At 64.3% G+C, this 57671-nt stretch carries 48 protein-coding genes (2 of these 48 running past the window's edge); 36 read left to right on the plus strand and 12 right to left on the minus strand.

The features are described 5' to 3' along the window. The 8 genes from AC1HIY_RS09820 to AC1HIY_RS09855 form a co-directional block, all read left to right on the plus strand. A protein-coding gene (locus AC1HIY_RS09820) for a hypothetical protein (RefSeq protein ID WP_479576551.1) crosses the window boundary here: on the plus strand, positions 1-71 show its 3' end. The gene continues 1093 nt to the left of window position 1, outside the view; the window shows 71 of its 1164 coding nt (coding positions 1094-1164); its start codon lies off the left edge, out of view; it ends in the stop codon at positions 69-71. Positions 72-130: 59 nt separating this feature from the next. Then, on the plus strand, positions 131-1504 hold the full coding sequence (gene bamG / locus AC1HIY_RS09825; protein WP_479576552.1) for a BamG family beta-barrel-assembly machinery protein: 1374 nt from the start codon (positions 131-133) through the stop codon (positions 1502-1504). A 50-nt stretch (positions 1505-1554) separates the two neighbouring features. Then, on the plus strand, positions 1555-2874 hold the full coding sequence (locus AC1HIY_RS09830) for a tetratricopeptide repeat protein (RefSeq protein WP_479576553.1): 1320 nt from the start codon (positions 1555-1557) through the stop codon (positions 2872-2874). Between the two features lie 260 nt (positions 2875-3134). Continuing rightward, complete coding sequence (gene eno, locus AC1HIY_RS09835) at positions 3135-4424, plus strand: phosphopyruvate hydratase (protein WP_479576554.1); 1290 nt, start codon at positions 3135-3137, stop codon at positions 4422-4424. A gap of 40 nt (positions 4425-4464) precedes the next feature. Then, on the plus strand, positions 4465-4773 hold the full coding sequence (locus tag AC1HIY_RS09840; protein ID WP_479576555.1) for an FtsB family cell division protein: 309 nt from the start codon (positions 4465-4467) through the stop codon (positions 4771-4773). Positions 4774-4815: 42 nt separating this feature from the next. Continuing rightward, entirely contained in the window at positions 4816-5808 is a 993-nt protein-coding gene (locus AC1HIY_RS09845) for an ROK family protein (RefSeq protein WP_479576556.1), read from the plus strand. A 7-nt stretch (positions 5809-5815) separates the two neighbouring features. After that, the gene (locus tag AC1HIY_RS09850) at positions 5816-8488 is read left to right on the plus strand and encodes a putative LPS assembly protein LptD (RefSeq protein WP_479576557.1); all 2673 of its coding nucleotides are present in this window, start codon (positions 5816-5818) and stop codon (positions 8486-8488) included. A 233-nt stretch (positions 8489-8721) separates the two neighbouring features. After that, positions 8722-9066 (plus strand): BON domain-containing protein, encoded by a 345-nt coding sequence (locus tag AC1HIY_RS09855; RefSeq protein ID WP_479576558.1) that lies wholly within the window; start codon positions 8722-8724, stop codon positions 9064-9066. 30 nt (positions 9067-9096) lie between these two features. Here AC1HIY_RS09855 and AC1HIY_RS09860 read toward each other — a convergent pair whose 3' ends face one another. The 3 genes from AC1HIY_RS09860 to sucC form a co-directional block, all read right to left on the minus strand. Further along, positions 9097-9498, minus strand: coding sequence for a GNAT family N-acetyltransferase (locus tag AC1HIY_RS09860; protein WP_479576559.1), 402 nt, complete (start codon positions 9496-9498; stop codon positions 9097-9099). A gap of 67 nt (positions 9499-9565) precedes the next feature. Continuing rightward, entirely contained in the window at positions 9566-10588 is a 1023-nt protein-coding gene (locus tag AC1HIY_RS09865; protein WP_479576560.1) for an ABC transporter ATP-binding protein, read from the minus strand. Positions 10589-10805: 217 nt separating this feature from the next. After that, positions 10806-11990: an ADP-forming succinate--CoA ligase subunit beta gene (gene sucC / locus AC1HIY_RS09870; protein WP_479576561.1), complete on the minus strand. Its 1185-nt coding sequence runs from the start codon at positions 11988-11990 to the stop codon at positions 10806-10808. A gap of 228 nt (positions 11991-12218) precedes the next feature. Here sucC and AC1HIY_RS09875 point away from each other — a divergent pair, with 228 nt between their 5' ends. From AC1HIY_RS09875 to hemL, 10 genes are all read left to right on the plus strand, one after another. Beyond that, complete coding sequence (locus AC1HIY_RS09875; protein ID WP_479576562.1) at positions 12219-13304, plus strand: LptF/LptG family permease; 1086 nt, start codon at positions 12219-12221, stop codon at positions 13302-13304. A gap of 223 nt (positions 13305-13527) precedes the next feature. Then, positions 13528-14808 carry a glutamyl-tRNA reductase gene (gene hemA, locus AC1HIY_RS09880; RefSeq protein WP_479576563.1) on the plus strand — a complete coding sequence of 427 codons (1281 nt, stop codon included), beginning with the start codon at positions 13528-13530 and terminating at the stop codon, positions 14806-14808. Continuing rightward, positions 14805-15719, plus strand: coding sequence for a hydroxymethylbilane synthase (gene hemC / locus AC1HIY_RS09885; protein WP_479576564.1), 915 nt, complete (start codon positions 14805-14807; stop codon positions 15717-15719). The genes hemA and hemC overlap by 4 nt, the downstream gene beginning before the upstream one ends. Further along, positions 15712-16485, plus strand: a complete 774-nt coding sequence (locus tag AC1HIY_RS09890) for a uroporphyrinogen-III synthase (protein ID WP_479576565.1) — start codon at positions 15712-15714, stop codon at positions 16483-16485. Before hemC ends, AC1HIY_RS09890 begins: the two co-directional genes overlap by 8 nt. A 49-nt stretch (positions 16486-16534) precedes the next feature. Then, positions 16535-17602, plus strand: a complete 1068-nt coding sequence (hemB, locus tag AC1HIY_RS09895; protein ID WP_479576601.1) for a porphobilinogen synthase — start codon at positions 16535-16537, stop codon at positions 17600-17602. A gap of 12 nt (positions 17603-17614) precedes the next feature. After that, positions 17615-18349, plus strand: a complete 735-nt coding sequence (locus AC1HIY_RS09900; RefSeq protein ID WP_479576566.1) for a chlorite dismutase family protein — start codon at positions 17615-17617, stop codon at positions 18347-18349. 12 nt (positions 18350-18361) lie between these two features. After that, positions 18362-19432 carry a uroporphyrinogen decarboxylase gene (gene hemE, locus AC1HIY_RS09905; RefSeq protein WP_479576567.1) on the plus strand — a complete coding sequence of 357 codons (1071 nt, stop codon included), beginning with the start codon at positions 18362-18364 and terminating at the stop codon, positions 19430-19432. Between the two features lie 2 nt (positions 19433-19434). Continuing rightward, on the plus strand, positions 19435-20430 hold the full coding sequence (gene hemH, locus AC1HIY_RS09910; protein ID WP_479576568.1) for a ferrochelatase: 996 nt from the start codon (positions 19435-19437) through the stop codon (positions 20428-20430). A gap of 45 nt (positions 20431-20475) precedes the next feature. Further along, positions 20476-21918 (plus strand): protoporphyrinogen oxidase, encoded by a 1443-nt coding sequence (gene hemG / locus AC1HIY_RS09915; RefSeq protein WP_479576569.1) that lies wholly within the window; start codon positions 20476-20478, stop codon positions 21916-21918. A gap of 5 nt (positions 21919-21923) precedes the next feature. Further along, positions 21924-23225, plus strand: a complete 1302-nt coding sequence (hemL, locus tag AC1HIY_RS09920) for a glutamate-1-semialdehyde 2,1-aminomutase (RefSeq protein ID WP_479576570.1) — start codon at positions 21924-21926, stop codon at positions 23223-23225. A gap of 9 nt (positions 23226-23234) precedes the next feature. Here the strand turns inward: hemL and AC1HIY_RS09925 are convergent, their stop codons facing one another. Continuing rightward, positions 23235-23558, minus strand: coding sequence for a DUF3467 domain-containing protein (locus AC1HIY_RS09925; protein ID WP_479576571.1), 324 nt, complete (start codon positions 23556-23558; stop codon positions 23235-23237). A 36-nt stretch (positions 23559-23594) separates the two neighbouring features. After that, positions 23595-25004 (minus strand): cystathionine beta-synthase, encoded by a 1410-nt coding sequence (locus AC1HIY_RS09930; protein ID WP_479576572.1) that lies wholly within the window; start codon positions 25002-25004, stop codon positions 23595-23597. A gap of 248 nt (positions 25005-25252) precedes the next feature. Here AC1HIY_RS09930 and AC1HIY_RS09935 point away from each other — a divergent pair, with 248 nt between their 5' ends. Then, positions 25253-26716: a hybrid sensor histidine kinase/response regulator gene (locus AC1HIY_RS09935; RefSeq protein ID WP_479576573.1), complete on the plus strand. Its 1464-nt coding sequence runs from the start codon at positions 25253-25255 to the stop codon at positions 26714-26716. 251 nt (positions 26717-26967) lie between these two features. Further along, on the plus strand, positions 26968-29478 hold the full coding sequence (gene lon / locus AC1HIY_RS09940) for an endopeptidase La (RefSeq protein ID WP_479576574.1): 2511 nt from the start codon (positions 26968-26970) through the stop codon (positions 29476-29478). A gap of 84 nt (positions 29479-29562) precedes the next feature. Here the strand turns inward: lon and AC1HIY_RS09945 are convergent, their stop codons facing one another. Beyond that, on the minus strand, positions 29563-29847 hold the full coding sequence (locus tag AC1HIY_RS09945) for a hypothetical protein (protein ID WP_479576575.1): 285 nt from the start codon (positions 29845-29847) through the stop codon (positions 29563-29565). Beyond that, the gene (locus tag AC1HIY_RS09950; protein WP_479576576.1) at positions 29831-30145 is read right to left on the minus strand and encodes a hypothetical protein; all 315 of its coding nucleotides are present in this window, start codon (positions 30143-30145) and stop codon (positions 29831-29833) included. The genes AC1HIY_RS09945 and AC1HIY_RS09950 overlap by 17 nt, the downstream gene beginning before the upstream one ends. A gap of 152 nt (positions 30146-30297) precedes the next feature. On the opposite strand from AC1HIY_RS09950, the gene rsgA reads away from it, so the two are divergent. After that, positions 30298-31284: a ribosome small subunit-dependent GTPase A gene (gene rsgA, locus AC1HIY_RS09955; RefSeq protein WP_479576577.1), complete on the plus strand. Its 987-nt coding sequence runs from the start codon at positions 30298-30300 to the stop codon at positions 31282-31284. A gap of 87 nt (positions 31285-31371) precedes the next feature. Here the strand turns inward: rsgA and topA are convergent, their stop codons facing one another. Then, the gene (gene topA, locus AC1HIY_RS09960; RefSeq protein WP_479576578.1) at positions 31372-33951 is read right to left on the minus strand and encodes a type I DNA topoisomerase; all 2580 of its coding nucleotides are present in this window, start codon (positions 33949-33951) and stop codon (positions 31372-31374) included. A gap of 588 nt (positions 33952-34539) precedes the next feature. On the opposite strand from topA, the gene ppdK reads away from it, so the two are divergent. Next, the gene (gene ppdK, locus AC1HIY_RS09965) at positions 34540-37254 is read left to right on the plus strand and encodes a pyruvate, phosphate dikinase (protein WP_479576579.1); all 2715 of its coding nucleotides are present in this window, start codon (positions 34540-34542) and stop codon (positions 37252-37254) included. 93 nt (positions 37255-37347) lie between these two features. Here the strand turns inward: ppdK and AC1HIY_RS09970 are convergent, their stop codons facing one another. Both AC1HIY_RS09970 and AC1HIY_RS09975 read right to left on the minus strand, forming a co-directional pair. Continuing rightward, entirely contained in the window at positions 37348-37689 is a 342-nt protein-coding gene (locus tag AC1HIY_RS09970) for a hypothetical protein (protein WP_479576580.1), read from the minus strand. Between the two features lie 30 nt (positions 37690-37719). Then, positions 37720-38049, minus strand: a complete 330-nt coding sequence (locus tag AC1HIY_RS09975) for a hypothetical protein (RefSeq protein ID WP_479576581.1) — start codon at positions 38047-38049, stop codon at positions 37720-37722. A gap of 227 nt (positions 38050-38276) precedes the next feature. Between AC1HIY_RS09975 and AC1HIY_RS09980 the strand changes: the two genes are divergently transcribed. The 8 genes from AC1HIY_RS09980 (at position 38277) to AC1HIY_RS10015 (ending at position 46426) form a co-directional block, all read left to right on the plus strand. Continuing rightward, positions 38277-39065 (plus strand): SDR family oxidoreductase, encoded by a 789-nt coding sequence (locus AC1HIY_RS09980; RefSeq protein WP_479576582.1) that lies wholly within the window; start codon positions 38277-38279, stop codon positions 39063-39065. 45 nt (positions 39066-39110) lie between these two features. Next, positions 39111-40556 (plus strand): aldehyde dehydrogenase, encoded by a 1446-nt coding sequence (locus AC1HIY_RS09985; protein ID WP_479576583.1) that lies wholly within the window; start codon positions 39111-39113, stop codon positions 40554-40556. 236 nt (positions 40557-40792) lie between these two features. Beyond that, positions 40793-41215 (plus strand): RidA family protein, encoded by a 423-nt coding sequence (locus AC1HIY_RS09990; protein WP_479576584.1) that lies wholly within the window; start codon positions 40793-40795, stop codon positions 41213-41215. A gap of 46 nt (positions 41216-41261) precedes the next feature. Next, positions 41262-41780 carry a 3-hydroxyanthranilate 3,4-dioxygenase gene (gene nbaC / locus AC1HIY_RS09995; RefSeq protein ID WP_479576585.1) on the plus strand — a complete coding sequence of 173 codons (519 nt, stop codon included), beginning with the start codon at positions 41262-41264 and terminating at the stop codon, positions 41778-41780. A gap of 21 nt (positions 41781-41801) precedes the next feature. Then, the gene (locus tag AC1HIY_RS10000) at positions 41802-42836 is read left to right on the plus strand and encodes an amidohydrolase family protein (RefSeq protein WP_479576586.1); all 1035 of its coding nucleotides are present in this window, start codon (positions 41802-41804) and stop codon (positions 42834-42836) included. Then, positions 42833-43654, plus strand: a complete 822-nt coding sequence (locus AC1HIY_RS10005) for a cyclase family protein (protein WP_479576587.1) — start codon at positions 42833-42835, stop codon at positions 43652-43654. Before AC1HIY_RS10000 ends, AC1HIY_RS10005 begins: the two co-directional genes overlap by 4 nt. A 111-nt stretch (positions 43655-43765) precedes the next feature. Continuing rightward, positions 43766-45040 (plus strand): kynureninase, encoded by a 1275-nt coding sequence (gene kynU, locus AC1HIY_RS10010; protein WP_479576588.1) that lies wholly within the window; start codon positions 43766-43768, stop codon positions 45038-45040. Positions 45041-45064: 24 nt separating this feature from the next. Beyond that, on the plus strand, positions 45065-46426 hold the full coding sequence (locus tag AC1HIY_RS10015) for an FAD-dependent oxidoreductase (RefSeq protein WP_479576589.1): 1362 nt from the start codon (positions 45065-45067) through the stop codon (positions 46424-46426). A 91-nt stretch (positions 46427-46517) separates the two neighbouring features. Here AC1HIY_RS10015 and AC1HIY_RS10020 read toward each other — a convergent pair whose 3' ends face one another. Continuing rightward, positions 46518-48746 carry a T9SS type A sorting domain-containing protein gene (locus tag AC1HIY_RS10020; protein WP_479576590.1) on the minus strand — a complete coding sequence of 743 codons (2229 nt, stop codon included), beginning with the start codon at positions 48744-48746 and terminating at the stop codon, positions 46518-46520. 210 nt (positions 48747-48956) lie between these two features. Then, positions 48957-50057 (minus strand): tryptophan 2,3-dioxygenase family protein, encoded by a 1101-nt coding sequence (locus AC1HIY_RS10025; RefSeq protein WP_479576591.1) that lies wholly within the window; start codon positions 50055-50057, stop codon positions 48957-48959. A gap of 611 nt (positions 50058-50668) precedes the next feature. Between AC1HIY_RS10025 and AC1HIY_RS10030 the strand changes: the two genes are divergently transcribed. The 6 genes in view from AC1HIY_RS10030 to csm5 are tightly spaced (at most 26 nt apart) and all read left to right on the plus strand, a layout consistent with a single transcriptional unit that may run on beyond the window. Continuing rightward, positions 50669-51337: a CRISPR-associated endoribonuclease Cas6 gene (locus AC1HIY_RS10030; protein WP_479576592.1), complete on the plus strand. Its 669-nt coding sequence runs from the start codon at positions 50669-50671 to the stop codon at positions 51335-51337. Between the two features lie 17 nt (positions 51338-51354). Beyond that, the gene (gene cas10, locus AC1HIY_RS10035; RefSeq protein WP_479576593.1) at positions 51355-53844 is read left to right on the plus strand and encodes a type III-A CRISPR-associated protein Cas10/Csm1; all 2490 of its coding nucleotides are present in this window, start codon (positions 51355-51357) and stop codon (positions 53842-53844) included. 26 nt (positions 53845-53870) lie between these two features. Beyond that, a complete protein-coding gene (gene csm2, locus AC1HIY_RS10040) occupies positions 53871-54323 on the plus strand; it encodes a type III-A CRISPR-associated protein Csm2 (protein ID WP_479576594.1) in 453 nt (150 codons plus the stop codon). Beyond that, on the plus strand, positions 54323-55003 hold the full coding sequence (gene csm3, locus AC1HIY_RS10045; RefSeq protein WP_479576595.1) for a type III-A CRISPR-associated RAMP protein Csm3: 681 nt from the start codon (positions 54323-54325) through the stop codon (positions 55001-55003). Before csm2 ends, csm3 begins: the two co-directional genes overlap by 1 nt. A 12-nt stretch (positions 55004-55015) precedes the next feature. Beyond that, positions 55016-56062: a type III-A CRISPR-associated RAMP protein Csm4 gene (gene csm4, locus AC1HIY_RS10050; RefSeq protein ID WP_479576596.1), complete on the plus strand. Its 1047-nt coding sequence runs from the start codon at positions 55016-55018 to the stop codon at positions 56060-56062. Positions 56063-56066: 4 nt separating this feature from the next. Continuing rightward, positions 56067-57671, plus strand: partial view of a type III-A CRISPR-associated RAMP protein Csm5 gene (gene csm5, locus AC1HIY_RS10055; RefSeq protein WP_479576597.1) — the 5' portion only. It continues 24 nt past the right edge of the window; the window shows 1605 of its 1629 coding nt (coding positions 1-1605); it begins with the start codon at positions 56067-56069; its stop codon lies off the right edge, out of view.

Consider the following 57671-nt stretch of genomic DNA (forward strand, 5'->3'; position numbering starts at 1 on the left):
TTTTCTATCGAAGCGGCTCCGGTCCACAGCGTCCGGAAGCGGTGCTCACCCTGACGCCTCCGGACAATTGAGCGGTCCGCCCGTTCCTTCCTCACGCCCCCTCGATCATCCAGCAACCTGACGCAGGTTCATGAATCACAGCAACACCGGGACGTTTTTTCGCCCGTCCAATCCTCCGACAAGGCCGAGTCGATCATTACGCCTTGCCGGTCGGCGCGGCCTGTTGATCTTCGGATGTCTCCTGTTCTTCGCCTCGACGGCGCAGGGGCAACGCTCCAATGACGGCTCGATCTACTCGCGCTTTGGTCTGGGCGAGCTCCGCACGTTCCCTTCCTCGCAGCTGCAGGCCATGGGCGGAGGGGGCTTCGGCTTTCCCTCCTACAATGCCCTCAACCTGAACAATCCGGCGTCGTGGGGGGCGCAGATCCTGACGCGGGTGACCGGCGGCATGCTCTATCAGACGGTCGAAGCCACCGACGCTTCGAATCAAACGAGCCGCCTCACCTCGGGCTTCTTCAACGGATTGCACGTCAGTTTTCCCCTCCTCAAACAAAAGCTCGGGATGGGACTGGGCTTCGTGCCCTACTCCCGGGTCAGCTACCGCGTGCAGACCAACGGTTTTCTGAACGCCGACCCGGCGGTTCTCGACACCACCTCGTACGAGATCAGCTACCAGGGCAACGGGGGGCTTCAGCAAATCGTCGGCGGCCTCGGCTGGCAAGCCGGCAGCCTCGTCGCCGTAGGTCTGACCGGCCGTTTCATCTTCGGCATCCTCGAAGACACGCGCCGCACGGAGTTCCTCAACCCGTTCTTCGAAGACGCCGTGGTCACGAACGCCACCCGGCTCTCCGGTTTTACGGGTTCTCTCGGCATACTCGTGCGCCTGCCGAAGGCCTTCTCTACGAACGACGCCCTGAACCTGGGCGCCACGGTCACGCTGCCGGTGACGCTGACCGGTAAGCGCGTACGCACCCTCGGCTCAGGCGCCGCCCCGGACACCCTCGGAAACGACATCTCCGGCAAGGCCGACCTGCCCTTCAGTCTCGGCGTCGGCGCTGCGTATCAACCCGGAACGCGCTGGACCTTTATCGTCGACGCGCAATACGAAAACTGGAGCTCCTTCGAAAGCGACTTCACCTTCCCCGGTTATGCGCCCGACGGCAGCCGATCCTTCCAGGACCGCCTTCGTCTTTCCGGCGGCATTGAATTCTTACCCGCGGGACACGATCTTCTGGCGTCGTATCTTAAGCGTACGGCGCTTCGGCTCGGCTTCTACTACGACCGCTCGTATGCCAGTCCGAGACCCGACGTCACGATCGGCACGTATGCCCTCACCGGCGGATTCAGCTTTCCCACGTTGCATCCCGGCACGCGGATTGATATCAACTTCGAGTTGGGCACACGAGGCACTACCGACTTCGGGTTGGTCCGAGAGCGCTTTCTCCGAATCGGCGCAAGCATTAACTTTGGAGAGCTCTGGTTCGCCAAACGGAAACTCGGCTAGGTCCTCCGTGTCTATAAAGTCTAGCCCTCCCCAAACTGCACACGATTACGATGAAAAACAGATATTACAGCCTCCGTCTGGCTTTTTTCCTGGGCTTGCTCTCGATGATCATGCCCGCACTGAGCGCCCGCGCACAGACTTCGGAAAACGAGGAAAAGCCCACGAAGCAAGAAATTGCCATCCACTACAGCCTCTATTACGAAGATTATAAAAACGGCAATTACGAAGGCGCGCTTCCGAATCTCCGCTGGATTCTGAAGCATGCTCCGGGGTTTTCCCGTAACACCGACAAAAATTTCGATCGCGCGGTGAAGGTCTATGAAGAGCTTGCCATGGCCGCCGAAGACGAGCAAACGCGGCGCGCCTATCTGGACTCCGCGTTGATGATCTTTGACAAGGCCGTGCCCACGATAAAGGACATTGGGGGCACCATCGACGAGTATGAGTGGACACGCGACAAGGGCAACTTCATTCTGAAACACCGGGATGACTTGCCCGAAATGATCGACAGCGTGGCCGTTCTTTTCCGAAAGGCCTGGGAACTCGACCCCAAACGCACCCAGCTTTTCTACATCGAATACATCATCCGGGACTATCTGAGCAAAGATGACAAACAGGCCGCCATCGACTTCATGGAAGAAGTCGAGCAAAAACGCGGCGACGACCCGGACATCATGGCGCGCATCACGGAGTTCCGGGGAGCCATTTTCACCTCGCCGGAGGAACGGATCGAGTTCCTCGAAAAACAGCTCGAGAAAAAACCCGGTGATATGGACATTATCACTGAGCTCTTCGAGTTGTACAAGGAGGAGGGCATGCGCGATAAGATGTATGAGATGGGCGAGAAGCTGAAGGAGCAGGAACCCACGGCGCGCGTCTATCGGATTCTCGGCAAGATGCGTCTCGAAGACGGCGACACCGAGGAAGCCATCCGGCTCTATCAGAAATCGCTCGAGTTGGACGACGGCAAGGAGAACGCCCGCGAGGTCTACTACAACATCGGCATCGCCCATCAGCAGGAAGGGCGGCTCTCGCGCGCCCGCACGGCGTTCCGGAAGGCCCTCCAGGCCGACCCGAACTACGGCCTCGCCCTGATCGCCATCGGCGACCTCTACGTGCAGGCCGTCCAGAACTGCGGCTCGTTCGAGCGGGAGGACCGCGCCGTATACTGGCTCGCCACCGACTACTTCGAACGCGCCAAGGCCCGCGATCCGTCCGTCGCCAACATCGCGAACCAGCGCATCAAGAATATCCGGCGGTTCTATCCGACGGCGGAAGACAAGTTCTTCAAAGGCTGGAACGAAGGCGACAAGTACACGATCAATTACGGGTGCTACGAGTGGATCAACGAAACCACGACGGTCCGCTGATTCCGGCATCATCGTCGGTCTTCAGGCCGGTGGGCGCGCGTCGCTCACCGGCCTTTTTTATAGAGAGGTGTCTGACCCAGGCCCTGAAATGCGGTTCAAACGCGACGCAAAGGAGGACGAACCGCTCCCACCGCCGGCGACCTTTACAGAATCCTGAACGGCCGCCCCTTGTTATTGCGCCGGGGGATGGCGAATTTCCGGTCCGGTCTCCCCACGTTCCTTTTCTCCGCTCTCATCTTTTTCAAGCGAACGCATACTCCATGTCTCTTATCCTAGATATCAGCGCCCGACAGATCCTCGACAGCCGCGGCAACCCCACGGTTGAAGTCGAAGTCATGACCGAAGAAGGCGTCGTCGGGCGCGCGGCGGTTCCCAGCGGCGCCTCCACGGGCGAGCACGAGGCCGTCGAACTGCGCGACCATGACGAAAACGTCTACCTCGGCAAAAGCGTGTATCAGGCCGTCGAGCACGTCAACGAAATCATCGGCCCCGAACTCGAAGGCTTCAGTGTGCTCGAACAGATCGAGATCGACGACATGCTCATCGACCTCGACGGCACGCCGAACAAGAGCCGGCTCGGGGCCAACGCCATCCTCGGCGTCTCCGTGGCGACGGCGAAGGCGGCCGCACAGACCCTGGGCCTGCCGCTCTACCGGTACGTCGGCGGGACCAACGCGCACGAGCTGCCCGTACCGATGATGAATATCCTCAACGGCGGCCGCCATGCCGACAACAACGTGGACATGCAGGAGTTCATGATCATGCCCACCGGCGGCGAGAGCTTCAGCCACGCGCTTCGCATAGGCGTCGAGGTGTTCCACCACCTCAAGGGCGTGCTCAGAAAGAAAGGCTACGACACTTCCGTCGGGGACGAGGGCGGCTTTGCTCCGAACCTCCGCTCGAACGAGGAAGCCATCGAGGTCATTCTCGAAGCCATCAACGCGGCGGGATACGAAGCGGGCGAAGACCTTCACATCGCCCTCGACCCGGCCACGAGCGAAATGTACCAGAACGGACGATACGTCTTCTGGAAAAGCAATCCGGACCGGAAACTCTCTTCCGAGGAAATGGTCGCCTTCTGGGAGGATTGGATCAACCAGTACCCCCAGATCATCTCCCTCGAGGACGGCATGGCCGAGGACGACTGGGAGGGCTGGCGGATGCTCACCGAATCCCTCGGCCGACGCGTCCAACTCGTCGGCGACGACATCTTCGTGACGAACACGGCTTTCCTCCGGCGCGGCATCGACGAGGGGTGCGCCAATGCGATCCTCATCAAGCTCAACCAGATCGGCACGCTGACCGAGACGCTCGCCGCCATCGAACTGGCGCACAAGAACAAGTTCGCCGCCATCATCAGCCACCGATCGGGCGAAACCGAGGACACCACTATCGCCGACCTCGCCGTGGCGATGAACACCGGGCAGATCAAGACCGGCTCGGCCTGCCGGAGCGATCGCACGGCCAAATACAACCAGTTGCTCCGCATCGAGGAAGAACTCGCCGAGGCGGCCGTCTTTCCCGGCATGAACACCTTCCGTTTCGCCTGATCCGACCGCCCCGTATCGTCCTCGTCCTTTCGCGCGCATCATGGCCCGAACGAAAAAACCCTCGAAGTCGCCCGCTCCCGTACGACGGTGGATCCTCCTCGCGGCGGTCGCCATGCTCGGGATATGGCTGCTCTTCTTCGACAGCTACAGCCTGTGGAACAGCGTCTCCTGGCGCCGGGAGCACACGCGACTGGAGGCTGAAAATGCGAGGCTCCGTCAGGAGAACGCCGCCCTCGAACGCAAGGTGTCGGAAGGGCTCTCCGATGAGGTGGTCGAGCAAATTGCGCGGGAGCAGTACGGGATGCGCCGCCCCACCGAAACCGTCTATCGCCTCAAGGTCGAGGACTGACCGCCCCGCTTCGCTCCATCCGCTCACCGAATCCCGGTATCCATGATTCCCCTTGCCGTCGGCGTCGATCTTGGAGGCACGTCCATCAAAGCCGCGCTCGTCGAACGCGACCGGGGCCTGATCCACGAGGTGACGCGCCCGACGTATGCCGAGGAAGGTCCGGAACGGGTCATCGAGCGGATCGGTGAAGTGGCGGAGGCGCTCATCGCGGAAGCGCCCGGACGGGCAATCGCCGGGGTTGGCATCGGCGCACCCGGCGCGATAAACTGGGAACGAACCACGGTCTCCCACCCGCCGAACTTTCCCGGGTGGGAAACGATCAACCTCCGGGACCGGCTCCGTGAGCGCCTCGGAGGCCGGATGGTGGTGCTCGTCGAGAACGACGCCAATGTGGCGGGGCTGGGCAGCGCCCATTACGGCGCGGGCAAACCGCACCCTTCGTTCCTCATGGTGACGCTCGGCACCGGCGTCGGCGGGGCGATCATTTACCGGAACCGGATCTTCCGCGGCTCCACGGGCGCGGCGGGTGAGATTGGCCACATGACCATCGACTACGAAGGTCCGTTCGACCGTTCCGGGGTGGCCGGGGCCATCGAAGCCTACCTCGGGCAGCGCTTCCTCTCCCGCCACGCACGCTATCGCCTCATGACGCGGGAGGACAGCATCCTCCACCAGATGGCGGGCCCCGACCTTCAGGGCATCACCCCGAAGATGCTCTACGACGCCGCCGTCCTCGGCGACGAGGGCGCGAAGGAAGTGCTCGCCTGGGCGGGACACAAGCTCGGTTGCGTGCTCGGCTCGGCCGTCAACCTGCTCGACATCCGGAAGATCGTCGTCGGCGGCGGGCTCTCGGCAGCGGGCGACTTCATTCTCGCGCCCGCCCGTTTGACCCTCCGAAGATTCGTCATGCCCGGCATGCACGAGGGACTGGAAATCATACGGGAAACCCGCGGGAACGAGGTGGGTATGCTTGGGGCCGCGCATCTCGTGTTTCAGTTTCTTGATGAGCCCATTCCCTCCCACCAGAGTCCGTGACCGCCCCGTGCGCCGCCGCCCCGGATCCCCTCGATGGCTGACGGCGCTCACGCTTCTGGCGTGCTTCCTGTCCTTCGCCGCCCGCTCCGCCGCCGCACAGGTCGTCGACGCCACGCTCGCTCGCTCCGATTCCGCCCGCGCGACTCCCCCCGCTCCGCCGGGAGCAACCTCCGCGTCCGCACTCGAGGAGCCCGTCCGCTTCTCCGCCCGCGACTCCCTCATCGTCCGTTTCGAGGAGGATCGCGAGGTCGGCGTCCTCTACGGCGAGAGCAAGGTGACATACTCCGACGCCCTCCTCGAAGCCTACCGCATCGAGATCCTCTTCGACAAGAGCGAACTCCACGCATCCGGGCTCGCCGCGGACACGGGCCTCGTCGGGAAGCCGCAGATCCAACAGGGCTCGGAGACCTTCCAGGGCCGCGAGTTGGCCTTCAACCTGGAGACCGAACGCGGGCGCGTGGTCGGCGCACAGACGCAGATCGATGACGGCTTCGTGCGCGCGGGCGTTGCGAAGGTGCGCGAAGACGACGTCATCTTCATCAAGGACGGAGCGTACACGACGTGCTCCTGCGTGGATGATCCGTCGTACTCCCTCCGGTCGAGCAAGATGAAGATCGTCGACAAAAAGTGGATCTATACCGGCCCGCTCCAACTCTACATCTACAACATTCCCACACCGCTCTGGCTGCCCTTCGGCTTCCTCCCGGCGCAGACCGGACGTCGGAGCGGCCCCCTCCCGCCTCAGTATGGCGAGGACGAGTTCGGCTTTTACCTCCGCGACTGGGGCTGGTACTTCGCCCTCAGCGATTACATGGACCTCCAACTCAAGGGCAGTTTCTGGACGAAGGGAAGCTGGGGCGCCAGCTCCCTCTACCGGTACAACAAGCGATACGCCTTCAACGGTCAACTGCAACTCCAGTATTCCCGGCTCCGACGCGGCGAGAGCGGCGACCCCGACTTTGCCATCGAGAACCGCGGCAGCTTCCGATGGAACCACAACCAGACCATCAGCCCGACGGCCACCTTCTCGGCGAATGTCAACCTCACCTCTTCGAGCTACCTCCGCACGTTCGCCATCAACTACGACGACCGGGTGCGGCAGACGGTGCAGTCGACCGTGCGGTACAGCAAACGATGGCCGGCCGGCGGACGCAGCCTCAACCTCAGCCTGAACCAGCGTCAGGTTTTCGCCACCGGAGAGGTCGCCCTGACGCTGCCCAATCTCACCTTCAGCCAGAACTCGAAGAAACCGTTTCGGCGGAAGGAGCGTCCCGCCGGCGCTCGCGAACAGTGGTACGAGCTTATCACGTACAGCTACAGCATGTCGCTGAACAACAACTTCAACTTCCGGCCGCTCTCGGACACCACCGGCATCTCGTGGTTCGACGCCCTGTTGTCCCCCTCCAAATATCGTGAGGCGACGGGGCAGGACGAACCCTTTGATTTCAAGACGTCGCACCGCGTGCCCGTCTCCGCAACCTTCACCCTGACGCGCCTGCCCGTCCTCGGCGCGTTTCGCATGAACCTCTCGCCGTTCTTCAATTACCAGGAGGACTGGTTCATCCGGACGACGCGGCAGGCCTTCTCCGATTCCCTGAACACCATCGTCCGCTCGTCTACGCCGGGCTTCTTCTCGCTCCGACAGTTCAACCTCGGCGTCTCGGCAAACACCACTTTCTACGGCATCTTCCCGGTGGGCGTCGGGCCGTACTCCGGCATCCGGCACACGGTTCGTCCGAGCCTGAGTTTCAATTACCAGCCCGACTTCTTCGACCCCTCGTGGGGGTACACGCGATCGTTCGTCAATGCGCTGGGCGAAGAGCAGCGGTATGCCATCGTCAACGGGGTGCGCTCGGGGCTGCAAAAGGCGCTCTCGTTTTCTCTGAGCAACACCTTCGAGACCAAACGCATCGACGCCGATTCCACCGGCGCAGACCGGAGCCGCACGCTCAAGCTCTTCAACCTCGATTTCTCTTCGAGCTATAACTTCGCCGCCGATTCGCTGAAGATGAGTCCGATCTCCATGCGGGGGCGCACCCGCCTCTTTGGTCAGGTGGACCTCGACTTCAGCACCACGTTCTCCCCGTACACGATCGACGCAAACGGCCGTCTGCTCGACGAATACGTGTTCGACCTTCGCGCCTTCGATTTTGCCCGCCTCACGAACCTGAGTCTCACGGCGCGCACCTCGATCCGGAGCAAGAACCGGGACGGTCGCAGTCGGCCCGCCGCCACGCCCCGGGCGGGTTTCTCGCCCGATCCCCTCAACTCACAGAACCCCTTCCTCCAATCCTTCACCCGCACCGGCGGCGACACGCAGACCGACTTTGCGATCCCGTGGTCGCTCAATCTGGACTTCACGTACGGCGTCTCCAAACCCGGCCTCACGGCTATGAAAAGAGCCATTTTGAACCTGAACGCGGATTTCAACCTGACGCCGAACTGGAAGGTGCAGGCCCGGTCCGGATACGATTTCGAGCGGAACGAGCTCGCCACCACGAACCTTGCCATCCTTCGCGACTGGGAGTGCTGGCAGATGTCCTTCAACTGGATCCCCTTCGGCGACTTCCAGTCGTGGGGCTTCGACCTCCACGTGAAAAGCGGCCACCTCCGCGACCTGCTCCGGATCCGCCAGCCGAAGTCCGACATCAAGGACCGTTTCGGCACACTCATCCGGTGATCGAACGCTCCGCTGCGAGGGAAGAATTTCCGCCAAAGACGCGCGAATCGCTCTCCCCGGCACTCCCGGGACTGAAACCCGGCGCCCGAAAAACGATACAAGCACGCATCGAACGGTTTCGCACCGTCCGACTCCCGGGACGACACGCCTGCTCATGCGATACGCGACGTCCCTTTGTTCGACCATCCGAGGGCAGCGTTCGTCAGAGCGCTCGTGGGTCCCTCGCACACGATATGCATAAAACCGGTTTCTGGAAAAGCACCCGCCGCTGGCCGCGCCGTCTGCAACGCCGATCCGATCCTCAACGACAGACGGACCGCGACCGGACGCTTGCGCGGAGGCTTCACGCCAATTTTGAGCGGGATCTCGAATTGGCGGACATCCACGGAATCCATTTCTACGTTCAGAACGGCGTGGTCACACTCTACGGTGTCGTGCGGAACGAGCTTGAACGGGACCTCCTCGTCTCCCTCGTCCGCCAGGTGCCCGGCGTGAAGGGCGTCGTGCCTCATCTCCAGATCGTAGAGCCGCAATTTCAAGGCGCGACGCCCGTGGCGCCTGAGCCGGTATCCTCCTGATCGAACGCGCATCGAGAGGCCTTTGCGCCCTCATCCGGCTGTTCGCATCCACGCATTCTCCACCCGCACGAAGCCCAGCCGCTCGTAGAAAGAGGAGGAGATGTTCGAGTCCCGGAGCAACAGTTCGGTCCCTTTGCACCGTTCGAGGACCTCGTCGATCATTTTCTTCCCGATGCCGAGCCCCTGCACGTCCGGCTCCACGGCAAGGTCGCACAGATAGCTCTGCAGGACGCCATCGGTGAGCACGCGGGCGATCCCCACGAGGTGCCCTTCGTGCCAGGCCGTCACCACGAGCGAAGAGTTCTCATACATCTCCCAGACTTTCTCCTGGGCATCGACCGGACGGATGAGCGGCGCGCGCCGATAGAGCGTCATGATGCGCGCGGGCGTCAACCCTTCCAATCCTTCCCGAAACTCGACTTCGTGAATCATGATGACGTTTTGAGATTTAATGCGAAGGCCGGCGCGGAACGATGACACCGGAGTCGCCGCTTATGTTTCACCCGTCGTCGGCGCGCACCCACCGGTAGGCTGCGGCCCGAAGACGAAACGGCTCCGTCACTTCGAGGCCGGGATCGACCCAGGCGCGGAGCGCTTGCTCGCCGGCTTCGACCCACCATTCGACGAAAGGGCCGAGGAACTGCCGGGACCGGATGCGCACCGCTGCCCCTTCGGCCGAGGGCCGGAGGTTCTCGGGACGCACGGCGAGCGCGTACCCCGGCTCCGGGGCTTCTCCACCCGTGAGTTCGGCCGCCAGCCCCGGCTCCGTGACGATATTGCTTCCCCCCAGAAATTGCGCGACGAAGGCCGTCTCCGGCTCGCGATAGAGCGTCTCGGGTGCGCCGACCTGCTGGATGCTCCCTTCCCGCATCACGGCAATCCGGTCGGAGAGCGCCAGCGCTTCCTGCTGATCGTGGGTCACGTAGATGCTCGTGGCTCCGAGCCGCGCCTGAAGCACCTTGAGCTCCCGCCGCGTCTGCTCCCGGAGCGCCACGTCGAGGTTGGAAAGCGGTTCATCGAAGAGGAGCACGCCGGGGCGCACCGCGAGGGCACGCGCGAGCGCCACGCGCTGCTGCTGTCCACCGGAGAGCCGGGTGACGTACTGGTCCTCGAAGCCCGCCAGATCCACCCGGGCGAGGGCATCACGCACGCGTTCCTCTCGCTCCCTGCGCGGCAGCTTCCGCACGCGCAGTCCATAGGCGACGTTCTCCCCCACCGTCATCGTCGGGAAGAGCGCGTAGTTCTGGAACACCATCGCCGTGGGGCGCTTCTGCGGCGGCAGACGCGTCACGTCCGTCGCGCCGATGAGCACGCGTCCCTCGTCCGGACGTTCGAAGCCCCCGATCATACGCAGCATCGTGGACTTTCCGCACCCGCTCGGACCCAGCAGCGAGAAGAACTCTCCCGGCTCGACCGCCAGCGTCATCGACCGGACGGCGGTCAGCGAGCCGAAACGTTTCGTCACCCCTTCGAGCCGAACACCCGGCATCTCCGTCGGGGATGGAGCTCTGGTTGCTTGCATACGGATTCGACTTCGAAGCGTGAACGCCGGCGCATCATCCTCTCGGCGAGACATCGCCGGGCGCGCGGCGGGCAATATATCGTTCGGGAGGAGAGAATGACAATCCCGACCCGGGTGGCGCCGGACGGATCGCCGACCGCTTCCCCTACGCGTTCCAATAAAGAGCGGGCGCATCCTTTGTCTCGGACGCGCCCGCCGGTATGCTCCAGGCGCCGACTCAGTCTTGCAATTGCGCAAGCGCCCGCGTCACCTTCTCGGCGGCCTCTTCGAAAAGGATCGCCGTCTCGATCTCAAGCCCGCTCTCTTTGAGGATGTGCTGCCCTTCCTCGGCGTTCGTGCCCTGAAGCCGAACGATGAGCGGCATGTTGATCTCGACGTTTTTCGCGGCCTGCACGATGCCCCGGGCCACGCGGTCGCACCGCACGATGCCGCCGAAAATATTGACGAGGATCGCCCGCACGTTCGGGTCCTTGAGGATGATGCGGAAGCCCGCTTCGACCGTCTCCGGGTTGGCGTTCCCGCCCACATCGAGGAAGTTTGCGGGCTCGCCACCGGCGAGCTTGATGATGTCCATGGTCGCCATCGCCAGCCCGGCGCCGTTGACCATGCATCCGACGTTGCCGTCGAGCTTGATGTAGTTGAGGTGATACTTGCTCGCTTCCACTTCGAGCGGATCCTCTTCACTGAGGTCGCGCATCTCGGCGAGGTCCTTGTGTCGGAAGAGCGCGTTGTCGTCGAAGTTGATCTTGGCGTCGACGGCGAGCACTTCGCCCTGATCCGTGAGCACGAGCGGATTGATTTCGGCGAGGGTCGCGTCGGTCTCTTCATAGGCCCGGTAGAGGGCCATGATGAACTTGACGGCCTGCTTGAAGGCTTTGCCCTCGAAGCCGAGCCCGAAGGCGAGTTGCCGCGCCTGGAACGGGCGAAGCCCGATGGCGGGATCCACCCACACCTTGATGATCTTCTCCGGCGTCTCCTCGGCCACCTTCTCGATCTCGACCCCGCCTTCCGTCGAAGCCATGATGACGTTCATGCTTCGCTGGCGGTCGAGCGTGACTCCGACGTAATACTCACGGGCGATGTCCACGGCCTCGGCGATGAGGACGGTGCGCACCTTCTGCCCTTCCGGCCCCGTCTGATGCGTTTTGAGCATCATGCCCAGGATCGCTCCGGCTTTCTCCCGCACCTCGTCGACGCCGCGCGCGAGCTTGACGCCGCCGCCCTTGCCCCGCCCGCCGGCGTGGATCTGCGCCTTGACGACGAAGAGGTCCGTCCCGTTTTCGGCGCGCATCTTCTCCGCCGCCGCGACGGCTTCTTCGACCGTGTGCGCCACGATGCCGGGCTGCACCGACACACCATATTTGGCCAGGATCTCCTTGGCCTGATATTCGTGAACTTTCATTTGCCTGGGTTCTGGAGTGATTCGTTCTCAGCGACCCGCTAAAGTACACCAGCCGCTTGCCTATGGCAACCTGAGCCATTGTTCGTTTTCGTTGAGTTTTCCCGGCATTCGCGCCCTCTGCTCTTTTTTTACCGCCGCTGCTGCCGGAACCGCCCTGCGCCTTTTCCGTCACTACGCCTTCTGCTTTCCTCCCTCCTCTCGCCCAATTCCGCCGTTCGACGACCCCACGTGACCAGGTTCGACCGACATATCATCCGCCGGCTCGTGCAGCACTACGTCTTCCTCGTGGGTGCGCTGATCGTCTTTTTCATCGTGCTCCACTACGTCGAATCCATCGATGACTTCATGGACCGGGGCGCGACGATGAAGGACGTGTTCTTCGTGTATTACCTGAACTATATCCCGGAAATCGTCCGCCTGACCTCCCCGCTGGCGATCTTCCTCGCGTGCGTCTACCTGACGGGCAAGCTCGCCCAGAAGCTCGAGCTTGCGGCGCTCCAGACGGGCGGCGTCTCGCTCTACCGCATCCTCGCGCCTTACGTGTTCGTGGCGCTCACCCTCACCGGGACGATGGTCTGGTTCAACGGCTTCGTGGTGCCGAAAACCAATCAGGTGGTGCTCGACTTCGAGAAGAAGTACCTCAAGGACGCGCCGCGTCAGATCGACCTCAACGACATCCACCGGCAAAACCGGCCCGGAAGCATCGTCACCGTTGGCTATTTCGACCGGGAAACGAACCGTGCCTTCCGTGTTTCTCTCGAACAGTTCGATCACATCAATCATTTGCGCTCCCGCATCGATTCGTACGAGATGACATGGATCGACTCGCTCAAGGTCTGGCGCCTCAAAGAACCGATCGTTCGCACCTTCGACGAGAACGGGCGGGAACGACGGTTCAAGGTCCCGCAGATCGACACCCTGCTGCAGATCTACCCCCGTGATTTCGCCCGGACGGAGCGGGACGTCGAGTCCATGACGATCCCCGTGGCCGCCGCGTACGTCGATCAACTGCGTCGTTCGGGGGCGGGCAATCTCGGGCGCACGCTCGTCGAGTATTACGCCAAGTTTTCGTATCCCTTCGCCAACCTCATCCTCGTGCTCATCGGCGTTCCGCTGGCCGCCGTGCGTCGACGTGGGGGTCAGGCCGTGCGCATGGGCCTCGGCCTCTTTACCGCTTTCGCCTACCTCGCCGTGCAAAAACTGACCGAGCCTTTCGGCTTCTCCGGCGAACTCGACCCCGTTCTGGCGGCCTGGCTCCCGCACACGCTCTTCTTCGGCCTCGCGCTCTTCATGCTCTGGCGCGTCCGCAAGTGATGCTGCTCAGGGGCTCGCCCGGCGCGCGCTCCCCGCTCTTTGCGAACTCTTCGCACGCATAGTTTTGCTTAGTTTCAATGGCCTTTGTATAATAAAAACTCCTTGAGCTGCGTTCTTTTCGACCGATACGTTGCCCGTGTCCCGGTCGTCTTTTTCGACAAAGAAGAACGAACGTGTCCCCGCACGCCAGAGTAGTATCCTGCATCTTTCCTCCCCACTTCGCATGATCACACCGAACCGGCTGATCTGTCTGGGTCTCAGCCATCACACGGCCCCGGTCGACGTGCGAGAGCGGCTCAGCTTCGGCCCGACGGGCCTCACAGCGATCCTCGACGAGCATGCGCGGGATACGGAGGCCGGAGAACTCGTCATCCTCTCCACGTGCAACCGCTTCGAGATCTACGCGGCAATCCCTGAAGGGGCCGATCCCGAGGCACTCAAGACCCGCATAGCCGAACGTCGCGGAGTGGCCTGGGAGGCGCTCGAGCCTCATCTGTACCGGTGGGAGGACCATGAGGTGGTGCGCCATCTCTGCCGCGTCGCAGCCGGGCTCGACTCCATCGTGCTCGGCGAGCCGCAGATCCTGGGACAGGTCAGTGAAGCGCTGAACCGCTCCCTGGCGCATCACCGGGCCGGACCGTATCTGAAGGCGCTCTTTCAGACGGCCCTCCGCGCCGGCAAACGCGCCCGCGCCGAGACGGGCATCAGCCGCAGACCCCTGAGCATCAGTTCGATGGCCGTTCGCCTCGCCCGGCGACACCTGGGCGATCTGGCCGGTCTCCGCATCGCCGTCGTGGGCACGGGCGAAATGGGGCGGCTGATCGTGAAAACCCTCCGGCCGAACGAACGCGCGCGCCTGACGCTCGTCAACCGCCGCGTGGAGACGGCGCATGCCTTCGCCGGGACCGTGGGCGCGGAAGTGCTCCCCCTCGACCGCCTCCACGAGGCGCTTGCCGCCGCCGACGTCGTCTTCTGCGCCACCGGCGCTCCCGATCCGATCATCGACGCCGAAGTCGTTCGTGCCGCCGGCCGCGCGGACCGTCCCCTGACGCTCGTGGACATCGGCGTGCCCCGCAACGTCGAGCCCGGCGTGGCCGCGCTCCCGAACGTCCACCTGTACGACATCGACCGGCTTCGCGGAGAGGTGGAACGCTCGCTGACCGAGCGGCGTCGCGCGATCCCGGCGGTCGAGCGCATCATCGAGGAGGAACTCGAACGGTTCGCGAAGTGGAGACGCGAGCATACGGTGCAGCCGGTCATCGTCGACCTTCGTCGCAAGGCGGAAGAGATCCGGCAACGGGAGCTTCAACGGGCGCTCGAAGCCTTGCCCGACGCTGACGACAGGGTCCGGGAGCAGCTTCAGTTTCTGTCTCAGACCCTCGTAAAAAAGCTCCTTCACCATCCCACGATGAACCTTCGGGAGGAGGCCCTTCGCGGCGAACCTCAACCCTACGCGCACGTCGTGCGCCGGCTCTTCGGCCTGACGACCCCCGACGCCTCATGACGACCTCCCTCACGGCAGGCACGCGCCGCTCAAAGCTTGCGATCCGGCAGACGACCCTCATCCTCGACGCGCTCACGGCATCGTGGCCGGACCTCGCGTGCGAAGCCCACACTTTCTCGACGCGCGGCGACGAGATGACCGACGTTCCGCTTCCCGAGATCGGCGGCAAAGGGCTTTTCACCGCGGAACTCGAACAGGCACTCCGGGAGGGCGTCATCGACCTGGCCGTGCACTCGCTCAAGGATCTTCCGACGGAGAATGCCCCCGGCCTTACGCTCGGCGCGATCCCGAAGCGCGCCGACCCCGGCGACGTGCTCGTCTCGGCGCACGGTTATACCCTGGCCACGCTGCCTCCGGGCGCGACGGTCGGCACGAGCAGCCGAAGACGCGCCGCACAGCTTCTGCGCGCCCGCCCGGACCTCGAAGTCCGCTCCATCCGGGGCAACATTGACACGCGCATCGCCAAAGTGCTCCGGGGCGAGTATGCCGCCGCGGTGATGGCCGCCGCAGGTCTGGTTCGCCTCGGCCTCACCGACCCGATCAGCGAGCGGCTCTCGCTCGAGGTGATGCTCCCCGCGCCGGGTCAGGGCGCACTCGCCGTGCAGTGCCGCGACGGCGACGCGCGCACGCTCGAACGCCTCGCCGTCCTCGACGACGCCGCCACACGACGCGCCACGACGGCCGAACGGACCTTCCTTCAGGCGCTCGGCGGCGGGTGCGCCACCCCGGTGGGCGCCTTCGCCGAAACCGAGAACAACGGCTTGATCCGTATGATCGCGCTCGTCTCTTCCCCCGACGGCCGATCCGCAATCCGCGTACAGGGAGTGGACACCGACCCGCACGCCCTCGGGGAACGCCTCGCCGAGGAGGCCCGGCGCGAAGGAGCCCTGGAGGTGCTCGCCGATGGATGAGCCGCTCCGTGAAAAACGCATCGTCGTGACGCGCGCGCGCGCACAGGCCCGCCCGTTCGCCGACCGCCTCGAAGCCGAAGGCGCGACGCCCGTGTGCTTTCCCACCCTCCGGTTCGCTCCGATGCCCGACGCCGCGCCGCTCGACGCCGCTCTTGCGCGACTCGATGCGTACGACCTTCTCCTCTTCACGAGCGCAAACGGGGTGCGGTTCTTCATCGAAAGGGTCGAGGCCCTCGGCGCGCACGTGCCGGAGCATCTCGACATCGCCGCCGTGGGACCGGCCACGGCGCAGGCCCTCAGGCGGCGCGGCCTCCGGGCGAGCTTCGTGCCCGACGTCTTCACGGCCGAGCGTCTGGCGGAAGGCCTCGGCGACGTTTCGGGGCGAGCCGTCCTTCTCCCACAGGCTGAGATCGCCCGAACGACGCTCGCGCACACCCTGACCGCCGCGGGCGCGCGGGTGGACGCCGTGGCCGTCTATCGCACGCTCCCGGCCCAACCCACGCCCTCGGAACGGGCCGCCCTCGACGCAGGGGTGGACGTCGTCACCTTTGCGAGCCCGTCGAGCGCACGGGCCTTCGTCGCGCTCCTCGGCGATCGCGCCCGCACCCTCTCCGGGCAGGCCCTCGTGGCGTGCATCGGTCCGGTGACGGCCGCAGCGGCGGACGAACTCGGCCTCGACCCCGACCTCGTGCCCGACACACACACCACCGAGGGCCTCATCGCCGCACTGATCGAACACTTTGCCCACGCCGGCTCCGTTTCATGAATCGGACGCACTGTCCCCCTCTTTCGCGCGAATGAAAGCTGACCCTGCCATGCACCCGGCCCAGGAATCCTCGACGAGGGCGGGCGCCCCTCCTTTTCCGGCGGCGCGCCCGCGACGGCTCCGGCAATCGGCCTCGCTCCGACGGATGACCCGCGAGACCGTATGGACCGTGGACGACCTCATATACCCGCTCTTCGTCACTCACGGCGCGGGCGTCTCGCACCCCATCCCGTCGATGCCCGGCATCTCCCGGCACTCGGTGGACCGGGCCGTGGACGAGGCCGAACGGGCGGCAGCGCTCGGCATTCCCGCCGTGCTCCTCTTTGGCATCCCCGCCGCGAAGGACCCCGTCGGCATGGAGAATTTCGCCGGAGACGGAATCGTACAACAGGCCACGCGCGCGATCAAGGCCCGCCTCCCGGAGTTGACCGTCATCACCGACGTGTGCCTGTGTGAATACACGGATCACGGGCACTGCGGCCTCCTCAACGAGCCCGACGGCAACGGTCTCCCCGAGCCGCACCTGCCGGAAGGCTTCATCCTCAACGACGAGACGCTCGACGTGCTCGGCCGCGTAGCCGTGTCGCATGCCGAAGCGGGCGCCGACGTCGTCGCGCCGAGCGGGATGATGGACGGCATGGTCTCGAGCATCCGCGCCGCGCTCGATGCCGAAGGCTTCACCCATACGCCGATCCTGTCGTACAGCGTGAAATACGCGTCGTCGTTCTATGGCCCCTTCCGTGATGCGGCGGACGGCGCGCCGAAGTCGGGCGACCGGAAGTCGCATCAGATGGATCCCGGCAATGCGCGTGAGGCGCTCCGGGAAGCGGCGCTCGACGCAGCCGAGGGCGCGGATTTCCTCATGGTCAAGCCTGCCCTCGCCTATCTCGACGTCATCCGAAGGCTCCGCGACGCTTTCCCCGAACTTCCCCTCGCCGCGTACAACGTGAGCGGGGAATATGCGATGGTCAAAGCCGCCGCCGCGCAGGGTTGGCTTGACGAGCGGCGCGTGGTCGAAGAGGTCCTCACCTCGATCAAACGCGCCGGAGCGGACCTCATCATCACCTACCACGCCCTCGAGGCGGCGCGGTGGCTTCAAGCTTCTTCCTCATCCTGAACCGAGAACACCATGGCCCTCGATGTGACCCTCACGAAGCCCGGACTCGACATCCGAGAAAAAGGGCGTTCCGTCACCGGCGAACCCATTGCGCTCGACCGGCGACTTTTCATGCAGCTCCTCGCCTTCGGCGACGCGCGCGACCTCGACCCGCTCGTGCAGACGCTCGAAACGGCGGGAATCGCGGGTGTGCTGTACGTGGACATGAACGATCCGTACGGCGTCGCGCTTCTCACCTTCGACGAGCGCCCGGACCATTTCATCGAAACGGTCCGCCCGGTTTTGCACACGGAGGCCTTCCGCGCGCTGACGCCGAAGCCCGAGTACACGATGACGGGCCGGACGTACGCCATCGGATATGAACCCGACCTCGAAGAGGTGCTCATCGAGCGCCCCCGGCGGTACGTGACGAACCCCGAATGGCCATGGGCGATCTGGTATCCCGTGCGACGGGCCGGACGCTTCGAGACGCTGCCGGCGGAAGAACAACGGAAGATGCTCATGGAGCACGGCGGCATCGGTCACGCCTTCGGACGCGCCGACTACGCTCACGACATTCGCCTCGCGTGCCACGGCCTCGGGAAGGCGGACAATGATTTCATCGTCGGGCTTGTGGGCAAGGAGCTCCACCCGCTCTCGACGCTCATTCAGCGCATGCGAAAAACGCGACAGACGTCCGAGTTCCTCGAGAGCCTCGGTCCATTTTTCACCGGCAAAGCCGTCTGGCATGCCCATCCTTCCGAGTGACCCTTTACCCACATGATCCCATCCGCCCCGCCCCGCCCTCCGCGTTTCCTCCGCGCCTGCCGCCGCGAGCCCGTCGATGCCACACCGATATGGCTGATGCGGCAGGCCGGGCGCTACATGCCCGAATACCGCGCGCTCCGGCAAAACTATTCGATGCTCGACGCCATCCGCACGCCCGAGCTTGCCGCCGAGATCACCCTTCAGCCCATCGAGGCTTTCGACCTCGACGCGGCGATCATCTTCTCCGACATCCTCCCGCCGCTCATCGGCATGGGGCTCCCCCTCGAATTCGTGAAGGGCGTCGGGCCCCGGATCGAGCGGCCGCTCCGGACCACGCGCGACATCGATCTGCTGGCGACGCCGCCCGCGGAGACCATCATGCCGGGCACGCTCGAAGCCATCCGGCTCGTGAAGGCGACCCTCGAGCCGCGCGGCATCCCGCTCATCGGCTTCGCGGGCGCGCCCTTCACCCTGGCCAGCTATGCCATCGAAGGCGGCGGCTCGAAGACGTACGCCCGGGCGAAAACCCTCATGTACACGGAACCGGCTGCCTGGAAACGGCTCATGACCAGGCTCGTCACGGTCATCGGGGATTTCCTCGCCCGACAGGCCGAAGCCGGCGCCGACGTCCTCCAGGTTTTCGACTCATGGGCCGGCGCCCTCGGACGCGGCGACTATGAGCGGTACGTCCGGCCCTTCAACCGGATGCTCTTCGATCGCCTCCGGCGTGTGGGCAAGCCGGTGATCCATTTCAGCACGGGCACGAGCGCCTACCTCGACGCCGTGGCCGCATCCGGCGGCGACGTCATCGGGGTGGACTGGCGGCTCCCGCTCGACGAGGCCCGGGAGAAGATCGGCCCCGACCGCGCCGTCATGGGCAACCTCGACCCCGTCGTGCTCCTCGGCCCGTGGCGCGAACTCAAGGCCCACACCGACGACGTCCTCGACCGCGCCGCCGGGCGTCCGGGCCACGTCTTCAACCTCGGTCACGGCATCCTCCCCGAGACCCCCGTCGAGAACGTCCGCCGCCTCGTCGATTACGTACACGAGCGCACTTCGGTGCAATCCCTCTCGGAAGTCTGACCATGAACTCATCTCCCTCGGAAAAGACCCGTGCGCCCATCGGGGTGCTCATCATGGCCTACGGCGGGCCGAGCGCCCTCGAAGAGCTTCCCGGCTACCTCGCCGACATCCGCGCCGGGCGGCCGACCACGCCCGAGGTCCTCGAAGAGATCACCGATCATTACCGGCTGATCGGCGGACGCTCTCCGCTGCCCGAGATCACGCGGCGGCAGGCGGACGCCGTCATGGCGGAATTGAACCCGCCCGGCGAGCCGCCGCGCTACAGGGGCTACGTCGGCATGCGCCACTGGTCGCCGTGGATCGAGGAGACGGTGGGGCAGATGATCGAGGACGGCATCACGCGCGCCGTGAGCCTGGTCCTGGCGCCGCATTTCAGCCGCATGAGCATCGAGAAGTACCACGCAAAGATCTCAGAAGGACTGGCGATGTATCGCGGCGCCATCGACTTTGCCCACGTCGAGAGCTATCACGACGCGCCCGGGCTCATCGAACCTCTGGCCGAACGGGTGCGGGCGGGCATGCGCCGGTGGCCCGACGACGAGCGCGACGCCGTCCACGTGCTCTTCAGCGCGCACAGCTTGCCCGTGCGCATCCTGAAGACGGGCGACCCCTACGACGCACAACTTCGCGAGACGGCCCGCCTCGTGGCCGAACGCGCGGGGCTCGCCGAGGGACAATGGTCGTGGTGCTATCAGTCCGCCGGGCGGAGTCCGGAGCCCTGGCTCGGCCCTCCGATGGACGAGCACCTCGCCGCCCTGGCCGACGCCGGAGTGCGAAACGTGGTGAGCGTGCCGGTGGGCTTCGTGAGCGATCACGTGGAGATCCTCTTCGACATCGACATCGAAGCGCAGGCGTTGGCGCGGACGCTCGGCCTTCGCCTCGAACGCCCCCCGGCGCTCAACGACGACCCGGTCTTCATCCGGCAGCTCGCGGCCCTCATCCGGGACCAGGCCGCCGGGGCCGGCTGGCTTCCCCGCACGGCGCCCGCATCGCTCTGACCCGTGCTCCCCTCCCCACCCACCCGGAAGTCTCTTTTTATCGACATGAGTACCCGCGCGCGCGCTCCCGAGTCTCCCCCGAGCATCGTCGTCATCGGCGGCGGCATCACCGGGCTGACGGCGGCTTACCGGCTGCAGTCGCTGGCCCGAGAGCATGCGTTCCCGCTCGCCGTCCGTCTTCTCGAAAGCTCCGACCGTCTGGGCGGAAAGATCCGCACCGCCCACGTCGATGCGTTCACCGTCGAGGAGGGACCGGACATCTTTCTGGCCCGGAAGCCCGCGGGGGTGAACCTCTGCCGTGAGATCGGGCTGGAAGGGCGTCTTCGCCCGACGAACCCCGACCATCGCGGGAGCCTCATCCTCCGCGACGGCGAACTCTTCCCGTTGCCCGAGGGCCTGAGCGCCATGATCCCGACGCGCCTCAAGCCGTTCCTCCGGAGTCCCCTCCTCTCGCCGTGGGGCAAGATCCGTATGGGCGCGGACTGGCTCCTCCCCGCCCGTTCCGGCGAAGCGGACGAGTCCGTCGCATCGTTCTTCTCCCGTCGTCTCGGGCGCGAGTTGTATGAAAAGATCGTCGATCCGTTGCTCGGGGGCATCTATGGCGGGAGCGGCGACGTGCTCAGCCTGCAAGCCACCTTCCCCCACCTTCGCGCCCTCGAACGCGAGCACGGCAGCCTGCTCCGGGGACTTCTCGCCCGCCGGGGAGCGGCCCGCCAGAGCGGCGGCGCCTTCGTCACGCTCGAAGGCGGCATGGAGGAACTCACGGCCACGCTCGAACGAACGCTCACCGGTGTGCGCGTGACCACCGGCGCGCCCGTCCGAAGCCTTTCGCGCCGCGCCTCCGGCTTCTCCGTCGTCACGGACCACGACCGGTACGAAGCCGACGCCGTGCTCCTCACCACGCCCGCGTACGTCTCCGGCGCGCTCGTCGCCCCGTTCGACGATGCGCTGGCCCGGGATCTCGGCTCCATCCGGTACGGTTCCACGGTCACGCTCTCGCTCGCCTACCGCCTCCGCGACGTGCCGCGACCGCTCGACGCTTACGGCTACATCATCCCGCGTTCCGAGGGGCGTCCCGTGCTCGCCTGCACGTGGTCCTCCACGAAAATTCCGGGACGCGCGCCCGAGGGCATGGCGCTCCTCCGCGTCTTCCTCGGACGCTCCGACGACTACGAGACCGCCGGTCGCCCCGACCACGCGCTGCTCGCCCTCGCCCGGGAGGAACTCCGCGCCACGCTCGGCATCACCGTCGAGCCGCTCTTCCACCACCTCCGTCGATGGGAGCGCGCGATGCCCCTGTACACCCTCGGTCACCCCGAACGCCTCGTCCGCATCGCCGGACGGCTCTCCGCGCATCCCGGGCTTTTCCTCGCCGGAGCCGCCTTCCACGGCGTCGGCATCCCCGACTGTATCCGCGACGGGGAGACGAAAGCGGGGGACGCTTTCGCCTTCGTCCGCGCGCGCTCCGCTTCCACGCACACCTCCTGACCCACATGCTCATGCTCGAAATCCCCCGTTCCGAAGCGTTGTTTCGCGAGGCCCTCGAACGGCTCCCCGGCGGCGTCGACTCCCCGGCGCGCGCCTTCAAAGCCGTGGGCGGGCAGCCGCTCTTCATCGAACGCGGAGCGGGCGCTTATCTGTTCGACGTCGATGGGCACCGGTACATCGACTATGTGCTCTCCTTCGGCCCGCTCATCCTCGGACACGCGCCGGGGGTCGTCGTCGACGCCATCATCGACACGGCCCGGCGCGGCACGAGCTTCGGCGCGCCGAGCCCGCTCGAAGTCGAACTCGCCCGCCTCGTGACGGAAGCCGTCCCCTCGATGGAGATGGTGCGCTTCGTCAACTCCGGCACCGAGGCCACGATGAGTGCGCTCCGGCTTGCCCGCGCCTTCACCGGAAGGGACAAAATCGTCAAGTTCAGCGGAAACTATCACGGGCACGCGGACATGCTTCTGGTGCAGGCCGGCTCCGGCGTCGCCACCCTCGGCCTCCCCGACTCGCCCGGCGTGCCGCAGGCCGCCGTCGCCGACACCCTCACGGCGCCGTACAACGACCTCGACGCCGTGGCGAAGCTCTTCGAACGTCATCCCCGAGACATTGCCGCCGTCATCGTCGAGCCCGTGGCGGGCAACATGGGCGTGGTGCCTCCGGCTGCCGGTTATCTCGAAGGCCTTCGCAAGCTAACCGGGCTCCACGGCGCGCTCCTGATCTTTGACGAAGTGATGACCGGCTTCCGGGTGCATCCCGGAGGCGCGCAGGCGCTCTTCGGCGTCACGCCGGACCTGACGACGCTCGGCAAAGTGATCGGGGGCGGGTTGCCCGTAGGCGCCTACGGCGGGCGTCGTGAGATCATGGCGCGCGTGGCCCCGGCCGGGCCGGTGTATCAGGCGGGGACGCTTTCGGGCAACCCGCTCGCCATGGCGGCGGGCATCGCCACGCTCCGGGCGCTCCGGGAGCCGGGCCTCTGGCGCGCGCTCGAAGCCCGCACCGCCGCCCTCGTCGAAGGCCTCGGCAACGCCGCTCGCGCCGCCGGCATCCCCATCCGGCAGGCCTGTGTCGGCTCCATGTTCGGCCAGTTCTTCACCGACCGGCCCGTGTACGACTGGGACAGCGTTGCGAAGACCGACACGAAGCGGTTCACCCGCTTCTTTCGCGTGATGCTCGAAAACGGCGTCTATCTGCCGCCGTCGCCCTTCGAAGCCTGCTTTCTCTCCACCGCGCACGGAGACGACGAGATAGCCGCGACCCTCGCAGCGGCGGAACGCGCCTTCGCGGCGCTCGCCCGAGCCTGAAACGCTCGCTCAGGCTTCACCGCTGGGCCCGCCGAAGTGGATCTGCGGAATGGGCGCGCTGAACTCGCTGATCTCGCCGTGCGAACGCTCGTACCGCTCGATGTTCTCGGCAAGCGCGTGGAGGAGCCGCTTCGCGTGATGCGGCGTGATGATGATCCGGCTCTTCACTCGCGCCTTCGGCACCCCCGGCATGATCCGGATGAAGTCGAGGATGAACTCCTCCGACGAATGCGCGATCATCACCAGGTTGGCATAGACACCCTCGGCCACCTCCTCGCTCAGTTCGATGTTGAGGGATTGTGCGGGGTTCGGAGTCTCCTTCTTTTCATCCATAGTCGTTCTCTCTTGATAGACGAGGCGGTCGACGCTTCACGCGCCCGGTCCGTTGCCGTTCCTTCCGGAGGCGAGGACGCTGATAAGATCGCTTTTGGTCAGGATTTCGTAGGCCTCACGCGCCCCGGGATGGACGAGCACCGCGCCCGCGCCTTCTTCGAGGTACGACGTGAGCAAGGTCAGCGGCGCCGAGGGCGAGACGATCGGGAACGGGGCGTCCATGATCGAGCGGACCGGCTCCTCGCGCGCCGCCGGATCCTCGATGAGCCGATGGAGAATGCCCGACTCCGTGACGCTGCCCAGCACCTCGTCGCCCTCCATGACCGGGAGCTGTGAGATGCCGTGTTCATTCATGCGCCGGATCGTCACGGCGAGCGTATCCTCCGGCGAGACCGAAATCATCGAAGCCGCATTCCGGCGCGTGCCCAGGATTTCCTGCGCGGTGAAGTCCGGCGTCGATTCGAGGAAACCGTGGTTGCGCATCCACGTGTCGTTGTACGTCTTCGACAGATACCGGAAGCCGGAATCCGGAAGCACGACGACCACGACGTCCTCCGGCGTCAGTTCCTCCCGGTGATCGTGGAGCCACTGGAGCATCCCTGCCACGGCCATCCCGCACGACTGTCCAACGAAAAGTCCTTCCTCTCGCGCGAGCCGCCGCGTCATCTGCATCGACTCTTTGTCGGAGACGCGCACGTAGTCGTCGATGAGATCGAAATCCATGTTCCCGGCGATAATATCCTCGCCGACGCCCTCCGTCAGATACGGGTAGACCTCCTTTTCGTCGAAGACGCGCTCGTGGAAGTATTTATAATACACGGAGCCGAAGGGATCGATGCCGACGACCCGAACGTCGGGTTTGCGCTCCTTGAGGTATCGGGCCGTGCCGGAGATCGTGCCGCCGGTGCCCGCGCCTGCGAAGTAGTGCGTGATCCGACCTTCGGTCTGCTCCCAGAGTTCGGGCCCGGTGGTTCGGTAATGGGCTTCGGCGTTGGCGGGGTTGTCGTACTGGTTGAGGTAGACCGCGTTCGGGATCTCCTCGGCCAGCCGCCGCGCCACGGAATAGTAGGAGCGCGGATCTTCGGGCGCGACGTTCGTCGGACACACGATGACTTCCGCGCCGAAGGCCCTGAGCACGTCCACCTTTTCCTGACTCTGCTTGTCCGTGGTGGTAAAGATGCACTTATACCCCCTGGCGATGGCCGCGAGCGCCAGACCCGCGCCGGTGTTGCCGCTCGTCCCTTCGATGATCGTGCCCCCCGGCTTCAGCCGTCCTTCCCGTTCGGCGGCCTCGATCATGCTCTGCCCGATGCGATCCTTCACCGAACCGCCGGGGTTGAAAAACTCGACCTTCGCCAGCACCGTGCACGGCAGATCCGCCGCCAACCGGTTGATTTTCACCAACGGCGTGTTCCCGACCGTTCCGAGGATGTTCTCGTGCCACATGACCGTCTCTTGTTTTTTTCTATATTACCGCCCGAATTACGCCCGCGGGTTCGAGAGGAAGAAACGAAAGAATAGGTTCGCGTGCCCGGCGTTCCCCGATCTTTCGGAAGCGTGAACCTAACGCCTGCTCCCGTCATTTGATCATCGCGCGCCCCTTTTTCATCCCGGCTCCACGATGGACCGGTGTTGCCCTCCCGGATGCCGCCGCCGACGGAACACTGATACCCCCAGCCCAGCCCCGACGATCCATGTCAGACCCGCTCGAATCATTGACGCCGGTAGAGTCCGAGGTGTTCGTCGCCACCTTCTCGCCCGAAGGCATGGTCCATTTCCGGAACGAGGCGTGGGTATCCGTCTTCGGCGAAACGGAACATCCCTGGGCGCACTGCAGCGCCGAAGACCAGACCCTGGCCATCGATTCCGTCCGCGAGGCCGGTCGCGGCTCGCTCGTGACGCGCCGGCTTTTCATGGTCCATCTCCCGGATCGAGACGAGCCGTTGCCGGTGCTGCTCCACTTCCTGCCGGTCCATCTCGCAGCCTCCGGGGAGAGGCCGGAGATGCGCGCCGTCACGGTGGTGGGCGAAGCGCTGGCCGAGCCGAGCACGTGGACCGCGAGCCAGACACAGCGCCATCGGATGGAGACGCTCGGCAGGATGACCATGGGGATTGCGCACGATTTCAACAATCTGCTCAGCAGCGTCCTGGGCCACATCGAACTGCTCAAGTCGGCGCCCCCCGGCGAGGTTCCTCCGGCCCTGCTGACCGAACACCTGAACCCCATCGAGCAGGCGGCCCTCGACGGCGCCGCGCTCGTCGGAAAGATCCAGCAGTACATCCGTCAGGAGAAAGAGACCGTCTTCGAGCCGCTCGACCTTCCGACGCTGATCCGGGACGCGACGGTCCTCACGAAACCGTACTGGTACAACGACCCCCGGCGGCGCGGCATCGCCATCGACCTCGAACTCGACCTCGCGCCCGTGCCGCCGATCATGGGCGCCGCCGCCGAGCTCCGGGACGTGCTCGTCAACCTCATCCTCAACGCGGTGCACGCCATGCCGCGCGGCGGGAGCATCCGCTTCGAGACCCGCGACGAGGGCGTGCGCGGCGTCGTGCTCCGCATCACCGACACCGGCACCGGGATGACGGAGAACGTCCGTGCCCGCATTTTCGAACCGCTCTTCACGACGAAGGGGAAACGGGGCACCGGTATGGGGCTTGCGGTCTCCTACGGCATCATTCAGGAGCACGAGGCAAGCATCGAGGTCGCTTCCGAGCCCGGCGTCGGCTCCACGTTCACGCTGACGTTCCCGCCCGCCGAGACGGCCGAGGCGGCGCCCGCGCCCGAAGCCGAGACGCCGTCGGCACGCCGCGCCCGCATCCTCGTAGTGGACGACGAGCGAGGCGTGCGCACCGTCCTGTGCAAGATGCTGACCCTCCGGGGGCACACCGCCGTCGAAGCCGCTTCCGGCGCCGAGGCCCTCGCCCTCGTCGAGCGCGAGACGTTCGACCTCGTCTTCACCGACCAGGGCATGCCCGAGATGAGCGGGCGGCAACTGGCGGGCGCCCTCCGCCGACGCTTCCCCGAACTCCCCATCGTGCTCATCACCGGAGACACCGAGGCCGGCGCTCCGGACGACCAGGTGAACCTCGTCCTCGGCAAACCCTTCAAGCTCCAACACCTCGACGACGCCGTCCGCCAATTGCTCGACTGAACCGGGTCCGAAGGCCACGCCCGGGCAACGGATTCGACAGGCGATAACGGCAACGACCTCCCCGGGGCGTCCCCTCTCCCCGGGTAAAAAATGCGGAAGCCGACACATTGTCATGCCCTACCCTTTGGCCTGGTTTTTGAGAAAATGGTGAACAAAAATGAACGGGATGCGGTACTGTCCCCGCCCCCACCGGCCGCGTCCCCCCAGGTTTTTCAGAGTGATCTGAGCCATAGCGTAAAGTGAATAGCATTATGAGAGAAAATACCTTTTGGTTGATAGATAACGATCCGGAGCAGAGCATTCCGCTCCCGACGGCGGATGAAGAGAAGGAGATGAGCACGTCCGAGGTGCCGGAGATCCTGCCGATTCTTGCCCTCCGCAATACCGTCCTCTTCCCGGGCGTCGTCCTGCCGATCACCATCGGACGGGATACCTCGCTCAAGCTCGTCAAGGATGCCTTCAGCGGCGACCGCCTGATCGGGGTCGTGGCGCAGTTGAGCAGCGACCAGGAAAACCCCGGCCCCGAAGATCTGTATTCGGTCGGGACCGTGGCGACCATCCTCAAACTCATCAAGATGCCCGACGGCTCCAAGTCCATCGTGATCCAGGGCAAACGGCGTTTCCACGTGGACGAGTACGTGCAAACCGAGCCGTACTTCAAGGCGCGCGTGACGCCAATCAAAGAAGAGGTCGACGCCGACCAGATCGAACTCAAGGCGCGCATCCGGTCGATCAAGGAACTGGCCATTCAGATCGTCAACCTCTCGCCGAATCTGCCCAGCGAGGCGGCCTACGCGATCCAGAACATCGACTCCCCGACGTTTTTGATCCACTTCATCGCCTCGAACCTTCAGGTGGACGTGGATGAGAAACAGCAGTTGCTCGAGACGATCCCCATCCTGGAGCGCGCCGACCTCGTGATGGATCATCTGACGCGCGAGATCCAGGTGCTTCAGATCTCGGAGGAGATCCGGTCCCGCGTCAAGTCCGACGTGGATCAGCAGCAACGAGAGTACCTGCTTCGCCAGCAGTTGAAGGCGATCCAGGAAGAGTTGGGCGAGAGCGACGGCATGTCCTCGGAAGTGGCCGAATTGCGGAAGCGCGCCGAGGAAAAGAACCTCCCCGATTACGTGCGGGAGGTGCTCAACAAAGAGCTCGACAAGCTGGCGCGTTCGAACCCGGCCTCGCCGGACTACGCCGTCACCCGCAATTACGTGGACTGGATCCTCGACCTCCCCTGGCTCGAGTATTCCGAGGATCACCTCGACATCAAGCGGGCGCAGGAGATCCTCGACGAGGATCACTACGGGCTCGAGCAGGTGAAGAAGCGCATCCTCGAGTATCTGGCTGTGCTCAAGCTCAAGGGGGACATGAAAGCCCCGATCCTGTGCTTCTACGGACCGCCCGGCGTCGGGAAGACGAGCCTCGGCAAGAGCATCGCGCGGGCGCTCGGGCGATCGTTCGTCCGCATGAGCCTCGGCGGCGTGCGCGACGAGGCCGAGATCCGGGGCCACCGACGGACGTACGTCGGCGCGCTGCCGGGACGCATCATCCAGGGCATCAAAAAGGCCGGGACGAGCAATCCCGTGATGATGCTCGACGAGATCGACAAGCTCGGATCCGACTTCCGCGGAGATCCGTCGAGCGCGCTCCTCGAAGTGCTCGACCCTGAACAGAACTCCGCTTTCAACGACCACTACCTCGAACTCGACTATGACCTGTCGAAGGTGCTCTTCATCGCCACGGCGAACTACATCGACATGATCCCGGCGCCCCTGCGCGACCGCATGGAGATCATCGAGATCACTGGCTATACCGAGGAGGAGAAGCTCGCCATTGCGAAGCAGTACCTGCTGCCGCGACAGATCGAGCGAAACGGCCTGAAGCCGGAGCAATTCCACCTCACCGACGGCGCCCTACGGCTCATCATCTCGGGATACACCCGAGAGTCGGGCGTGCGGCAACTCGAACGCACCATCGGGGCGGTGGCGCGCGGCGTAGCCAAGAAGATCGCCATGGGCGAGATCACCGAAGCGACCGTGGACAAACGCGACGTGAAGGAATACCTCGGACCGAGGAAATTCTTCTCCGAGGTGGCCCAGCGCACGGAGGTGCCCGGTGTGGCGACCGGCCTGGCCTGGACGCCCGTCGGCGGCGACATCCTCTTCATCGAGGCCTCCGTCTCCCGTGGCTCCGGACGCATGACGCTCACCGGTCAACTCGGCGACGTGATGAAAGAGTCGGCACAGACCGCGCTCTCGTACGTGAAAGCGCACGCCGAGGACTTCGGCATCCCGTACGATGCGTTCCTCCACTGGGACGTCCACATCCACGTGCCCGCCGGCGCCGTCCCGAAAGACGGCCCCTCGGCCGGCGTGGCGATGCTCTCGGCCCTCGTGTCGATCTATACGCAGCGCCGCGTCAAGCACAACGTGGCCATGACCGGCGAGGTGACGCTTCGCGGCATGGTGCTTCCCGTGGGCGGGATCAAGGAGAAAGTGCTCGCCGCCAAACGCGCGGGCATCAAACGCGTGGTCCTTCCCGACAAGAACCGGAAAGACATTTCCGAGATCAAAAAGTCGGCGCTCCGCGGCCTGCGTATCTCGTACGTGAAGCGGATGGAAGAGGTGCTCGAGATCGTGCTCGAGGACGAGCCCGTCACAGATCCGAAGGCGTTCTTCGAGGCGCCCGAGAAGGAGAAGGAATCCTCCGAGACCGGCGTCAACGGCGCCCCGATGCTCGACCAGCCGATGACGAATTAATGCGACACCGATCGCTCAAGGAAAAGGGACCGGCGCATGGCGCGCACGGTCCCTTTTTTTATGCATGAAAAGATACCCATGTGATCATGCATCGTCTCCCGAAGGCGGAACGATGCGACGCGGCTCCTCGGATTCCTCCAGAATCTTCGCGTCTTCGATGTTCGGGTCGAGGCCCTCCCGGAAGGCATTCTCGACTTCCACGACGAGGTCCACGGTGCGTTCGAGGACGAACTCGATGGACTGACCGAGCAACCGCGCCATCGCCCCGCCGAGGAAAACTGCTTTGCCGAGCGGATTGAGGCGTTCGAATTCGACGATGCGTTTTTCGGAGTCGGGCATCGAGTCGTCCGGGTCAGGAGGCGTCGTCATGCGAAGGGGGGTTGGGAGCAGCCTTCTTCGTGGTTCGTTTGCGCGGGGTCTTCCGGGTGCTCGACGCAGGTTTCGGGGCTTCCGGTTCGACGGATTCGCCATCACCGCCCTGATTTTCACCGGCAGCGAAGAGGTCTTCGAGCACGCGTGCGAGCGTGCGTCCCGCCTCCTCCAACCCGCGCCCGAGGGTGGCCGCCGCCGCTTCGACGAGGAAGGCGGCGCGCTCCTCGACGCCGAGTTGCTCGAACGCCGCCCGGGCCTTCTCGTAGGCTTCGCCTGTCTGCTCTTTTTCGCTCATGGGAATTCCGTCGGATCTGTGCGCGTGTGGGCGCTTTGAATGAACGTCCTGGTGACGTAGAATGTAGACGAGCGCAGGATAGCCAGGTTTCACCCGAAGCCCCCGGCTTCCGCGCGCCTTCTCCCCGAACCGATCCCCCGCATCCGATCTTCGTGAACCGCTCCGCCCCCCATACGCTCCCCGCCGCATCGTCCGGACCCGCACACCGCGAGGGCATCGTGATCCGGTCCACCGGAAGCTGGTATGACGTGCAAACGGAGGAAGGCGTGATCCCCTCGAAGATTCGGGGGAAGTTTCGCCTGCAAGCCTCCGAGACGACCAACCCCGTCGTCGTCGGGGACCGGGTGACGATCCGGATGAACGAGGATGGGACCGGGCTCATCACGGAGATCCACCCGCGCAAGAACGAACTCAGCCGCCGGGCCGCCGGGCGGCGCGTGGGCAAGGTGCACGTCATCGCCGCCAACATCGACGCGGCATGGGTCATTCAGTCGATCCGCATGCCGAAGATCAACCCCGGCTTCATCGATCGTTTCCTTGTCGTTGCGGAAATGAACGAGATCCCGGCGGGCATCGTCTTCAACAAACTCGACCTGATGCGGGAAGCCGACCGCGACGCGGTGTTTTTCATGCGGGATCTTTACCGCTCGCTGGGCTATCCGGTCCTTCTCACGAGCGCGCTCACGGGCGAAGGCCTCACGGAATTCGCCGAAGCGCTCAAAGACAAGACGAGCGTCGTCATGGGACCTTCGGGCGCGGGAAAGTCCTCGCTCCTCAACGCCATCGAGCCGGGACTGAACCTCCGGATCGGAGCCGTGAGCGCGAAGCACCGAAAAGGACGCCACACCACCACCGTCGTCTCGCTCTATCCGCTCTCCATCGGCGGCTTCGTCGCCGACACGCCGGGGCTCCGGGAGTTCGGCATCACGAACCTCGACCCTTCGGACCTCGGGCACTACTTCGTCGAGTTTCGCCCGTATCTCACGCACTGCCATTTCCCCAACTGCACCCACGACCACGAACCGGGATGCGCCGTGAAGGAAGCCGTGGAACGAGAGGAGATCACCATCGAGCGGTACGAGAGCTATCTCAACATTCTCCACTCGATTCGCCTCGGAGAAAAGGACGTCGGGCGATAGCCCCGGCTCTCCCGTAGGCGCACTCCATCGAGGTCCACCGGTCCCTCCCTGCCGGCCCGCCAAACGTTTCGCCCGCCGGTGCGGGGGTTACGAGCGTTTTTTTCGCCGGCCTTTCCGGCTGCCTTTTGCGGCGGCGCGCGCTTCGAGCAGTTCGACGGCCTCCGAGATCGTCAGCGTATCCGGGTTGCCGTCTTTGGGAAGCGAAGCGTTGAGACGTTTGTGCTTCACGTACGGGCCGTATTTCCCCGCCCACACTTCGATCTCCTCTCCGGTCTCGGGGTGCTTGCCGAGCACGCGGAGCGGCTGCTTCTTTGCTTTTTTCTCTTCGAGCAACTCGAGCGCGCGCGGGAGGTCGACCGTGAGTACGTCGTCCTTCTCGGTGAGCGAGGCGAACGTCCGCTCGTGCTGCACGTACGGGCCGTACTTCCCGATATTGGCGAGGATGGGCTTGCCGGTCTCGGGATGGACGCCGAGGGTGCGGGGCAGCTTCAGAAGGTTTACGGCTGCTTCGAGCGTAACCTCTTCCGGGCGCATCCCTTTCGGGAGGGACATCCGTTTCGGCTTGCCCTCCTTCTCATCGTCGCCGAGTTGAATATAGTGTCCGTACGGACCTTCCTTGAGCAGGACCGGCAGCCCAAGCTCGGGATGGATGCCGAGCACGTGGTTGCCCTTGTCGCCGGCCTTCCGGGTCAGTTCTTCCAGGATCTCTTCCGTCACATCACCGGGCACGAGGTCTTCCGGCAACGAAGCCACGATGCGCTCGCCGTCGCGATGGGCCTCTACGTACGGGCCGTATTTCCCGACGCGCACCACGTAGTCGCCCCACTTCGGGAAATGGATGGTTGAGACGGCGCGGGCGTCGACGACGTCGAGGGCTTTTTCGACGAGGGTCTCCAGCCCCTCTTCGCCCGAATAGAACGCTCGGAGGTACCTCTTGGGCTCCGTCTTCCCCGCCGCGATGTCATCGAGGATTTGCTCCATCTTCGCCGTGAAGCTGACGTCGACGAGCTTCTTGAATTGGGCTTCGAGGAGGTTGTTCGTGGCGAAGGCGGTAAACGTGGGGATGAGTTGATGACCTTTTTTCCGCACGTACCCGCGCTCCATGATCGTGTCGATGATCGTGGCATAGGTGCTCGGTCGCCCGATGCCTTCTTTTTCGAGCGTCTTGATGAGCGTCGCTTCGGTATAGCGCGCCGGCGGCTTCGTCTCGCGCCCGAGCGGTTCCACCTTACGGCAGGTGGGGGCATCCCCCTCGTGGAGTTCCGGAAGCGGCTGCTCTCGGTCTTCGAGGGCCGCCTCGGGATCGTCCGTACCTTCCACGTAGGCACGGAAGAATCCCGGGAAAAGGATCGTTTTGCCCGAAGCGCGGAAGCGCGCGGTATCCTCCCCCTCCCCGGCTTCGATGGTCGCCGTGACGAGACGGAGCCGGGCGTCGGCCATCTGGGTGGCCACGGTGCGCTTCCAGATCAGATCGTAGAGCGCGCCTTCCTGACCCTGGAGTCCGAGTTCTTCCCGCGTCTTCATTTCCTTGCCTGCCGGGCGGATCGCCTCGTGGGCCTCCTGCGCGTTGCGCACGGCGCCGCTGAATTGCCGGGGCGAGGGGCTGAGGTACTCCTTCCCATACCGTTCGGTGACGGCGCGGCGGCTGGCTTCAACGGCCTCCTGCGACAGGTTCGTCGAGTCCGTACGCATATACGTGATGAAGCCCTGTTCGTAGAGCTTCTGGGCCACGCGCATCGTCTGCCGCGCCGAGATCCCAAGCTTGCGGCTGGCCTCCTGCTGGAGCGTCGAGGTGATGAACGGCGCGTACGGCGACCGCGACACGTCGCGCATGTCTACCTTCGTCACGCGCCAGGGCGCGCCGGGGAGCCGCTCCGCCAGCGCCCGGGCTTGCTCCTCTTCCAGAAGGAGGACGTTCTTGCCCGAGACGAGCCCTTCCTTGAGCGTCCCCGTCTGGTCGTCGAAGTCGCGTCCGGTGGCGATGCGGAGGCCCCGAACGTGCGTCAGCTGTGCCTCGAAGGGCGCGCCGTCTCTGGCGAGATAGGCCTTGAGCGTCCAGTACGAACCCGGCATGAAGGCAATCCGCTCCTTTTCGCGGAGCACGAGCAGCCGCACGGCCACGCTCTGCACCCGCCCCGCCGACAGGCGCGGCGCGATTTTTTTCCAGAGCAGGGGCGAGAGTTTATAGCCGAAGAGCCGATCGAGCACCCGGCGCGTCTCCTGGGCCTCGATGAGATGTTCGTCCATGTCGCGCGTCTGCTCCAACGCTCCCAGGATGGCCTCGCGGGTGATCTCATGAAACACCATGCGGCGCACCGGAATGCGGGGTTTGAGCACCTGAAGCAAATGCCATCCGATGGATTCGCCTTCCCGGTCCTCATCCGTCGCAATGAACAGTTCGTCGGCCTCCTTGAGCGCCGCTTTCAGCTTCTGCACCACCTTTTTCTTGCTCGCCGGGACGACGTAGACCGGCTCGAAGTCATGCTCGACGTCCACGCCCAGCCGGGCCCAGGGCTTCTTCTTGATGCGTTCCGGCACTTCCGCCGCCGAGGCGGGCAGGTCGCGGACGTGCCCCATGCTCGCCTCCACCTGATACCCCTCTTGGGGCAGAAAACGGGAAATGGTTTTTGCTTTGGTCGGAGATTCAACGACGACTAATCGCTTCATACGTGTCAACAGATTGGTGACCGCTCGATTTCGGCGGTTTGGAAAAGAAAGAAGGCTCCGTGAGCAGGGGTTCTCGCGCTCGCCTCGGCGATCTGCGGCGCTATCGATGCGCCCCGGAAAAGCTATTCACGGGCGGTGACAAGGGCCTGTCCGCCCCCCGGCGCCCGAAGCATGGATCGGGCGCAATCTCACGCTCTTACCGGGAGAACGTTCCGAATGCATGACCGGCATCGATCCCCGCTCCTCCCCTTGTCCCCTCCCTTCTCCCGGCTTCTCCGTAATTCTTTCGGCCTTTCTCCGACGAATCCATGCTACCCGATTTTCCCCGCCGAAGCCCCTCGCCATTCGGGCTCCGTCGTCCTTCGACCACCGCCTCCGCGCCTCTGTACGACCGCCTCTGCTGCCGTGGCGCGCGAACGCCGGAGCGGGAGTTGCACAAAAAGCGCTTCCAGCCTCCCGGTCGTCCGGGGCGACGCGCTTTTTTGATGATAGCATCACATTATATAAGGAGGGCAACCATTATCTTGCGCTCGATTTCGCTCATCGCGAAACGGCTTTCCCGATTCACCAAAACACCTGGCCACGCACATGGAGTCTGCAGAGAAAGAGGCGATGGTAGAAACCACCGTGAAATACACGTACGTCTTCGGCAACGGCATTGCCGAGGGGAACAAGGAGATGAAGGCCCTGCTCGGCGGCAAGGGGGCGAACCTGGCGGAGATGAGTTCGATCGGCCTGCCGGTGCCTCCGGGCTTTACGATCAGTACGGAAGCCTGCAAAGTGTACAACGAACTCGGGCGCGCGTGGCCGGAAGGCCTGGCCGAGCAGGTCGAGGCCGGCATTCGTCACGTCGAGCGGGCGATGGGCGCGGGCTTCGGCGACGCGGAGAACCCGCTGCTCGTCTCCGTGCGCAGCGGCGCGGCCATCTCCATGCCCGGCATGATGGACACCGTGCTCAACCTCGGCCTCAACGACACCGTCGTCGAAGGGCTGGCCAGGAAGACGGGCAACGTGCGGTTCGCCTTCGATGCCTACCGCCGCTTCATCGACATGTTCGGCGACGTGGTGAGCGGCGTGCCGCACCATCACTTCGAAAAAGCCCTTGCCGCGCTCAAGGAGGAAGTCGGCGCGGCCAGCGACGTGGACCTCTCCGCCCACGACCTCAAGGTGCTCGTGGACCGCTACAAGGCCATCTACCGGCAACATACGGGCTACATGTTCCCCGAGGACCCGCGCGAACAACTCACCTTCGCCATCAACGCCGTCTTCGACTCGTGGAACAGCGACCGCGCCATCAAATACCGTCAGATCAACAAGATCACGGGGCTCCTTGGGACGGCGGTCAACGTGCAGGCGATGGTCTTCGGCAACATGGGGCCGGACAGCGGCACCGGCGTCTGCTTCACGCGCAACCCCTCCACGGGCGAGCATAAGCTCTACGGGGAGTTCCTCGTCAACGCGCAGGGGGAAGACGTGGTGGCCGGCATCCGGACGCCCGAACCGATCGAGCAGATGGAAGAGGAGTTCCCGGAGGCGTTTCACGAGCTCGTCGAGACGACCCATCTGCTGGAGAAGCATTACAAGAATATGCAGGACATCGAGTTCACCGTGCAGACCGGCAAGCTCTTCCTGCTTCAGACCCGCAACGGCAAGCGCACCGGAACGGCTGCCGTCAAGATCGCGGTGGACATGGTGCACGAGGGACTCGTGGACAAGCGCACGGCGGTGCGCGACCTCGTCGAGCCGCGCCATCTCGACCAGCTCCTCCATCCCCGCTTTGCCGACCCCGAGGCCTATCAGAGCGCCGTCATTGCGCGCGGGCTGCCCGCCTCCCCCGGCGCGGCGGTCGGGCGCGTGGTCTTCACCGCCGAGGACGCCGAGCGTGCAAAGAAACGCGCGGCCGAAGCCAAAACGCCCGAGGAAGCGCAGGAGCACCGCGTCATCCTCGTGCGCATCGAGACGAGCCCCGAGGACGTCGGGGGCATGGACGCGGCCGAAGGCATCCTCACCTCACGCGGCGGCATGACGAGCCACGCCGCCGTGGTGGCCCGAGGATGGGGCAAACCGTGCGTGGCCGGCTGCGGCGACATCGTGATCAACTACAAGACCAAAACCTTCACCAACGGCGAAGTCACCGTGCGTGAAGGCGACTGGATCTCGATCAACGGCTCCACAGGCGAGATCATCCTCGGCAAACAGGAGCTCGTCGAGCCCGAGCTGAGCGGCTATTTCGCCGAATTCATGTCGTGGGTGGACGAGTTTCGCGTGATGAAGGTGCGCACGAACGCGGACACCCCGGCCGACGCCGCCCGGGCACGCGAGTTCGGCGCGCAGGGCATCGGGCTGTGCCGCACCGAACACATGTTCTTCGAAGAGGGCCGCATCCGTCACGTGCGTGAGATGATCCTCTCCGACACGCGTGAAGAGCGCAAGCAGGCGCTCGAACGCCTCCTCCCCTACCAGAAAGAAGACTTCCTCGGCATCTTCCGCGCGATGGAGGGCCTGCCCGTCACCATCCGCCTCCTCGACCCGCCGCTCCACGAGTTCCTCCCGCACGACAAGCAGGGACAAATGGAGATGGCGGAATCTTTCGGCATCTCGCTCGCCGAAGTGAAGGCCAAAGTGGACGCGCTGAGTGAGTTCAACCCGATGCTCGGCCATCGCGGGTGCCGCCTCGGCATCACGTATCCGGAGATCACGGAGATGCAGACACGGGCCATCCTCGAAGCGGCCATCGAGCTCAAAGAGGAAGGCCTCACGGTCCTGCCGGAGATCATGGTCCCGCTCATCGGGACGCTGGCCGAGTTCGCGCATCAACGCGCGGTCATCGAAGCCACGGCCAAGCTCGTCTTCACGGAAAAGGATGCCGAGATCGACTATCAGATCGGCACCATGATCGAGATCCCGCGCGCGGCGCTGACGGCGGACGAGATCGCCGGGGAGGCCGACTTCTTCTCCTTCGGCACGAACGACCTGACCCAGCTGACTTTCGGCTACAGCCGCGACGACGCAGGCAAGTTCCTCCCGTACTACATCGAGCACAAGATCCTGCCGGGCGATCCGTTCCAGTCACTCGACCAGCAGGGGGTGGGCCAGCTCGTCAAGCTCGGCGTCAAGCTCGGGCGCTCGACCCGTCCGCTCCTCAAGGTCGGGATCTGCGGCGAGCACGGCGGCGACCCGGCGTCGGTGCACTTCTGTTATGAAGTGGGCATGGATTACGTCTCCTGCTCGCCCTATCGGGTGCCCATCGCGCGTCTGGCCGCCGCGCAAGCCTACCTCGCGGCACAGGATGCGGAAGCGTAAGCCGCGTCCTTCCGACGAACGCAAGCGATTCTTCGAGCGCCCCTCCCGCACCGGTCGGGAGGGGCGCTTTGCGTCCGGCCGCTCGGACGCCCTTCAGCCCGAACGGCGCCGCGTCCGGCGTCGCACCGGCTCCGGCGCTTCCTCCGACTCGAACGCATCGGACCCTTCGAGAAGGTCCGGCGTGTGACCGGACAGACTCCGCGCATCCGTTTCGAGCGTCTCCGACAGTTCTTCGAGACGCTCCACGAGGGGTTTCGTCGCCTCCGACACCGCCCGCCGAATCATCGCTTCGAGCTCGCTCCGGGTCAGACTCGACTCGTCGCCCGAACGCGCCGAGAAGCGCTCCGAACGGTAATTCAGGCTCATCTTCACCACGGACATGATCGTCCCTGCAATGATCGAGATAATAATGATGGCGACGATTTCCTCAGGCATGACGGCACCGTTGATCCGATGGACGAGGGTTCAACCCGGACGCCTCCGCGTGCGCCGGACGGGCGGGGGGGCAGGCGGGACTTCCACTTTAGCCTCGGGCTCCGGGAGTTCGAGGAGCGGGGCCTGCTCTGCGGGGGGCAGTTCCGGACGACGCCCTTCGAGCGCTTCGAGGCGGGCCAACAGGGGCGCCTGCGCTTCCTCCACCGCCTCCCGAATGAGCGTTTTCAACTCGCCCATCGCCAGGCTGCGATCCGCCTCGGCGGACGTCCGTTCCATCTTCGACTTATTATAGTCGAGGATCATCTTGATCGTCAGATAAATGAACGAGAAGACGAAAAGCGGGATGAGAATGTTTTCCATGGAACGGTTACGCGGAAGCACAGGAATGGGAATGCCGATGCGGCGATACGAAACCCCGGCGGCGAGGTTACGAACGTCCGGTGCGCCAAGGGTACGCTCCTGCGGCGACTCGCGCAAGCACCCGGAGGGTTTCGCCCGGGTTTTACCCTCCGTGATCCTTTCCCGTTTCCCGCTTCGCCTCCGTTTCCCTATCTTCCCTCGTTGCATATCACGAAGCATGGAGGCCCATGAACCTTGACCTGACGGGGAAACGAGCGATGGTGTGTGGGAGCACGCGCGGCATCGGGTATGCGTGCGCCATGGAGCTGGCGGCCCTCGGCGCGAGCGTGACCCTCGTCGCCCGGAACGAACGCTCCCTCGCCGAGGTCCGGGAGCGCCTGCCTTCGCCGCGTGAACAGGCGCACGAGGTCATCGTCGCCGACTTCGAAACGCCGGAGACGCTGGCGTGGAAGCTCCGCGAATACGTGGAGGCGCACCCGCCGGTCCACATCCTCGTGAACAATACCGGCGGCCCTCCCGGCGGCCCGCTCGCCGAGGCCGCCCTCGAAGCGCTTCAACGCGCCTTCGCGATGCACGTGCTGAGCAATCAGACGCTCGTGCGGGCGCTCGTGCCGGGCATGAAGGCCGAGGCCTACGGGCGCATCATCAACGTCATCTCCACCTCCGTCAAGCAGCCCATCCCCGGCCTCGGCGTCTCGAACACGATCCGGGGCGCGGTGGCGAACTGGGCAAAGACGCTGGCGACGGAGCTCGGCCCCTTCGGCATCACGGTGAACAACGTGCTCCCCGGCGCCACGGAGACCCACCGGCTCGCGGCGCTCATCGCGGCACAAGCCGAGCGGACGGGACGCCCGGAGGAAGACGTCGCCGCAGCGATGCGAAGCGCCATCCCCGCCCGGCGCTTCGCGCGCGCCGAGGAGATCGCCTTCGCCGTCGCCTTCCTCGCCTCTCCCTCGGCCGCCTACGTCAACGGCGTCAACCTCCCCGTCGATGGCGGGCGAACGAAGTGCCTGTGAGCGCGGCGAGTCCTTGCCCTGAACCGAGAGCTACGAACCGGACCGATGGAATACCTCAGCAATTACCTTAACGGAGCGCTCATAACGCCCATCAGTCATACGTACATCGACAACGTCAATCCGGCGACGGGCGAGGTCTTCAGCCGCATCCCCGACTCGGACGCGCACGACGTGGACCGTGCGGTGGCGGCGGCCAAAGAGGCCTTCCCCGCCTGGGCAGCCACCCCCGCGCGCGAACGATCGCGCCTGCTCCTCCGCCTCGCCGACCTCATCGAAGCCAACCTCGAAACCCTCGCCCGCGACGAATCGACCGACAACGGCAAGCCCGTCGCCCTTGCCCGAACGGTCGACATCCCCCGCGCGGCCCTGAACTTCCGCTTCTTCGCCACGGCCATCCTCCACGCCTCCTCCGAAGCCCACGAGACGGACGAGCTGGCGCTCAACTATACCCTGCGCCCTCCCCTGGGCGTCGTCGGGTGTATCTCGCCGTGGAACCTCCCGCTTTACCTCTTCACATGGAAGATCGCCCCGGCCCTCGCCGCCGGCAACTGCGTCGTCGGCAAACCGTCGGAGATCACGCCCCTCACGGCTTTTCGGCTCTCGGAACTGTGCCTCGAAGCCGGCTTTCCGCCGGGTGTGCTCAACGTCGTCCACGGATACGGGCACAAGGTGGGCGCGGCGCTCACGATCCACCCGGACGTGAAGGCGATCTCGTTCACCGGCGGCACCCGCACCGGTGCGACCATCGCCCGAATGGCTGCGCCGATGTTCAAAAAACTCTCCCTCGAACTCGGCGGGAAAAACCCGACGATCATCTTCGCCGACTGCCGGTACGAGGAGATGCTCGAAACGACGGTCCGTTCCGCCTTCGCCAATCAGGGAGAGATCTGCCTGTGCGGCTCCCGCATCTTCATCGAGCGCCCCCTGTACGAACGGTTCCGCGACGACTTCGTGGCGCGCGTGGAGGCCCTCCGGGTCGGCGACCCGCTCGATCCCGAGACGGACCTCGGGGCGGTGGTCTCGGAGGCCCACCTCGAAAAGATTCTGTCGTATATTGATCTGGCGGAAGAAGAGGGCGGGACGGTCCTCTGCGGCGGCCGCCGCGTCCTGCTCGAAGGCCGATGCGCCGCCGGATTCTTCGTCGCGCCGACGGTCATCGAAGGACTCGCCCCGACGTGCCGCGTCAATCAGGAGGAGATCTTCGGACCGGTGGCGACGCTCCTCCCTTTCGACACCGAAGAGGAGGTGCTCGCGTACGCGAACGACGCCCCGTACGGGCTCGCCTCCGTGCTCTGGACCGAGCATCTGACGCGCGCGCATCGCCTGGCAAAGCGGCTCGAATCCGGGATCGTATGGATCAATTGCTGGATGCTCCGCGACCTCCGCACCCCCTTCGGCGGCATGAAAGCCTCCGGCGTCGGACGCGAAGGCGGCTGGGAAGCGCTCCGCTTCTTCACCGAGCCGAAAAACGTATGCATCAAGTTGAACTGAGCAACGGTGCGTATGACGTAAGTGAGGCAACCTGATGCCTCGTCTTCCGCATGATGGCGCATCGGCGCGATTGCCCGCGCAGCCTGAAGGCTGCCTTTGTTTATGAGGAAAATGTAGCCGCATGCTTTCGTTTGCGCGGTATGGGCGCCCATACCCACAAAAGCTGAAGAAGGGATCTTTCGCTCTTCGGACTACGAACCCCTCGATCGACCCGCGAACGCACTCCTACACCACACATGCCCGACACCCTCCACTCGAACCGCGCACCGGAGCCCGTCGGCGCGTACCCGCACGCCCGTCGCGTGGGCAACCTGCTCTTCCTTTCCGGCGTCGGTCCCCGTCGGCCCGGCGCCACGGACATTCCCGGCGTCACGCTCGACGAGGCGGGAAACATCGTCGCGCACGACATCGAGGCGCAGTGCCGATCCGTTTTCGAAAACGTTCGGGTGATCCTCGAAGACGCAGGCTCGTCGTGGGATCGTCTCGTCGACGTGACCGTATTTCTCACGAACATGAAAGACGACTTCGCCGCCTTCAACCGCCTGTATGCCGAGTATTTCGCTGAAAATCAGCCCTGCCGCACCACGGTGGAGGTCAACGCCCTTCCGACCCCCATCGCCATCGAACTGAAATGCATCGCGACGATGCCCGACGGATAAGCGCGACACGGCCCCTCTCCTTTTCAATAAACCCCTCCGAACCGCCATGAACAAGCCCTTCAACCTTCAGCAATGGATCGACGCCAACCGGGACGTGCTCAGACCCCCCGTGATGGCGAAACCGCTCTTCGACGACTCGGGAGACTACATGATCTTCGTCGTCGGCAGCCCGAACACCCGCAAGGACTTCCATTACAATGAGACGGAGGAGTTCTTCCATCAACTCGAAGGCGAGCTCCATCTGTGGACCATCGACGAGGATGGACGGCAGGTGAAGAACGTGATCCGCGCCGGCGAGGTGTTTCTGCTGCCCGCGCGCGTTCCCCACTCGCCCCGGCGTCCGGCGGGCGGCGTCGGCATCGTGGTCGAGCGCAAACGTCCCGGCATGAAGGACGGGGTGATGTGGTTCTGTGAAAACTGCGGCGAGAAGCTGTACGAGAAATACTTCCCCGTCGAGGAAATCGCCAACGAACTCGGCCCCGTCCTCGAAGCCTTCGCCGCCGACGAGGACCTGCGCACGTGCAAGACCTGCGGCGCAGTCCTCGAACTCGCCCCGACCACCTGACCGAAGCATCCCCTTCTTCCGATGACGCCCCCCTCCCCTTTCTTCAAGGTTGACATCCACACCCACATCCTCCCGAAGCGATGGCCCGATCTGCGCGAGCGATACGGGTACGGCGGCTTCATCCGCCTCGAGCACCACAAGCCGTGCTGTGCGCGTATGTTGAAGGACGACGAGTTCTTTCGCGAGATCGGGTCGAACTGCTGGGATCCGGGGGTGCGCATGCGAGAGTGCGACGGGCACGGCGTCGACGTGCAGGTGCTCTCCACCGTCCCGGTGATGTTCAGTTACTGGGCAAAGCCGCAGGACACGCTCGACCTCTCGCGGCTCCTCAACGACCACATCGCGGGCATCGTGGCGGAGCACCCGAAACGGTTCATCGGCCTCGGCACGCTGCCGATGCAGGCGCCGGACCTCGCCGTGCGGGAGCTCGAACGATGCGTCAACGAACTGGGCCTGGCAGGCGTCGAGATCGGGACGCACGTGAACGACTGGAACCTCTCGGAGCCCGAAGTCTTCGCGGTCTTCGAAGCGGCTGAGGCGCTTGGCGCGGCGGTGTTCGTGCATCCGTGGGACATGATGGGCATGGAACGGATGCCGAAGTACTGGCTCCCGTGGCTCGTCGGGATGCCGGCGGAGACGTCGCTGGCCATCTGCTCGATGATCTTCGGCGGCGTCTTCGAGCGGCTGCCGAAGCTCCGCGTCGCCTTCGCGCACGGCGGCGGCTCCTTCCCCGGCACCATCGGACGCATCGAACACGGCTTCAACGTCCGCCCCGACCTGTGCGCCGTCGACAACGACGTGAACCCGCGCGCCTACCTCGGACGCTTCTTCCTCGACACGCTCGTCCATGATCCGAAGGCGCTCCTCTACCTCATCGACCTCGTCGGCGCCGACCGGCTTGCCCTCGGCTCGGACTACCCGTTCCCTCTCGGCGAGCACGAGCCGGGCCGCATGATCGAATCGATGACCGACCTCCCGGACGAGGTCAAGGCCCGGCTCCTCGGCGACTCGGCGCTCGAATGGCTCGGCCTCGAAAAAGCGCAGTTCGTCGGATGACCCTCACCCTCACCCTCGGAAACCGGACGTTCGCGGTCGATCTCACGGGCGGGCACGACCTCTCGATCCCGCTCGACTTTCACGGGCCGCAGCCGAACGCGTACGGCGTGCCGCCCGCCGAGGCCTGGACGTACGAGGACGGCGGCTTCGTGGGGGACGTGCGGCGCGGCGGGGGGTGCAATTTCGAAGCGTACCGCCTCATCCCGCATTGCCACGGCACCCACACCGAAGGCGTCGGCCACCTCACGGCGCGGCGGATCTCCGTGCACACGCTCCTCGACGGCGGTCTGCGCCCCGCCACGCTCGTCACCCTCGCGTCCGAAGACGCCTGCGCGAGCGGCGAGGCGTACGACCCCGCCCCCGCGCCCGGCGACCGCTTCCTCACCCGCACACGACTCGAAGCGGCCCTCGAAAACGCCGACCCCGGCTTTCTCGAGGCGCTCGTCATCCGCACCCTCCCGAACGGTCCGGACAAGCGCGCGCGCGACTATCTCCGGACGCCCCCCCCGTTCTTCTCCCTCGATGCCATGCGCTTCGTCTCCCGGCTCGGCGTGCGCCACCTCCTCATCGACCTCCCTTCCGTCGACCGCACGTTCGACGAGGGCAAACTGAGCGCCCATCATGTTTTCTGGAACGTGCCTCAAGGATCACATGAAGTAGACCCGCAGGCGTTCTCCCGGAAAACGATCACGGAAATGATCTTCGTGGACGATGCGATCCCCGACGGGGAGTATCTCCTCTCGCTTCAGATCGCGCCGTTCGTGGCCGACGCCGCCCCGAGCCGCCCGTGGCTCTTCCCCCTCCGCCCCGTCGCGTGACGGGGGATCCACGAGGACGCCCGGCGCTCCGGCTGTTTTCTCGCCCGCCCCTTTCGGCTGGGCGGCTCGATTCCTACCTTCACTTGCCCGCGCATATCCCACCATCGCCTCATGCCCGAAGCCTTCGAACCCACACGCGCCTTTGCCCGACGAATGGACGCCGAGGACCCGCTCTCCGGCTTTCGTGAGCGGTTCCACATCCCCCGGCGGCCCGACGGATCGGAAGTGGTCTACTTCGCCGGAAACTCGCTCGGCCTTCAGCCGAAGCGCGCGCGCGCGTACGTGGAGGCCGAACTCGAAGATTGGGCGAAGTACGGCGTGGAGGGCCATTTTCACGCGCGTCATCCGTGGATGCCGTACCACGAATTTCTCACCGAGCAGACCGCCCGTCTCGTCGGCGCGGAGCCGGTCGAGGTGGTGGTGATGAACTCGCTGACGGTCAACCTTCACCTCATGATGGTCTCGTTTTACCGTCCCACGCCGGAGCGGCACAAGATCATCATCGAGGGGCACGCCTTCCCCTCCGACCGGTACGCCGTCGCCTCACAGATCCGTTTCCACGGATACGACCCGGCCGAGGCGCTCGTCGAGCTTCGCCCGAGGGACGGCGAGGCGACGCTCCGCACCGAAGACATCGAGGCGATGCTCGCGCGCGAGGGGCCTTCCACGGCGCTCGTGATGCTCGGCGGCGTCAACTATTACACCGGTCAGGCCTTCGAGATGGACCGGATCACGCGGGCGGCGCGCGCGCAGGGCTGCGCCGTCGGCTTCGACCTGGCGCATGCGGCGGGCAACCTCGCGCTTCGGCTCCACGAGTGGGGGCCGGACTTCGCCGTGTGGTGCTCGTACAAATACCTCAACGCCGGTCCGGGCAGCCTCGCCGGGTGCTTCGTGCACGAGCGTCATGCCCGACGGTTCGACCTGCCGCGTTTTGCCGGATGGTGGGGGCACGACAAGGCCACGCGTTTCCGTATGCCCGACACGTTCGTGCCGATGCCGGGTGCGGAGGGGTGGCAGCTGAGCAACCCGCCGATCCTTCCTCTGGCTGCGCTCCGCGCTTCGATGGACCTCTTCGACGAGGCAGGCATCGAGCGGCTGCGGGCCAAGAGCGAGCGCCTGACCGGTTTCCTCGCGTTCCTCCTCGGTCGCCTCGGGCACGAGGCCGTCGCCCTTCTGACGCCCGACGATCCCCGGCAGCGCGGGTGCCAGCTCTCGATCCGCGTCCGCGAGGGAGGACGCGCCGTCTTCGACCGTCTCACGGCGGCAGGCATCGTGTGCGACTGGCGCGAGCCCGACGCCATCCGCGCCGCCCCCGTCCCGCTCTACAACACCTTCGAGGACGTCTTCCGCTTCGCCGAGGTCTTCGCCGACGCGCTCGAAGGCTGAACGATCCTTTTGACCGGCCCGCTCATGCCCCACCCTTCCGACGATACACTCGACCTCATCGGAGCCGGCCTCGCCGGCTCGCTCCTGAGCATCCTCCTGGCCCGCCGCGGCTTCGAGGTTCGGCTCTTCGAAGCGCGTCCGGACCTGCGCGCACACACCGTCGACGGCGGGCGTTCGATCAACCTCGCCCTCTCGGCGCGCGGCCTCCACGCCCTCGAGCACGCCGGAATCAAGGACGACGTTCTGCCCCTGACCATCCCCATGCGCGGCCGTCTCGTGCACGACCCCGACGGCTCGCTCCACTTCGTCCCGTACGGCCAGCGTCCCTCCGAGGTGATCCGGTCCGTCTCCCGCGCCGAACTCAACCGCCGCCTCATGACCGCCGCCGAGGCCACGGGGCGCGTGCGCATCCGGTTCGAAACCAGGTGCACGGACGTCGACTTCCCCGGACGGCGGCTCTACCTCCGGGACGAGGCGCGGGGGCGGACGGAGACCACCTCGACGACGCGCGTCATCGGGTGCGACGGAGCCGGCTCGGCCGTGCGCACGGCCATGCAGCGCGCGGGCGCCGTCCGATACGAGCCTGATCTCATCGCGCACGGCTACAAAGAGCTCACGATCCCCCCCGCCCCCGACGGCGACTGGCGCATCGAGAAGCACGCGCTCCACATCTGGCCCCGTCGCGACTTCATGCTCATCGCCCTCCCCAACCTCGACGGCAGCTTCACGTGCACGCTCTTCCTCCGGCGGGAGGGTCGTCTCAGCTTTGCCGCGCTCACCACCCCGGAGGCCGTCCGCACCTTTTTCGAAGCCCACTTCCCCGACGCCGTGCCCCTCATTCCGCGCCTGACGGAGGAGTTCTTCGAGAACCCGGTGGGGACGCTCGGAACGGTCCGGTGCGAGCCGTGGCACTTGGAGGACGCCGCCGTCATCCTCGGCGACGCGGCGCACGCCATCGTGCCGTTCTTCGGGCAGGGCATGAACTGCGCCTTCGAAGACTGCGTGACGCTCGACGCCTGCATCGACGAAGGCGGGGGCGACTGGGCACACGTCTTCACGCGCTTCGAAGCGGAACGCAAACCGAACGCCGACGCCATCGCGACGCTCTCGCTCCGCAACTTCATCGAGATGCGCGACCGGGTGGCCGACCCGAAATTCCTCCTCCGGAAAAAGCTCGAATTCGAACTCGAACGGCGACATCCCGGCGTCTTTATCCCGGCATACTCGATGGTCTCTTTTCACCGCATACCGTACGCCGAAGTGCTCCGGCGCGGTGAGATTCAGGAGCGGATCCTCGATACGATCCTGGACCGGATCCAATCGCTCGACGACGTGGACTGGAAGAAGGCCGATGCGCTCGTCCGGGCGGAACTCGCACCGCTTTAAGCCTGTCTCCGAAGCTCCTTTCGCCATGAAAAAGGCGGACGCCCGTGTGGACGCCCGCCCTTTCCTGACGGAATGATGGAGGGAAAGCCCGCTATTTCAGCAGGGTCATGCGTCGCGTCGCGGTGAAAGCGCCCGCCTCGATGACGTAGAGATAGACCCCCGCGCTGAGGTCCGTCGCGTCAAAGGCAACCTGATGGCGACCCGCCTCACGATAGCCGCGCACGAGCGTGGCCACCTCCTGCCCGAGGACGTTGTAGACCTTGAGCGTCACGTCCGCCCCTTCCGGAAGCGCGAACGTGATCTGCGTGGAGGGATTGAACGGGTTCGGGTAATTCTGTTCGAGCGCAAACTCGACCGGGGTCTCCGAGCCGAACCGCACGCCGGCGACCTGCGCGCCCCCCTTTGCCGCGGTACAGGCAAAGGCCGGGTCGGTGTTCGCGTTCGGATCGTACGGCAGCCCGCCGGCGACGTCGTTCACACAGAACGAGAACGACACTTTCCCTTTGGCCGTGCCCGTCGTCGTGAGCGTGATCGTCCCGTCGGCGGCGGTGGGTCCGTCCGTGACGGTCTCGTTGTAATCGCCGCTGAACGTTCCGGTCACCGTTGCGCCGGCGTACGGGTTGCCGAGGTCGTCGAAGATCGTCACGGTGGCCGTGCCGACCTTGTTGCCCTGCCCGACCCCCTGCGTCCCGGTCTGGACGTCCTGAACGTGGATGCTCGTGGCCGTCCCGCCGCCGCCGCCGCTGAGCTGGAAGGCCGCGATGCGGGTGTTGAAGTCGAAGCTTCCGGAGGCGGCATAGTACTCGTTCGTGTGCCAGAACGTGAGGTCGTCCGCCGGATCGACGGACATGGCGCTGTAGTCGCCCCATCGACCGGAGGAGCTACGCTGGGTGCCCCCGCTTGTCACGAGCACCGTCTCGGCCACGTTCATCACGCCGGTGCCCGACTGATCGGCGGTCTGTCCGGTGAACCGGATCGAGGTGAACTCGTTTTTGCTCGAAGCGGTATAGCCAAGCGCGATGTCTCCGTTGCCGTTCATCGAGATGGCTCCGACCCATCGGTGGCGGCCGTCATCCGGCGCATAGGTCCCCTGCTGATGGATGCTCCATCCGCCGCCGGTGTCGCGGAGCTCGTACCACCGGATGCCTGCGCGGTTGCCGCCGGCGTCCACGGTGTGGTTGAGCACGAGGGTCTGGTGCGTCCCGAAATTGCGATATTGCATGGGGAACATGAGGAAGCCTGCGAGGGCATCGAGGTTTTCGCCGGGCTTCTTCTGAGGGACGGTGCTGATCGACGTGTCGAACGGGTCGGTGGGCAGCGTGGCGATCTGTGTGAAGGACGAAGCCGCCGGGTTCGCCCAGTCGACCGAGAAGGCCCAGAGCTGGATCTCATTGCTCCCCGAGGTGTTCGGCGCACCGGCGAAGATGCCGGGGGCTCCTGCGGGCGGCGCGGGGCCGTCGAGGTCGGCGGGGAGCCAGCCGTCATTGGCCGTGCCGCCGGGCACGTCGAAGATCACCATCTGCGCGGGCAGGCCCTGAAGCATCTGCTCCCGTTCGAAGGCCACCGCCTGCACCCCCGTGAAAGAGGCTCCGTTGGCGAAGTTGCGCGTGGTCATGTAATAGGCATCCGGCCACACACCGAGCTTCGGATAGTCGGGAAAATCCGCGCCGAAGGAGAACTCGTACTGATGATAGGCGCCGGTCGGATCCGGGCCGGTGGAGACGGCCACACACTCGAAGTACGGCGGCCCGCCATCGACGGCGAACTGGCTGACCATCCATCGGTCGGCCAGCGGATCATAGCGCACCACGGGATCGCCGTCGTTCGTCGTCTCGCATGCCCCACCGAGTCCCTGAAAGAACTGGTTGCCAGGGAAAGGCCCCGTCAGCGAAACGCCGTTCTTGTCGAAAATCTCGGCGAGCAGGTTGTTCCACTGCACGTAATGATTCGGGCCCACGTCGCCGTCGGTGTCCGGCGGGACGATGCGAAAGCCCAGGATGGCGGAATTGTCGTCGTCGCTCGTGCCGTCGAAGTTCTGGAGCACGGAGGCAGCCAGGCGCGTGCCTGCCTGCGACTGCCGGGCCGGATCGACGAAACCCGGGCGGTCGGCCCGGGCGTCCGCCGCGGTGAACTTCTGGAACTTGTTAGGCACGGCATAGGGCGCCGAGCGCAGAGGCCCCTGCGCGGCGGTCATCGCGCGGAGCGGCTGCGAGGTATGCACCCGCGTCGCATGGGCTGCACGACGGACCTGCGCCTGTGCCTCCCACACGCAAAAACACATTAACAACAATCCCACTACCATCGTACTTCGATGCTTCATGACAAATCTCCAGAAACGTGAAACAAGAGTGGTTGCCACCGAACCCGGTGCACCGACGGCACGGGGCCACACTCCCGGAGCAGACATGCGGCTGAAGTACTTCTGACCCAGTGAGCCGTATGGCAGGTGGATGCGCGCGAATGGAGGTGGAAGAGGGCGCGGTCGGCGCGAAATTCTATGGAATCTTACGCAAAACTACAAGCGCTCTATCTATTCGTTCTCCATAGAAAACCGAAAACCCATCGTGCGAGACACTTCCTGAGGCAGGGCGGGCAGGGCCGAGCGCGGGATGAGATAGGTCGAGAGGTTGATCAGATCGGTGAAGACCTTGTTGCGTTCGGCCGCCTCCCGCAGATAGTCGTGGCCGGAGGAGCCGCCCGTTCCGATCTTAGCGCCGATCATGCGGTGCACCATCAGGGCGTGCCGGTACCGCCACGTGGTAAAGTTTTCGTCGACGTCCACGAGCAGGCTGAGCAGGCGGAAAGGCAGCTGCAGGATCGGTTCGTCCCGGTAGAGATTGATCAGGAGCGCCGCGAGCAACGCCTGATGCGACATCCGGCGGGCGCCCCGGGCCACGAGCGCCGCGTGTCGCTCCGCGTCGAAGAGCGCCTCGAAGTCGGCCGTCGTGGCTTCGAGTTTGCGGAGCTGCCGGTTTTTTTCCTCGTCGGTCAGCGTCGGATTCGTGCGGATGTGGCGGCGGTCGGCCTCGAGCATGGCGTCCACGGCGGAGCGGTACTCGCGCCAGAAGTCGAAATCGCCGAACTGGAGGAAGGGCGTGCGCGCCAGCCACCGCTCGACCCGGTCGAAGAGTGAGGGTTCGCGCTCGGCGGCTTCGATCCGCGCGCGGTCCTCGGGCTCGAGCCGCGACGTGTACGGGGCCGCGCTGAAATTCGCCCGGTCCTCGCGCCGCATCCCCAGGCGGTTTTCGATGAGCCGGAACTGCACACTCTGAAAGCCCGAGGCGGGAATGAGATAATCGCGGAAGTCGAGGAAATCGAGCGGGGTCATCGTTTCGAGCACGTCGATGTGCTGAAGGAGGACGCGCTGGATCTCGGCGATGCGCCCGAGCCGGGTCACCGCGCGCCCGACGTCCGCCTCATCGACGACCGGGCCGCCGAAGCGACGAAGCACGTCGTCGAGTTCCCACAGGATCTGCTTGAACCAGAGCTCATACGCCTGATGGACAATGATGAAGAGCATCTCGTCGTGAGCGGGCGCACCGTGTTCGGCGCTCTCGAGGTTCTGGCAATCGAGGAGGCGGTCGAGTCCGAGGTAATCGGCGTAATACAGGGGGCTGGAGGGCGCGGGCATGGAGGCATCACAGTTGTTGAGGGTGCTCTCTTCTTTCGAAAGAAGGTACGCAAGATTCTCCGCCTTTGCGCCCGCCCTGGAGACCGGCACAGGACAAAATGCACAAACGTCGTGTGATCGGGATCGTGCGCGTCCGGGAAAATCGCAGAGAAGTGTCTTCCCTCTCCGCAATTCACTTTGAAAACACGTCATCTCCGACAACGATTGGAGATCCATTTTCGAGCGTGACGCTGGACTACCGGCGTCTACTTCGCGCTTCCCGATAGGGGTCGGAAATGTCCTGTTGCTCCGAGAGCGGGGACGGGGATGATTTTCTGAACGGAGATGGGGGCAGAACGAGCGCCGAGCAGCTCTTTGAAAAAGGCCCGGAGCAGGGGCATACGTCCGTATCAGACACCGTCCCCCGGTAAAAAATCAGGCCGCCGCGCACCGGGAATAGCTTGCATGAATTGTCGATTTGTGATTATATAGAAATCCATGCATCATTGGAGATTCGGTTTCATATTCTCGACTTCAACGTTCTTTTCAGGAATTCAAAAATCAGCGCCTGAGGTGGCTATTACGCATATTTTATCAGCGACCCACACGATTATTAGTTGAGCAGTGCTCCTATGCGTTTTCGTCTCATGATCTCTTCCGGCACTCGCCCGGTCCCTTTTGATCACCTCCACCGTCTCCTCGGCGTGCTTCATAAATGGCTTGGCCCGGATAATCCCGAACATGATGCCATGAGCCTTTACTCTATGGGCTGGCTCGAAGGGGCTACGACCCGGAACGGCGCCCTTCATTTCCCACATGGCGCAAGATGGACGCTGGGATTCTGGGGATATGATCCGACCCGCCGACTGTCCGAGGGGATCTTGCAGGACCCCTATCTTTTTTGTGGGATGAAGGTCCTGTCCATGGAAAAGATTCCTTATCCGGGATGGAAGAGCCCCCATACGTTTCGCGTGGCCTCTCCGGTGATCGCTCGCAGGCACCGTGCGGATCGTTCGCAGGAATATCTTCTCTGGGACGATCCCCGGGCCGACGAAGTGCTGACCCAAACATTGCGCAAGAAATTGGCCGCCGCCGGCTTTGCCGCTGAGCATCTGAATGCTGAGGTCTCCTTCGACCGCTCCTACCGAAAGGCCCACCCGAAATTGACGACCATCAAGGGCATTCATCACAAGGGCAGCCTTTGCCCCGTCATCCTCACCGGCACCCCCGAAGCCCTCGCCTTCGCCTGGACCGTCGGCGTCGGCGAACTCACCGGCAGCGGCTTCGGGGCGCTGCAATGAATTATTGAACTTTCTTTATGATGAATCTCCCAACCGATCGCGAGGCCCTCTATCAGGCTGCGCTCCTCCATGACCTCGGCAAGTTCATCGAACGCGGCAAACTGGACGAATGGCGCGATATGGCTGCCGTCTATGTCCAAACTAACGAAGCATCCCGAGACTATGCACATCGGCGCTACTCGGCCGCCTTTATCCATAAATATGCTCAGCATAAACCTTTTCTTGAAAAAAAGGCCGAATCGCTGGCCCTCTGGCACCACCGTGGAAATGATCCCTCTAAACAGGACCACGAGCCTATTGACCGGAAGGGCGTACTGCTCAAACTGCTTCGCATCGCCGACGATTGCGCTTCGGCTGAGCGAAAAGAGGATGCTACCCTCGATCCCCAGAAGTATTTCCTGACCCGGCTCCGCTCCCCTTTTAGCGACATCGAGGTGAAGCTCCATGGCCCCGAGGAAATCATGCACCAGGCGCGCAGGGCTATGTACCTCAACGCGAACCCCCTTTCCATCCGGCGCTCCGCCCTTTTCCCAGAAATGGATAATCCCGCCTTTGTCGACAACCCATACCCCTCGCTCGTCAAGGCGTTTCTCGAAGCGTTCGATCGCATAGACTCGCTCGAAGAGTTGTATGCCCTCATGGAGAAATACCTCCATGCCGTGCCTGCCCAGACGCCGGTCAAGTTCAACAACGTGGAGCGCCTGTCCGTCCCCGACATCAACCTGTTCGACCATTCCCGCACGGTGGCCGCCATCGCCCTCTGCCTTTATGACGAATATCGGGAAGGGGCATGGAAAAGCCAGGACGATCGGATCCTGAGCGAGCATCATAAGACGCTGCCGCCTCCCTGCCTGCTCGTACGCGGCGACGTTTCAGGCATCCAGAATTACATCTTCAACATCAAGTCGAAGGGCGCCGCCAAGCAACTCAAGGCCCGCTCGTTTTACGTCCAACTGCTCACCCGACTCGTCGCCGGCTTCCTGCGGGACCGTCTCGACCTGCGGACGGCCAACCTGCTCTACGATGGCGGAGGCAATTTTTACATGATCGTCCCGCATTGCCGGGCCGGCGATCTCGAAGGGCTTCGCGACGAACTCGAACGCGCCTGTCTAACCGAGGAACTGTACCTCTCGCTCGGCTGGACTCCCGTCGCCATCGCCGACTTCAAGCAGGGATTCACGGCCAAATGGAAAGCAGCCTTCGAAGCCTGCGAGCAACGTAAGCGTCGGCGCTTCCAGGGACTCGGCGCCCGCGTCTTCGAGCCCTTTGCCCCTCGCAATGAAGACCGGCTGGCCGACGCATTCAAGAAATTGACCAGTAAACTCAGCACAGCCAAGGGCTTTCGTCTCGTTAGAAGTAACGAAAAAACCGATGTGCCAAGTACGCTCTTCCAGTCGCTCGGCTATGGTATACGGCTGCCTGAGCACGAAGACCGAAGTGCCGTAGTCTTCAACGAGACTGACTTTGCAGGCAAATGGGCCGGTTTCGAGTTCCTCGTCAATCGCCTGCCCCGGTGGAGCCCGGAGATGGCCGACGCATGGAACCGGGATCATCCCGATGAGGAAGACCGGGCGCACAAAGGCGGCATCGTCGAATTTCAGCGCCTGGCCGAGCAGGCGAAGGACCGCACCGGCACCGACAAACTCGGCGTGCTCAAACTGGATGTCGATAACCTGGGCAAGATGTTCACCGAGGGCTTCCCGAAGGACTCCCGCACCATCGGCCGGGTCGCCGCGCTCTCGCGCACGCTCAAGTGGTTCTTCGAAGGCTACGTCAATCACCTGCTCGACGAAGGCGCCTTCACGTGGATGGATGCCGACGGAGAGGAAAAAAAGGCGGCCTTTGGCCCGGAGCTCTACGTCATCTTCTCCGGTGGAGACGACTTCTTCGCCGTGGGGGCCTGGGATGCCGTCTTCGCCTTCGCCCGACGCCTGCGTAGCGAGTTCGACGCCTTCACCGGACACCACCCGGGCATCACCTTCTCCGCCGCCCTGCTCGTTGTTGATGCCTCCTATCCCGTTACCCAGTTTGCCCGCCTGGCAGAGGAACGCCTCGAAGCCGCCAAACACGCCGCTCCCCGAAAAAACCGCATCAACGTGTTCGGCGAGGTGCTGACGTGGAACGAGTTTGAAAAGGCCGCAAAGATCCGAGATCGCCTGGCCGAACTGGTTAAACGCTACGGCGCAAGCCGGGCCGTCATCGGCAAGGTGCAGCGCAGTTCCGTGGGCTACGGCCGGCTGCAGGCCCTAGTGACCCGTCGCGGACGCCTGCCCCTCGATCGCCTCTGGCGCCTGGGCTATTACCTCCGCGATGCCGTGAAAAATGACAGCCCGACCGAGGTCAGGGAGCACGTCGAACGGCTCGTCGTCGAGCATGAATCCGCGCTCCTCGACGTCTTCACGGGCAAGACGGATGCCTACAACCCCGCCTTCTTCACCGTGGGCGCCCGCTGGGCCGAACTCGAGACCCGACTAAAAGAGCGTGCCCCGCAACCGGCGGAAACCTGACCTTAATCACCCAACCCTGCATGACCATGGCCAACCAGCACTACGCGCACGGTGGACAGCGACGCCCACACCAGGGCGGCGGGCGTCCCGACCCTGAAGCCGCGCGCCGAAAAGAACTGAAAAAGGACTTTGGAGACGACTACGTCGCCTTCATCCTCAACCCCGACAAGCCGGACTACAACGCCTACATCGACAAGCTCAAGGCGTTCGTGAAGAAGATCAATAGAGACATCACGACGTCGCAGCTACGAAATGCCTTCAGCCGCATCAAGCCGTTGCGAGATCCGAAGGGACTGCCGCTTCTGCGCCCCAATCTGGCCTACGTGGCTGCCCGCTCAAAGAGCGAGAACATGAAACTGCTCATGCAACTCGTCGACGACCTGATCCCCGGCGTCGATTCGGAAGACAAGCTGGCCGAGTTCCAGCGGTTCTTCGAAGCCGTCATCGCCTATCACAAATATTTCGGGGGGAACGACTGATGCACAAGCTGATCGCCAAATACTTTATCTCCGGCTACATCGTCGCCGAAACGGGCCTGCATATCGGCGGCTCAAAGACGGCGCTCGACATCGGGGGCATCGATCTGAACGTCATCAAAGATGCCGCCGGTCGCCCCTTCATCCCCGGCAGTTCGCTCAAGGGCAAGCTGCGCTCACTGCTGGCACGAGAAGAAGGCTCGGAATCAGTCAAATCGGATTCCGATCTGATACAGACCCTCTTTGGCTCGTCCAATGATAAAACGAATGAAGGCATGCCGGCACGCCTGATCGTTCGGGATGCCCACCTCGACGAGGCGCACTTCCGGGCGCAGGTTCCCTTCCGGGACCTGGAACTCGAATACACCGAAAGCAAAACGGAAAACACCATCAACCGAAAGACAGGCACGGCGGAACACCCCCGCCAGCTCGAGCGGGTGCCTTCCGGGGCCAGGTTCCAGTTCGAAATCGTCTACAACACGTTTGACGACGGCAACAAAGACGAGCACCTGCAGACCCTTCGGAAAGCCATGCGACTGCTCGAGGATGACTACCTGGGCGGACAGGGCTCGCGCGGATACGGAAAAGTGAGATTCGCCGACGTTTCCCTGACAGTCAAGGAAATCGCCGACTACGAAGGCGACAACCATCGCCGGGAAGTGGAAGCTGCCTTTCTGAAATAACCGCGCCGTCGCATGCAAGCCATCATTCTTCACTGTTCCGAAGGCGCTCGCTTCCGCCTGGGCGAAACGTCGCTCGAAAGCGTGAGCCCGTTCCTCCACGCCGACACCCTGTTCTCGGCCCTGTGCAACGTCTATGCGCTGGCGCATGACGACGCCGGGGGGTTCATCGATCAGGTGCGGAGCGGGCGGCTCCGATTCTCCTCCGGCTTCTTCGCCGTGGCGTGCTCGTGGCAGCCCGGACGGTACCTGTACTTCGTCCCTCGGCCGCCGCTCCGATACGGAGGTGGGGACGTGGACCCCAAAAAACTCCGGCGGATCAAGTATGTCTCTCTCGGTGTGCTCGATCGTATCGGTCAGAGCCTCCAACCGGGCGACATTCCCGCTACGGATGTAGACCTGACCGCCTTGCCCTCGCTAGGCGCCGCCTTTGCCTGCACTCCGGAGGAACTCGGCCCCGATGCCCCGCCCGACCTCGAACAGGTTGCTTTCCATGACACGACCACCGAAACGCACGTGAAGGTGCACCAGCCGGTGCGCACCGATGCGCTGTACCAGGAGGCCAACCTGACCTTCCGCACGGCGCATGTCGGCACGCCGGAGGCCCCGGCGTGGGTTCGAGGGCACTTCTACGTCCTCTGCATGCATACCCTTTCCGAGAACGAATGGCGGCGGTTCCTGGGATGCCTGCGGCTGCTGGCCGACGAGGGCGTGGGCGGCTCCCGCTCCAGCGGTTGCGGACAGTTCGAGGCGGTGGAAGTTCGAAATGACGTGTCCCTGCCGAACGCTGAAGGCGCGCTCTACCTGTCGCTAGCGCCCGTCGTGCCCGAAGACGATGCCGCCTTCGCCGCCGCCCGCGCCTACGACCTGATGACGCGCGCCGGCGGCCATGCCGGCCCGGCCCGGCACCGCCGTGTCCGGATGCTCCGCGAGGGCGCCCTCTTCGACCGACACATCGACGGCCGCCTGGTCGAGGTCACGCCGGAAGGCTTCACCCTTCCGCACCCCGTCTATCGGAGCGGCGTCTCCTTCGCCTTACCCCTTGGTACACCCCATGCCTGATCGTGTGAACACCTATACCGTGACACTCACAACCCTGACGCCCGTGTTCATCGGCGCCGGGGAGCACCGCGTCCTCTCCCCCTATTCCGATTACGTGGAAGAGGACCGCCACGTCCTCGTCCTCGACCAGAGAAAGATGGAGACCGCCCTGGCCGAGCAGCCTGAACTCATCGACGAGTTCGTGACCGGAGTCCGGGAGAACATGGACAACACCCGGTCCAACTTCAGCCTGGCCTCTTTCATTCGCAATCGCCTGAAGATGAACCCGTCGGACCTGGCGGCCGCCCGCCTGCCCATCCGGGGCGGCACGCTCGGGAAAAATCAGATCCGCCGCCACATTGCCGACGCCGGGCGGCCCTTCATCCCGGGAAGTTCGATCAAAGGAGCGTTTCGCACGGCCATCTATTATGCCTGGCTCACACGAGACGAACAGGGAACAGAAAACCTGCGAAGACTCGCAGATAAAACCGAAGAACTCTGGAAAAAGCACGAAGAAGATATTGAAACGATCGATTCATTCTATCAAAACAAGAGGTATGACAAAGCCCGTTCGCTTGAAAAGGAGATACGCAATGAATTGCTCAAAGACGAGCGCTTCTCCGAAACCCTGCTCTTCGGCAAACTATCCGATTCCTCCAACCCCAATTTTCGCGGGCCGGACTTCCGATTCTTCCGCGTCTCCGATTCTTCCCTTCTGAAGGCCGATGCCATGCAGGTCACAGAAATCGATCGGATCAAGTTGCGGGAGGTGCAGAAGGTCTCTCCACAATGGTGTGAAGCCATTCGACCCGAGAGCACCGTTACGTTCCAACTTTCCATGCTGCCCGCATTCCAAGCTCCTTTTCTCCAGTCGCTCTTCAGTAACGGCATCGAATCACTCGCCGAAGTGGTCCAGTGCTTCGCACGAGCCTCCGTCGACTATGAACTGGAGACCCTTAAACGACACAATGAACCCGAACTACAAGCGATTACCCGATTTTATCAGAACGAATTGGAGATACGGGAGAAATCTCCGAACGCGTGTTTCATGCGAATCGGCTTCGGCAAAACCTATTATGACAACTCTATCGGCCTGGCACTCTATCACCACGACAGGGAGGTCTTCAGGCATTTCCGGAAGCTCCTGGGTCTCGGCCGCAACCCCAAGAGCAAGAAACTGGTGGAGGGTCGTTTTCCAACTACGCGATCGTTCGCTGCTCATAATGCAAAGCCCGATACGCCCCTCGGTTGGGTTGAACTAGTATTTCATAAGGGAAAAGTAGACGGCCTGTTAGAGACAGCGCAAAAAGGGAAAGCCCCCCGGGAACCCGACCCCGAAGCCATGGCACGCGTGGAGGCGCGCTACAAAGAAGCCGAACGGTACCCCGAACCCATACGCCCATGGATTCTGACAGCCCTAAAACCCCACAACCAGCTACTCCAGGACGCGGACGAATGGCTCTCCGTCCTTGAAAGCATGGACCCGCTCCATCGCCCGAGTATCGAGTTTTTTACCGATTGGATGGAGAAACGCTGGCCCGGCATCATGGAGAATCCGGACAAAACAAAGGGGAAGAAAAAAAAGCCGGCCTTCAAACCTCGCCAGATCGCCATCGCCAAACGACTGATC

The sequence above is a fragment of the Rhodocaloribacter sp. genome, from assembly GCF_056451265.1.

Excerpts from the sequence above, each read along its gene's own strand:
- sucC (WP_479576561.1), bottom strand. The coding sequence starts at position 11,990 with ATGAAAGTTCACGAATATCAGGCCAAGGAGATCCTGGCCAAATATGGT.
- AC1HIY_RS09980 (WP_479576582.1), top strand. The coding sequence starts at position 38,277 with ATGAACCTTGACCTGACGGGGAAACGAGCGATGGTGTGTGGGAGCACG.
- AC1HIY_RS09845 (WP_479576556.1), top strand. The coding sequence starts at position 4,816 with ATGATTCCCCTTGCCGTCGGCGTCGATCTTGGAGGCACGTCCATCAAA.
- csm2 (WP_479576594.1), top strand. The coding sequence starts at position 53,871 with ATGGCCAACCAGCACTACGCGCACGGTGGACAGCGACGCCCACACCAG.
- kynU (WP_479576588.1), top strand. The coding sequence starts at position 43,766 with ATGCCCGAAGCCTTCGAACCCACACGCGCCTTTGCCCGACGAATGGAC.
- nbaC (WP_479576585.1), top strand. The coding sequence starts at position 41,262 with ATGAACAAGCCCTTCAACCTTCAGCAATGGATCGACGCCAACCGGGAC.
- AC1HIY_RS09855 (WP_479576558.1), top strand. The coding sequence starts at position 8,722 with ATGCATAAAACCGGTTTCTGGAAAAGCACCCGCCGCTGGCCGCGCCGT.
- cas10 (WP_479576593.1), top strand. The coding sequence starts at position 51,355 with ATGATGAATCTCCCAACCGATCGCGAGGCCCTCTATCAGGCTGCGCTC.
- hemE (WP_479576567.1), top strand. The coding sequence starts at position 18,362 with ATGATCCCATCCGCCCCGCCCCGCCCTCCGCGTTTCCTCCGCGCCTGC.
- hemB (WP_479576601.1), top strand. The coding sequence starts at position 16,535 with ATGCACCCGGCCCAGGAATCCTCGACGAGGGCGGGCGCCCCTCCTTTT.
- AC1HIY_RS10020 (WP_479576590.1), bottom strand. The coding sequence starts at position 48,746 with ATGAAGCATCGAAGTACGATGGTAGTGGGATTGTTGTTAATGTGTTTT.
- AC1HIY_RS09925 (WP_479576571.1), bottom strand. The coding sequence starts at position 23,558 with ATGGATGAAAAGAAGGAGACTCCGAACCCCGCACAATCCCTCAACATC.
- AC1HIY_RS09945 (WP_479576575.1), bottom strand. The coding sequence starts at position 29,847 with ATGACGACGCCTCCTGACCCGGACGACTCGATGCCCGACTCCGAAAAA.
- AC1HIY_RS09935 (WP_479576573.1), top strand. The coding sequence starts at position 25,253 with ATGTCAGACCCGCTCGAATCATTGACGCCGGTAGAGTCCGAGGTGTTC.
- AC1HIY_RS09860 (WP_479576559.1), bottom strand. The coding sequence starts at position 9,498 with ATGATTCACGAAGTCGAGTTTCGGGAAGGATTGGAAGGGTTGACGCCC.
- hemG (WP_479576569.1), top strand. The coding sequence starts at position 20,476 with ATGAGTACCCGCGCGCGCGCTCCCGAGTCTCCCCCGAGCATCGTCGTC.
- hemH (WP_479576568.1), top strand. The coding sequence starts at position 19,435 with ATGAACTCATCTCCCTCGGAAAAGACCCGTGCGCCCATCGGGGTGCTC.
- AC1HIY_RS09830 (WP_479576553.1), top strand. The coding sequence starts at position 1,555 with ATGAAAAACAGATATTACAGCCTCCGTCTGGCTTTTTTCCTGGGCTTG.
- csm4 (WP_479576596.1), top strand. The coding sequence starts at position 55,016 with ATGCAAGCCATCATTCTTCACTGTTCCGAAGGCGCTCGCTTCCGCCTG.
- bamG (WP_479576552.1), top strand. The coding sequence starts at position 131 with ATGAATCACAGCAACACCGGGACGTTTTTTCGCCCGTCCAATCCTCCG.
- AC1HIY_RS09975 (WP_479576581.1), bottom strand. The coding sequence starts at position 38,049 with ATGGAAAACATTCTCATCCCGCTTTTCGTCTTCTCGTTCATTTATCTG.
- AC1HIY_RS10015 (WP_479576589.1), top strand. The coding sequence starts at position 45,065 with ATGCCCCACCCTTCCGACGATACACTCGACCTCATCGGAGCCGGCCTC.
- hemC (WP_479576564.1), top strand. The coding sequence starts at position 14,805 with ATGACGACCTCCCTCACGGCAGGCACGCGCCGCTCAAAGCTTGCGATC.
- hemA (WP_479576563.1), top strand. The coding sequence starts at position 13,528 with ATGATCACACCGAACCGGCTGATCTGTCTGGGTCTCAGCCATCACACG.
- AC1HIY_RS09900 (WP_479576566.1), top strand. The coding sequence starts at position 17,615 with ATGGCCCTCGATGTGACCCTCACGAAGCCCGGACTCGACATCCGAGAA.
- lon (WP_479576574.1), top strand. The coding sequence starts at position 26,968 with ATGAGAGAAAATACCTTTTGGTTGATAGATAACGATCCGGAGCAGAGC.
- AC1HIY_RS10000 (WP_479576586.1), top strand. The coding sequence starts at position 41,802 with ATGACGCCCCCCTCCCCTTTCTTCAAGGTTGACATCCACACCCACATC.
- ppdK (WP_479576579.1), top strand. The coding sequence starts at position 34,540 with ATGGAGTCTGCAGAGAAAGAGGCGATGGTAGAAACCACCGTGAAATAC.
- AC1HIY_RS09865 (WP_479576560.1), bottom strand. The coding sequence starts at position 10,588 with ATGCAAGCAACCAGAGCTCCATCCCCGACGGAGATGCCGGGTGTTCGG.
- AC1HIY_RS09990 (WP_479576584.1), top strand. The coding sequence starts at position 40,793 with ATGCCCGACACCCTCCACTCGAACCGCGCACCGGAGCCCGTCGGCGCG.
- eno (WP_479576554.1), top strand. The coding sequence starts at position 3,135 with ATGTCTCTTATCCTAGATATCAGCGCCCGACAGATCCTCGACAGCCGC.
- csm3 (WP_479576595.1), top strand. The coding sequence starts at position 54,323 with ATGCACAAGCTGATCGCCAAATACTTTATCTCCGGCTACATCGTCGCC.
- AC1HIY_RS09970 (WP_479576580.1), bottom strand. The coding sequence starts at position 37,689 with ATGCCTGAGGAAATCGTCGCCATCATTATTATCTCGATCATTGCAGGG.
- AC1HIY_RS09890 (WP_479576565.1), top strand. The coding sequence starts at position 15,712 with ATGGATGAGCCGCTCCGTGAAAAACGCATCGTCGTGACGCGCGCGCGC.
- hemL (WP_479576570.1), top strand. The coding sequence starts at position 21,924 with ATGCTCATGCTCGAAATCCCCCGTTCCGAAGCGTTGTTTCGCGAGGCC.
- AC1HIY_RS09930 (WP_479576572.1), bottom strand. The coding sequence starts at position 25,004 with ATGTGGCACGAGAACATCCTCGGAACGGTCGGGAACACGCCGTTGGTG.
- AC1HIY_RS10025 (WP_479576591.1), bottom strand. The coding sequence starts at position 50,057 with ATGCCCGCGCCCTCCAGCCCCCTGTATTACGCCGATTACCTCGGACTC.
- AC1HIY_RS09950 (WP_479576576.1), bottom strand. The coding sequence starts at position 30,145 with ATGAGCGAAAAAGAGCAGACAGGCGAAGCCTACGAGAAGGCCCGGGCG.
- AC1HIY_RS10005 (WP_479576587.1), top strand. The coding sequence starts at position 42,833 with ATGACCCTCACCCTCACCCTCGGAAACCGGACGTTCGCGGTCGATCTC.
- AC1HIY_RS10030 (WP_479576592.1), top strand. The coding sequence starts at position 50,669 with ATGCGTTTTCGTCTCATGATCTCTTCCGGCACTCGCCCGGTCCCTTTT.
- topA (WP_479576578.1), bottom strand. The coding sequence starts at position 33,951 with ATGAAGCGATTAGTCGTCGTTGAATCTCCGACCAAAGCAAAAACCATT.
- AC1HIY_RS09840 (WP_479576555.1), top strand. The coding sequence starts at position 4,465 with ATGGCCCGAACGAAAAAACCCTCGAAGTCGCCCGCTCCCGTACGACGG.
- AC1HIY_RS09985 (WP_479576583.1), top strand. The coding sequence starts at position 39,111 with ATGGAATACCTCAGCAATTACCTTAACGGAGCGCTCATAACGCCCATC.